At 37.7% G+C, this 57,671-nt stretch carries 55 protein-coding genes and 1 other annotated feature (2 of these 56 running past the window's edge); of the genes, 6 read left to right on the forward strand and 49 right to left on the reverse strand.

Features of this window, described 5'->3' with window-relative positions; genetic code table 11:
• The 42 genes from LQU94_RS03395 to hflX all read right to left on the reverse strand — a co-directional run.
• Positions 1-426: the beginning of a catalase gene (locus LQU94_RS03395; protein WP_304622577.1), read on the reverse strand. Its footprint begins 1,263 nt before the window's first position; the window shows 426 of its 1,689 coding nt (coding positions 1-426); it begins with the start codon at positions 424-426; its stop codon lies off the left edge, out of view.
• A 117-nt stretch (positions 427-543) separates the two neighbouring features.
• A complete protein-coding gene (gene hisS / locus LQU94_RS03400; RefSeq protein ID WP_230635272.1) occupies positions 544-1,857 on the reverse strand; it encodes a histidine--tRNA ligase in 1,314 nt (437 codons plus the stop codon).
• Complete coding sequence (locus LQU94_RS03405) at positions 1,854-2,630, reverse strand: RNA methyltransferase (protein WP_230635274.1); 777 nt, start codon at positions 2,628-2,630, stop codon at positions 1,854-1,856. Before LQU94_RS03405 ends, hisS begins: the two co-directional genes overlap by 4 nt.
• The gene (locus LQU94_RS03410; RefSeq protein ID WP_230635276.1) at positions 2,617-3,279 is read right to left on the reverse strand and encodes a TrkA family potassium uptake protein; all 663 of its coding nucleotides are present in this window, start codon (positions 3,277-3,279) and stop codon (positions 2,617-2,619) included. The genes LQU94_RS03405 and LQU94_RS03410 overlap by 14 nt, the downstream gene beginning before the upstream one ends.
• A 9-nt stretch (positions 3,280-3,288) precedes the next feature.
• The gene (locus LQU94_RS03415) at positions 3,289-4,635 is read right to left on the reverse strand and encodes a TrkH family potassium uptake protein (RefSeq protein ID WP_230635277.1); all 1,347 of its coding nucleotides are present in this window, start codon (positions 4,633-4,635) and stop codon (positions 3,289-3,291) included.
• Positions 4,636-4,686: 51 nt separating this feature from the next.
• The gene (gene rplT, locus LQU94_RS03420) at positions 4,687-5,037 is read right to left on the reverse strand and encodes a 50S ribosomal protein L20 (protein WP_230635280.1); all 351 of its coding nucleotides are present in this window, start codon (positions 5,035-5,037) and stop codon (positions 4,687-4,689) included.
• Between the two features lie 13 nt (positions 5,038-5,050).
• Positions 5,051-5,242, reverse strand: a complete 192-nt coding sequence (rpmI, locus tag LQU94_RS03425; RefSeq protein WP_230635282.1) for a 50S ribosomal protein L35 — start codon at positions 5,240-5,242, stop codon at positions 5,051-5,053.
• Positions 5,243-5,253: 11 nt separating this feature from the next.
• Entirely contained in the window at positions 5,254-5,787 is a 534-nt protein-coding gene (gene infC / locus LQU94_RS03430; protein ID WP_230696365.1) for a translation initiation factor IF-3, read from the reverse strand.
• Positions 5,780-5,883, reverse strand: a sequence feature (ribosomal protein L20 leader region). (Overlaps the previous gene by 8 nt.)
• Before the next feature lie 122 nt (positions 5,884-6,005).
• Positions 6,006-6,635: a uridine kinase gene (gene udk, locus LQU94_RS03435; protein ID WP_230635284.1), complete on the reverse strand. Its 630-nt coding sequence runs from the start codon at positions 6,633-6,635 to the stop codon at positions 6,006-6,008.
• Positions 6,632-7,867 (reverse strand): U32 family peptidase, encoded by a 1,236-nt coding sequence (locus LQU94_RS03440; protein WP_230635285.1) that lies wholly within the window; start codon positions 7,865-7,867, stop codon positions 6,632-6,634. Before LQU94_RS03440 ends, udk begins: the two co-directional genes overlap by 4 nt.
• Positions 7,854-8,507, reverse strand: a complete 654-nt coding sequence (locus LQU94_RS03445) for an O-methyltransferase (protein WP_230635287.1) — start codon at positions 8,505-8,507, stop codon at positions 7,854-7,856. The genes LQU94_RS03440 and LQU94_RS03445 overlap by 14 nt, the downstream gene beginning before the upstream one ends.
• Before the next feature lie 34 nt (positions 8,508-8,541).
• Positions 8,542-10,209, reverse strand: a complete 1,668-nt coding sequence (locus LQU94_RS03450) for a ribonuclease J (RefSeq protein ID WP_230635289.1) — start codon at positions 10,207-10,209, stop codon at positions 8,542-8,544.
• On the reverse strand, positions 10,196-10,660 hold the full coding sequence (locus LQU94_RS03455) for a Fur family transcriptional regulator (protein WP_230635292.1): 465 nt from the start codon (positions 10,658-10,660) through the stop codon (positions 10,196-10,198). The genes LQU94_RS03450 and LQU94_RS03455 overlap by 14 nt, the downstream gene beginning before the upstream one ends.
• 9 nt (positions 10,661-10,669) lie before the next feature.
• Positions 10,670-10,915, reverse strand: a complete 246-nt coding sequence (locus LQU94_RS03460) for a DUF1292 domain-containing protein (RefSeq protein WP_230635294.1) — start codon at positions 10,913-10,915, stop codon at positions 10,670-10,672.
• A gap of 1 nt (position 10,916) precedes the next feature.
• Positions 10,917-11,336: a Holliday junction resolvase RuvX gene (gene ruvX / locus LQU94_RS03465; RefSeq protein WP_230635296.1), complete on the reverse strand. Its 420-nt coding sequence runs from the start codon at positions 11,334-11,336 to the stop codon at positions 10,917-10,919.
• Between the two features lie 2 nt (positions 11,337-11,338).
• Positions 11,339-12,280, reverse strand: a complete 942-nt coding sequence (locus LQU94_RS03470; RefSeq protein ID WP_230635298.1) for an aldo/keto reductase — start codon at positions 12,278-12,280, stop codon at positions 11,339-11,341.
• A 48-nt stretch (positions 12,281-12,328) separates the two neighbouring features.
• Positions 12,329-12,583, reverse strand: coding sequence for an IreB family regulatory phosphoprotein (locus LQU94_RS03475; RefSeq protein WP_230696285.1), 255 nt, complete (start codon positions 12,581-12,583; stop codon positions 12,329-12,331).
• Between the two features lie 53 nt (positions 12,584-12,636).
• A complete protein-coding gene (gene alaS / locus LQU94_RS03480) occupies positions 12,637-15,273 on the reverse strand; it encodes an alanine--tRNA ligase (protein ID WP_230696286.1) in 2,637 nt (878 codons plus the stop codon).
• A gap of 104 nt (positions 15,274-15,377) precedes the next feature.
• Positions 15,378-16,616 (reverse strand): AI-2E family transporter, encoded by a 1,239-nt coding sequence (locus LQU94_RS03485; protein ID WP_230696287.1) that lies wholly within the window; start codon positions 16,614-16,616, stop codon positions 15,378-15,380.
• A gap of 10 nt (positions 16,617-16,626) precedes the next feature.
• The gene (locus LQU94_RS03490; RefSeq protein WP_230696288.1) at positions 16,627-17,022 is read right to left on the reverse strand and encodes an Rrf2 family transcriptional regulator; all 396 of its coding nucleotides are present in this window, start codon (positions 17,020-17,022) and stop codon (positions 16,627-16,629) included.
• A gap of 84 nt (positions 17,023-17,106) precedes the next feature.
• Positions 17,107-19,518, reverse strand: a complete 2,412-nt coding sequence (gene leuS / locus LQU94_RS03495) for a leucine--tRNA ligase (protein WP_304622578.1) — start codon at positions 19,516-19,518, stop codon at positions 17,107-17,109.
• A 12-nt stretch (positions 19,519-19,530) separates the two neighbouring features.
• Positions 19,531-20,913, reverse strand: coding sequence for an asparagine--tRNA ligase (gene asnS, locus LQU94_RS03500; RefSeq protein ID WP_230696367.1), 1,383 nt, complete (start codon positions 20,911-20,913; stop codon positions 19,531-19,533).
• A complete protein-coding gene (locus tag LQU94_RS03505) occupies positions 20,900-22,231 on the reverse strand; it encodes a replication-associated recombination protein A (RefSeq protein ID WP_230696289.1) in 1,332 nt (443 codons plus the stop codon). Before LQU94_RS03505 ends, asnS begins: the two co-directional genes overlap by 14 nt.
• A 1-nt stretch (position 22,232) precedes the next feature.
• Entirely contained in the window at positions 22,233-23,300 is a 1,068-nt protein-coding gene (orr, locus tag LQU94_RS03510) for an ornithine racemase Orr (protein WP_230696290.1), read from the reverse strand.
• 2 nt (positions 23,301-23,302) lie between these two features.
• The gene (nrdR, locus tag LQU94_RS03515) at positions 23,303-23,764 is read right to left on the reverse strand and encodes a transcriptional regulator NrdR (protein ID WP_230696291.1); all 462 of its coding nucleotides are present in this window, start codon (positions 23,762-23,764) and stop codon (positions 23,303-23,305) included.
• Positions 23,765-23,823: 59 nt separating this feature from the next.
• Positions 23,824-24,912, reverse strand: coding sequence for a cell division protein FtsZ (ftsZ, locus tag LQU94_RS03520; protein ID WP_230696292.1), 1,089 nt, complete (start codon positions 24,910-24,912; stop codon positions 23,824-23,826).
• A 132-nt stretch (positions 24,913-25,044) separates the two neighbouring features.
• Entirely contained in the window at positions 25,045-25,974 is a 930-nt protein-coding gene (locus tag LQU94_RS03525; protein ID WP_230696293.1) for a cell division protein FtsQ/DivIB, read from the reverse strand.
• Positions 25,971-27,068 carry an undecaprenyldiphospho-muramoylpentapeptide beta-N-acetylglucosaminyltransferase gene (gene murG, locus LQU94_RS03530; protein ID WP_230696294.1) on the reverse strand — a complete coding sequence of 366 codons (1,098 nt, stop codon included), beginning with the start codon at positions 27,066-27,068 and terminating at the stop codon, positions 25,971-25,973. The genes LQU94_RS03525 and murG overlap by 4 nt, the downstream gene beginning before the upstream one ends.
• Before the next feature lies 1 nt (position 27,069).
• On the reverse strand, positions 27,070-28,164 hold the full coding sequence (locus tag LQU94_RS03535; RefSeq protein ID WP_230696295.1) for an FtsW/RodA/SpoVE family cell cycle protein: 1,095 nt from the start codon (positions 28,162-28,164) through the stop codon (positions 27,070-27,072).
• Entirely contained in the window at positions 28,148-29,485 is a 1,338-nt protein-coding gene (murD, locus tag LQU94_RS03540) for a UDP-N-acetylmuramoyl-L-alanine--D-glutamate ligase (RefSeq protein ID WP_230696296.1), read from the reverse strand. Before murD ends, LQU94_RS03535 begins: the two co-directional genes overlap by 17 nt.
• 12 nt (positions 29,486-29,497) lie before the next feature.
• The gene (gene mraY / locus LQU94_RS03545) at positions 29,498-30,460 is read right to left on the reverse strand and encodes a phospho-N-acetylmuramoyl-pentapeptide-transferase (RefSeq protein WP_230696297.1); all 963 of its coding nucleotides are present in this window, start codon (positions 30,458-30,460) and stop codon (positions 29,498-29,500) included.
• Positions 30,461-30,471: 11 nt separating this feature from the next.
• Entirely contained in the window at positions 30,472-32,781 is a 2,310-nt protein-coding gene (locus LQU94_RS03550) for a penicillin-binding transpeptidase domain-containing protein (protein ID WP_230696298.1), read from the reverse strand.
• A gap of 12 nt (positions 32,782-32,793) precedes the next feature.
• Positions 32,794-33,198 carry a septum formation initiator family protein gene (locus LQU94_RS03555; protein WP_230696299.1) on the reverse strand — a complete coding sequence of 135 codons (405 nt, stop codon included), beginning with the start codon at positions 33,196-33,198 and terminating at the stop codon, positions 32,794-32,796.
• A 10-nt stretch (positions 33,199-33,208) separates the two neighbouring features.
• A complete protein-coding gene (gene rsmH, locus LQU94_RS03560) occupies positions 33,209-34,144 on the reverse strand; it encodes a 16S rRNA (cytosine(1402)-N(4))-methyltransferase RsmH (RefSeq protein ID WP_230696300.1) in 936 nt (311 codons plus the stop codon).
• Positions 34,145-34,152: 8 nt separating this feature from the next.
• Positions 34,153-34,584, reverse strand: a complete 432-nt coding sequence (gene mraZ / locus LQU94_RS03565) for a division/cell wall cluster transcriptional repressor MraZ (protein WP_230696301.1) — start codon at positions 34,582-34,584, stop codon at positions 34,153-34,155.
• A 144-nt stretch (positions 34,585-34,728) separates the two neighbouring features.
• Entirely contained in the window at positions 34,729-35,484 is a 756-nt protein-coding gene (lgt, locus tag LQU94_RS03570) for a prolipoprotein diacylglyceryl transferase (RefSeq protein WP_230696302.1), read from the reverse strand.
• Complete coding sequence (gene deoC, locus LQU94_RS03575; RefSeq protein WP_230696303.1) at positions 35,481-36,131, reverse strand: deoxyribose-phosphate aldolase; 651 nt, start codon at positions 36,129-36,131, stop codon at positions 35,481-35,483. The genes lgt and deoC overlap by 4 nt, the downstream gene beginning before the upstream one ends.
• On the reverse strand, positions 36,118-36,792 hold the full coding sequence (locus tag LQU94_RS03580) for a TIGR01906 family membrane protein (protein WP_255702383.1): 675 nt from the start codon (positions 36,790-36,792) through the stop codon (positions 36,118-36,120). The genes deoC and LQU94_RS03580 overlap by 14 nt, the downstream gene beginning before the upstream one ends.
• Positions 36,771-37,505, reverse strand: coding sequence for a YebC/PmpR family DNA-binding transcriptional regulator (locus LQU94_RS03585; protein ID WP_230696305.1), 735 nt, complete (start codon positions 37,503-37,505; stop codon positions 36,771-36,773). The genes LQU94_RS03580 and LQU94_RS03585 overlap by 22 nt, the downstream gene beginning before the upstream one ends.
• Positions 37,506-37,593: 88 nt before the next feature.
• Positions 37,594-38,301, reverse strand: coding sequence for an NAD(+) synthase (nadE, locus tag LQU94_RS03590; protein ID WP_230696306.1), 708 nt, complete (start codon positions 38,299-38,301; stop codon positions 37,594-37,596).
• Between the two features lie 10 nt (positions 38,302-38,311).
• The gene (locus tag LQU94_RS03595; protein WP_230696307.1) at positions 38,312-38,971 is read right to left on the reverse strand and encodes a YigZ family protein; all 660 of its coding nucleotides are present in this window, start codon (positions 38,969-38,971) and stop codon (positions 38,312-38,314) included.
• The gene (gene hflX / locus LQU94_RS03600) at positions 38,964-40,241 is read right to left on the reverse strand and encodes a GTPase HflX (RefSeq protein ID WP_230696308.1); all 1,278 of its coding nucleotides are present in this window, start codon (positions 40,239-40,241) and stop codon (positions 38,964-38,966) included. The genes LQU94_RS03595 and hflX overlap by 8 nt, the downstream gene beginning before the upstream one ends.
• A 92-nt stretch (positions 40,242-40,333) precedes the next feature.
• Between hflX and LQU94_RS03605 the strand changes: the two genes are divergently transcribed.
• Both LQU94_RS03605 and LQU94_RS08040 read left to right on the forward strand, forming a co-directional pair.
• Complete coding sequence (locus tag LQU94_RS03605; RefSeq protein WP_230696309.1) at positions 40,334-43,144, forward strand: transglycosylase domain-containing protein; 2,811 nt, start codon at positions 40,334-40,336, stop codon at positions 43,142-43,144.
• A gap of 69 nt (positions 43,145-43,213) precedes the next feature.
• Positions 43,214-43,345: a hypothetical protein gene (locus LQU94_RS08040; protein WP_255702384.1), complete on the forward strand. Its 132-nt coding sequence runs from the start codon at positions 43,214-43,216 to the stop codon at positions 43,343-43,345.
• 22 nt (positions 43,346-43,367) lie between these two features.
• Here LQU94_RS08040 and LQU94_RS03610 read toward each other — a convergent pair whose 3' ends face one another.
• Positions 43,368-44,180: a bifunctional 5,10-methylenetetrahydrofolate dehydrogenase/5,10-methenyltetrahydrofolate cyclohydrolase gene (locus tag LQU94_RS03610; protein ID WP_230696310.1), complete on the reverse strand. Its 813-nt coding sequence runs from the start codon at positions 44,178-44,180 to the stop codon at positions 43,368-43,370.
• A gap of 287 nt (positions 44,181-44,467) precedes the next feature.
• On the opposite strand from LQU94_RS03610, the gene LQU94_RS03615 reads away from it, so the two are divergent.
• From LQU94_RS03615 to LQU94_RS03625, 3 genes are all read left to right on the forward strand, one after another.
• Entirely contained in the window at positions 44,468-46,246 is a 1,779-nt protein-coding gene (locus LQU94_RS03615) for a thiamine pyrophosphate-dependent enzyme (protein ID WP_230696311.1), read from the forward strand.
• Positions 46,246-46,872, forward strand: coding sequence for an indolepyruvate oxidoreductase subunit beta (locus tag LQU94_RS03620; RefSeq protein WP_230696312.1), 627 nt, complete (start codon positions 46,246-46,248; stop codon positions 46,870-46,872). The genes LQU94_RS03615 and LQU94_RS03620 overlap by 1 nt, the downstream gene beginning before the upstream one ends.
• Positions 46,873-47,233: 361 nt before the next feature.
• Positions 47,234-49,162: a flavocytochrome c gene (locus tag LQU94_RS03625; RefSeq protein WP_230696313.1), complete on the forward strand. Its 1,929-nt coding sequence runs from the start codon at positions 47,234-47,236 to the stop codon at positions 49,160-49,162.
• Between the two features lie 156 nt (positions 49,163-49,318).
• On the opposite strand, the gene LQU94_RS03630 is transcribed toward LQU94_RS03625, so the two are convergent.
• The 6 genes from LQU94_RS03630 to LQU94_RS03655 all read right to left on the reverse strand — a co-directional run bounded on the left by LQU94_RS03630 (position 49,319) and on the right by LQU94_RS03655 (position 56,403).
• Positions 49,319-50,389 carry a C40 family peptidase gene (locus tag LQU94_RS03630; RefSeq protein ID WP_230696314.1) on the reverse strand — a complete coding sequence of 357 codons (1,071 nt, stop codon included), beginning with the start codon at positions 50,387-50,389 and terminating at the stop codon, positions 49,319-49,321.
• Positions 50,390-50,716: 327 nt separating this feature from the next.
• Positions 50,717-51,694 carry an ABC transporter ATP-binding protein gene (locus LQU94_RS03635; protein WP_230696315.1) on the reverse strand — a complete coding sequence of 326 codons (978 nt, stop codon included), beginning with the start codon at positions 51,692-51,694 and terminating at the stop codon, positions 50,717-50,719.
• Entirely contained in the window at positions 51,694-52,692 is a 999-nt protein-coding gene (locus tag LQU94_RS03640) for an ABC transporter ATP-binding protein (protein WP_255702385.1), read from the reverse strand. The genes LQU94_RS03635 and LQU94_RS03640 overlap by 1 nt, the downstream gene beginning before the upstream one ends.
• A 6-nt stretch (positions 52,693-52,698) precedes the next feature.
• Positions 52,699-53,658, reverse strand: a complete 960-nt coding sequence (locus LQU94_RS03645; protein ID WP_304622579.1) for an ABC transporter permease — start codon at positions 53,656-53,658, stop codon at positions 52,699-52,701.
• Positions 53,658-54,587 (reverse strand): ABC transporter permease, encoded by a 930-nt coding sequence (locus tag LQU94_RS03650; RefSeq protein WP_230696316.1) that lies wholly within the window; start codon positions 54,585-54,587, stop codon positions 53,658-53,660. The genes LQU94_RS03645 and LQU94_RS03650 overlap by 1 nt, the downstream gene beginning before the upstream one ends.
• Before the next feature lie 127 nt (positions 54,588-54,714).
• The gene (locus LQU94_RS03655; RefSeq protein ID WP_230696317.1) at positions 54,715-56,403 is read right to left on the reverse strand and encodes a peptide ABC transporter substrate-binding protein; all 1,689 of its coding nucleotides are present in this window, start codon (positions 56,401-56,403) and stop codon (positions 54,715-54,717) included.
• A 253-nt stretch (positions 56,404-56,656) separates the two neighbouring features.
• Between LQU94_RS03655 and mgtE the strand changes: the two genes are divergently transcribed.
• A protein-coding gene (gene mgtE / locus LQU94_RS03660) for a magnesium transporter (protein WP_230696318.1) crosses the window boundary here: on the forward strand, positions 56,657-57,671 show its 5' portion. It continues 362 nt past the right edge of the window; 1,015 of the gene's 1,377 nt are visible here — the first part of the coding sequence; its start codon is at positions 56,657-56,659; its stop codon lies beyond the right edge, outside the window.

A 57,671-nucleotide genomic window follows, 5' to 3' on the forward strand; every position in this document is an offset into this window, starting at 1 on the left:
ATTTCCTTCTTCTGTATAAAATTTCAACGCAAATCCACGAATATCCCGCTCAGCATCTGCCGCGCCTCTTTCCCCGGCAACCGTTGAGAAGCGAGCAAACATCTCTGTCTTCTTCCCGATTTCAGAAAAGATTTTCGCCTTTGTATATTTTGTAATGTCATCGGTTACTGTAAAGGTTCCAAAAGCTCCACTTCCCTTGGCGTGCATTCTTCTTTCTGGAATGACCTCACGGTCAAAGTGAGCCATTTTTTCTAAAAACCAAACGTCCTCTAAAGCAACCGGTCCTCTTACACCCGCTGTCTTTATATCTTGGTTATTATCTACTGGAGCACCAGCAGCTGTACGAATTTCTGGATTTTCTCCTTTTCTATCATTTTTTGACGGCAAGGATTCCCCTAAACCATTTTTATCCATAGGATTCTTCATATTTTGCCTCCTTTGGCTTCTATCATTTGAAATATTCTGTTACTTGGATTGTTACCCCTCAAAAAAAGATTGAAACAAAAACCTCTCTTCCCTAAATTTAGGAAGAGAGGTCTTTTTTTATTGTTCACGAATCCATTCCGCGATATTTTCCAAAGGAAGAATTTCTTCCTCCCCAGTTTCCATATTTCGAATTTTGTATTCGTTCTTTTCAATTTCATCTCGGCCAACAACTATGGCATAAGGAATGTTCAATTGATCTGCGTATTTGAATTTTTTCGCTAACTTTGCTTTCTCTCCGTAAAAAATCGTTCTTACATTTCCATCTCGCAAAGCTTTTAGTACGGATAAAGATTCGTCCATGGTATCATCCATTGGAATGACAATGGCATCGGCAGAAGAGGTCTTCATCTCTTCTAATATTCCCGCTTCATTTAATTGGTAATACAAACGAGAAAGGCCAATGGAAATTCCCACTCCTGGCAAAGATTGTTTTGTATAATATTCCGCTAAATTTTCATAGCGTCCTCCACTACATACAGATCCAATGGAAGGATATTGATTCAATATGGTTTCATAAACAGTACCAGTATAATAGTCTAAGCCACGGGCAATGCTTAAATCCAGTTGAATGTGTCTTTCTTCCACGCCTAAGGATCTAGCAACGTGTAGAACTTCATTTAATTCCGAAAGGCCTAGGACAAATTGTTCGTTTTCAATTTTTAGATTGCTAAGTTGTTCCAAAATTTCGTCATTAGAACCTTGAATGGAAATAAATCCACGAATTTTTTCAATGGCTTCTTTGCTCAACTCAATTTTTTCTAATTCTTCTGCAACTTTTTCCCAACCAATTTTATCCAATTTATCAATAATACGAAGGACGTCTTGGGTATTTTCTACGCCAATGGATCCATAAAATCCACTTAAAATTTTCCGATTGTTCATGTGAATGGTGAAATCATCAAATCCTAAATCCAAAAAAGTTTGTTCAATAATAGATGGGATTTCCCCGTCGTTAAACAAGGCCAATTTCCCATTTCCAATAATATCAATATCGCATTGATAGAACTCACGGAAACGTCCTTTTTGTGCTCTTTCTCCACGATATACTTTCCCGATGTGGTAACGGCGGAAAGGAAAATTCAAATCACTAAAATGCTCTGCTACATAACGGGCCAAAGGAACGGTTAAGTCGAAACGCATAGCAAGGTTGGTGTCTCCCTTTTGAAATGCATAAATTTGTTTTTCTGTCTCGCCACCACCTTTTGCCAATAGAACTTCTTCTTTTTCCAAAACGGGTGTATCGATTGGCAAAAATCCTTTGGCTTCATAATTTTCACGAATGGTATCCATCATTTGATTAAAAACCAATTGATCTTCTGGCAACAGTTCCATAAATCCTGGTAAGGTTGATGGTTTTACTATTTTTGTCATGAATTTCCTCCTTGTAATACATACATTGCAATGGATGCTGCAACATTTGCATTTAATGAATCTACATTTTCGGACAAAGGAATTTCCACTCGATCCGTTGCCCATTTTTTTATTTCTACCCTTGGCCCTTTGGCTTCATTGCCCACAACCAAAATTATATTTTTTTCTTCTTTGATTTCTTCTAACTTGGCCGTCCCGCCTAAATCAAGCACATACATCTTTGTTCCTTGCGCCAAAATTTTTTGCAACGCTTCATCTTCAATGGTATAAATCGGCAAGCGGAACAAAGAGGCCATGGAAGAACGAATGGCTTTGGGGTTTGTACTTTCTACCGTATTGGGACCTAAAAATACCCCGTCAAAGGAAAAAGCTTCGCAAGATCGGATCATTCCTCCTAGATTCCCCGGATCTTGAATCCCATCTACATACAAATATTTCCCCTCTATAGACTCCCCCTCAAAGGGAAGGACTGGGTTTTTCACCATCGCAATAACGCCTTGAGAGGATTCGGTTCCTTGCAATTGAGAAAATAATTTTTTGGATAAGATATTTTTCGGAAGGGAGGCTTCTTTCAACAAGGAAAAGTCCTCTTCCATTTTTCCCTCTTCTCCTTCTCGATAAAAAAGACGTTCTACCATTCCAAATGGCAAAATTTCAGAAATGACCACGGGGCCTTCTACTAAAATTTTCCCTGTCAATAGACGGTTCTTTTTCTCTTTTAATTTTTTTGCCTTTTTGAACACAGGATTTTCTAAAGAATCAAGCTTCTTCATAGTGAACCCCTTCGATTTTATCAATTTGGGCTCGTTTCCCAAAGAAGAAGAGAGCGTCTCCTTCTTGAATGGTTGTTGTTGCCAAATCATTTACCAATAGATCATGATTTCTTCGAATCGCTATAACATTGATGGAATGATTGTTCCTTAAATGAATTTCTGACAAAGTTTTTCCAATCCAATTTTGGCTTGGAGTAAATTCTACCACACTATAATCGTCAGAAAGCTCAATATAGTCCATAATTCCATTGGAAGACAAATTGTGAGCGAGTCTCTCTCCCATATCTTTTTCTGGATAAACAATTTGATGAGCTCCCAATTTTTTTAATATATTGCCATAACGAGCAGTTGGCGCTTTGGCTACAATTAAAGGGATTTTTGCGTCTACACAGGCAATGGTCGCCATAATGGCTTCTTCCAAACTCGTTCCCATAGCAATAACAGCCACATCAAAATTGGATAATCCAATTTCATCCATGGCTCGATCATCCATAACGTCCATTTGGATGGCCGTTGTAACATCGTCTGCTACAGCCTTTACTCGCTCTTCATTAATATCAATCGCCAACACTTCATTGTGCAAATTATATAAAGTTCTTGCCACAGAGGAACCCATTCGTCCGCAACCAAAAACTACAAAACTTTTCATTTTTTCCTCCTAGCCTACCAAGAAACGCCCTTCTGCATAGCGATGTCTTTTCTTATGTCCACGGTGCAACAAGCCCATGGCAAAAGTGGTAGGGCCTACTCGCCCTAAAAACATTAATAACGATAAAATCAATTTGCTTCCCGCAGAAAGCTCCGGAGTAATTCCTAAGGTGACTCCTACTGTACCAAAAGCCGATACCGTTTCAAACAATACCTCCATAAAAGTGAATCGATTGTTTTCTATGCTTACAATTCCTACCGCTACAGCACAAATTAATAGAGTCGCAATAAAAAAGATAGAAAATGATTTTTTCACTACTTCTTCTGGAACTTTTCTGTGAAAAATATTTACACTCTCGTGTTCTTTCAATCCTGCAATCGTCCCGAAAATCAATATCGCCATTGTGGTTGTTTTTAAACCTCCTGCTGTAGAAGCAGGAGAACCGCCAATAAACATTAAGAAAATCGAAACAAATTTTGAAGAATCATTTAAGGCAGCCAGATTAATGCTATTGAAGCCTGCTGTACGGAAAATGGCCGATTGAAAAAAGGACGCCAACCATTTGTCTTTTTCTGAAAAACTTCCGACGGTACCTGGATTGTTCTTTTCAAGGATATACAATAACACAGTACCAAAGAAAAGTAAAAGAAAAGAAGTTGAAAGTACCAATTTTGTATGAGGCATTAGCCGTTTTCGCTCTTGTTTTCTTGTAAAATCCAAATAAACGGTAAATCCTAATCCGCCTAAAATAACTAAGAAAGCAATTACAAGATTTAACAATACATCACTATGAAAATCTACAAGTGAATTTCCAAAAATATCAAATCCGGCATTGCAAAAGGCGCTAATTCCATGAAAAATAGAATAAGCGATTCCCTTTCCAAGACCATATATGGGAATCAAGCGTATACTCAACAACAAAGCTCCTATAAATTCAATGAACAAGGAAGAAAGCAAAACAAATTTTATTAATTTTACCATTCCTGTCAAAGAACTCATATTTAGCTGTTCTCGTATGACCATTCTCTCTCTTAAACCAATTTTTTTCCCAACCAATACGGAAATAATGGCAATAATGGTCATCGTTCCTACTCCGCCAATTTGTATCAAGGAAATAATGATTACCTTGCCAAAAATCGACCATCCCTCAGCTGTATTACGAACGACCAATCCTGTTACACAAGAAGCGGAAGTAGAGGTGAATAATGCATTTACAAATCCTACCGATTCTCCGTTTGCTGATGCCATTGGTAAATTTAATAAAATCGCTCCAACAAAAATGAGAATTAAAAAGGACATCCCCAACAATAGAGGAGGATTTTTCCATATGCTTTCCAATACATATTTATTTTTCATTCTTTTCCCTCTGCAAAAAAAAACCCTTGGACAATCCAAGGGGTTTCAAAATCATTCTCCCTTAGCAATTTTTACCAATTGTGCAAATGCATCAGGATCATGGATAGCAAGCTCAGATAACATTTTACGGTTGATATCTACGTTTGCTTTTTTTAGGCCATCAATGAAGCGGCTATAGCTCATGCCGTTTTGTCTGCTTGCAGCGTTAATACGTGCAATCCAAAGTTTTCTGAAATCTCTTTTTCTTTGTTTTCTACCAATGTATGCGTAGCTTAAAGATTTCATTACGGCTTGATTCGCTGGTCTAAATAATTTAGATTTCGCTCCGAAATAACCTTTCGCTTGTTTTAAGATCTTTTTATGTCTACGATTTGTATTAATACCTCTTTTTACTCTTGCCATGGTAACCCTCCTCTTATGGTATCATGTGATCGATACGGCGTTGATCAGATGCTGAAACCAAAGAACCTTTACGAAGATTACGAATTCTCTTAGGGCTCTTTTTTCCTGTAATGTGACTTTTGTAAGCTTTGTATCTTCTTAATTTACCAGTACCGGTTCTTTTGAAGCGTTTCGCTGAAGCTCTGTGTGTCTTCATTTTTCCCATTTGGATTCCTCCTATTTTTCATTCAAAGGGCCAAAGAACATAGTCATACTTCGACCTTCCATTTTTGGCTTTTTATCAACTTGGCCATATTCTTTCACAAGATCTGTGAAATCATCTAGCACTCTTCTACCAATTTCAGTGTGACCCATTTCGCGCCCACGAAAACGAACCGACACCTTAACGCGATTTCCACTCTCTAGGAATTCTTTCGCCTTTTTGGCTTTGGTGTTCAAATCATGGCTTTCAATATTTGGGGTTAAGCGTAACTCTTTGACACTAATGGTATTTTGTTTTTTCTTAGAATCCTTCATTTTTTTCATCATATCGTAACGATATTTTCCATAATCAAGGACTCTACAAACTGGTGGTTTAGCATTTGGCGCCATATTCACCAAGTCCAATTGTTGTTCTTCTGCAATTTGTAGCGCTTTCTCAATAGGTACAATACCTAATTGTTCTCCCTCATGATCAATAAGGCGTACTTCTTTTGCACGTATTTCTCCATTGATTTGAAGTTCTTTAATAATCAAACACCTCCAAGGCATAAAAAAACGGGCATAAAAATGCCCGCACAAACTCATACTCGAATTCAACCTCAAAACTCTCGTCGTAAGGTGAGAAGCGGACTTCTACTTTTTCATTAACATAAATATCTTACCAAAGAAATATTCCCATGTCAAGACTTTTTCTTATCTTTTCAAAATCTACTTCCCGATAAAAATAGATTCTCGTCTTTTCAAATTTTTCTATATTCTTTTCCCATTTATTCTTTTTTATTTTTTTCAATAATGGAATTAATCTTTGTTTCCAAAAGATCGATAGCAACGCGATTGTGTCCCCCTTCTGGTACAATAACATCCGCATAGCTTTTAGATGGCTCTACGAATTGCAAATGAGCGGGACGAACCGTTTCTAAATATTGTTCAATTACCGATTCCAAGCTGCGACCACGGTCTCGAATATCTCGTTTGATTCGGCGAAGAACACGAACATCGCTATCTGTATCTACAAAAATTTTAATATCACACAAATTTCGAATGTTTTCATCGGCAAAAATCAAAATTCCCTCTACAAGAATAATTTCTTTTGGAACAATTGTAGTGGTTTCTTTTTTGCGATTGTGAACGGTGAAGTCATATTCTGGAACCTCTATGATTTTGTTATCCTTCAATTCCATAATATGTTGAACCAACAATTCATTATCAAAAGCAAAAGGATGATCGTAATTGGTTTTTATCCTTTCATCATAGGGCAAATCGCTTTGATCTTTGTAGTAATTGTCCTGACGTAAAATCAATGTTTTTTCTGGATCGATTAGATTCATCAATTGTTTCGTTACAGTACTCTTTCCTGATCCGGATCCTCCGGCGATTCCTATAATGACTGGTTTCATTTTTCATCCTCTTCCACTTTTTTTCTTAACATATCCTTTGGTGCAACCGGTCTATCTACTTTCATAGTATAAATCATACGAGCTCTTGGAGCAACCTCTATCTCTTCTCCATTCTCGTCTTTCATCCATTCTATTTTTTGGGTAAAATGCTCTTTTCCTGGCCCAAAAAACTCTACTTCTTCCCCGACAAAAACACGATTTCTCTGTTCAATGGTTGCAATTTGTGTCTCTTCATCATAATCCAAGACAATTCCCATAAAATCATAATTTCTTACGTAGGATTTTCGTTCATAGATTCCCTCTGGCCCTTTGGCTTCTCCATAATAAAAGCCCGTTGTGAAATCTCTATGGGATACTTTTTGAATTTCTTCCAAATACTTTGGATCGTATTGATAATTTTCCGGATCCGCGTAATAAGCATCTATAGCCATTCGATAAGAGCGAACTACTGTTGCTAAATAGTATTCACTTTTTACACGACCTTCAATTTTTAGGGAAGAGATTCCTGCCTCAATGAGTTCGTCTACGTGTTCTATCATACACAAATCTTTCGAATTTAGTATAAAACTGCCTTCGTCTTCTTGAACGATGGGATAATATTCCCCTGGGCGACTTTCTTCTACCAAATGATATTTGTATCGACAAGCTTGGGAACAATCTCCTCTATTGGCGTCTCGACCAGTCATATAGTTGCTTAGAAGACAACGTCCACTGTAACTCATGCACATGGCCCCATGTAGAAACGTTTCAATTTCAATCTCATTCCCTACTTTTTCTACTATTTTTTTGATTTCTTCTAAGCTTAATTCCCTCGCAAGTACAGCACGCTCTGCCCCTAAATCGGCCCAAAATTTTACGGAGTCGGAGCTAGTCAAACTTCCTTGAGTACTCATATGGATTGGAATATTGCACGCTTTTTTTACACGAGAGAACATTCCTGGATCAGCTACAATTACTGCATCTACACCAATTCGTTCCAAATCCTGCAAATACTCTTCAATTCCTTCCATGTCGTCTTCATGAGGAATAATATTTAAGGTTACATGGACAAATTTCCCTCTTTCGTGGGCGTATTCTACCCCTTTTTCCATTTCTTCAATAGGGAAATTCTTAGATGCCTTTCTTAGTCCAAAGGCCTCTCCCCCTAAATAAACGGCATCGGCCCCATAATCTATCGCTGTTTTTAATTTATTCAAATCCCCTGCTGGGGCTAGCAATTCAATTTTTTTCATGATTTCTCCTTACCAATAATATCCCATCTGCTACTGGTAACAAACTCGCTTTGTATCTTTTGTCCTTTAGAACTTCTGGCAAAAATTTTCGCATTCGTTTTACAATGGTCACTTTTCTTCTTACAAAAAGTTCTTCGTTGGCAATCATTCCATGAAACAATACATTGTCCAAAAGCATCACTCCATCTTTGGATAAATGTTCCATACCATATTGAAAATATTCTTCGTATTGCCCTTTGGCTGCATCGACAAATATAAAATCATAGGTTTCTTTGGTTTCTTTCACAAAATCCATTGCATCCATTACATGAAGCTGAACTTGATCTTCAATTCCTTGGTTGTGAAAATGGGTACGGGCCATAATCGCCATTTCCGGCATAATTTCTACTGTATCAATTTTTGCTTCCGGTAAAGTTTTTGCCATTAAAGAGGCTGAATACCCTATGGCTGTGCCAAGCTCTAAGATTTTTTGAGGTCGAATCGTTCCTAAGAAAAATTGTAGAAACTCTGCGATTTCTCGTTCTACAATTGGAACGGCGTCTTCCTCTGCTATAGCACGCATTTTTTCCAAATATTCATCTTGAGAAGGAAGAATTTCTTCTAAATATTCCTCAATGTATTTTTCTACTACGTTGCTCATTTTATCACCTAAAAACAGCCGGCAATGCCGGCTATTATAATTCCATAATGATTGGTAAAATCATAGGATTTCGTCTTGTTTTCTTAAATAGGAAAGAGCGTAAATCTTCTCGTACTGCTGACTTAATAGAGGACCAATCCTTTACATTTTGTGTCTCACAGTTTTTCAACGTTCTATTTACCGCCCCTTTTACATCTTCCATTAAATCTCCCGATTCTCTTACATAGACAAAACCACGAGAAATAATGTCAGGACCCGCTACAAGCTTTCCATCTTTTCGATTCATTCCCAATACAACAATAATCAAACCATCTTCGCTTAAATGTTTACGATCTCGAAGTACGATGTTCCCAACATCTCCTACTCCTAAACCATCCACTAAAACTTGTCCTGCTGGTACAGAATTGGTAATCTTTGCACTATCGTGTCCCATTTCAAGACAATTTCCATTTTCCAATAAGAAAATATTGTTTTTGTGTACGCCCATTTTTTGCGCTACTTCAGCATGTTTTTGTAAATGCTTAACTTCTCCATGAATTGGAATGAAATATTTTGGTTTAATAATGTTTAAGATTAACTTATGTTCTTCTTGGAAGGCATGTCCCGAAACGTGAATTTCTGACAAAGATTCATAAATTACTTTTACCCCTTTGTCCAAAAGTTTGTTAATTACATTATTTACTGCCGACTCATTCCCTGGAATTGGATGAGAAGATAGAATAATTACATCCTCTTTTAGCAACTGGATTTTTTTGTGTTCTCCAGAAGCAATACGAGACATGGCAGACATAGGTTCCCCTTGGCTACCGGTTGTAATCAAAACAATTTGTTTTGCATTGTATTTATTCATATCTTTAATGTCTACAATGGTATTTGGCTTAACTTTCAAATATCCCAAACGTTGCGCCACGCCCATTACATTTACCATACTACGTCCACTTAATACGACTTTTCGGTTGAATTTTTCTGCTGTATTGATAATTTGTTGAATTCTAGAAACGTTAGAGGCGAAAGTAGCAATAATAATTCGGTTATTGCGCATTAAGGCAAACATTCGATCAAAGGTATTTCCTACTTTTCGCTCACTCATGGAAAAACCTTCTCGCAACACGTTGGTGGATTCACTAAATAACGCCAGTACACCTTTGCTTCCAATTTCCGCCAAACGATTCAAATCAATGGGTTCTGAATCAATAGGAGTGAAATCAATCTTAAAGTCCCCTGTATGAACAAGCGTTCCTACAGGAGTGTTAATTGCTAGGGCAGAAGCATCTGGAATGGAGTGATTTACACGAACCCATTCTACTTCAAATTTCCCTAAGCGAACTTTTTGCTTGTGGCTTACGGTTACTAGTTTTGTTGAACTTAACAAGCGATGTTCCTTTAATTTGTTTTCCAATAAACCCAAAGTCAGTTTTGTACCATAAATTGGCACATTGATTTTTTTCAAGAAATAAGGAATGGCTCCAATATGGTCCTCATGTCCATGGGTAATTACCAACCCCTTAATCTTATCTTTTTTCTTTTCCAAATACTTAAAATCAGGAATGACTACATCAATTCCCGGCATATCTTGCTCTGGAAAAGTCATCCCACAGTCAATAAGAATAATATCGTCGCGATATTCTAAAACGGTAATATTCTTACCTACCTCACGCATTCCTCCCAGTGGAATAATGCGTAATTTGTTATTGTTTTTCATTCTTCGTTCCCTCCGATTCCTGACGGCAATCGCAGCAAACTCCATAGAATTTTAGATTATGATCTGTGATTTTGAAAGACTCTTTTTCTTCGATTTGTTCTTCTAATGATTCCAATAAATCTACATTTACCTCAATAATTTTATTGCATTGAGTACAAACCAAATGATGATGGGTATGAGCATCGTCCTCTTTTTTCAACTCATATCTCGTTATCCCATCTTCAAAAGTAATCGCTGAAATCAACCCCAACTCTTCCAATACAAGAACGGTTCGATAAATCGTTGCAATGCCGATTTCAGGCATGACTTTTAAAGCCTCTAAATAGACTTCCTCCGTTGTCATATGCACGTTGCGATTTTCTACAAAAATCTCATAAACAGACTCTCTTTGTTTTGTATATTTATATCCTTTGTTTTGTAAAATTTCTTTGATTTCTCTGTGCTCTTTCAATTGATCACCCTATTGAAGATTTTCTTTTAGCAATTCTTCGTACACTTCTACAGCGACTTTTAATTCTTCTTCTCCAACTCCCGCCAAGAAGGCTTCCCCGTTTTCATCGTAATCGATACGAAGAATATAGGTATCTGCCTCTAAATCCTCAGCAGGCATCATCGCTACATAATCAATGTCGCCTACGGAAAATTGTGCTTTGATTATAAATTCTACTTCGTTTCCCATTTCATCATAAAATAAATGTCGTTCCATCTCATTCCTCCTTATTGGCATCCATATAGGACTGAAGGATCAATGTAGCGGCCAATTTATCTATATGCTTTTTGCGATTTTCCCGTCTTACATTACCTTCGATTAAAACACGTTCTGCTGATACACTCGTCAAACGTTCGTCTTGGTAAACTACTTCCATTCTAAATTTATTCTTTAACTTCTCTGAAAATTTAATTGTCTTCTCGCCTTGAGGCCCAATGGTATTGTTCATATTCTTCGGCAATCCAACAACAACTTTCTCTATATTATGCTCTAAAATCAATTGATGCAAAATTTCATAATCCTTTTTATTGGATTCTCTGCGAATGGTCATTACTCCTTGAGCAAAAATCCCCAAAGGATCAGAAATGGCTACACCAATGGTTTTATCGCCAATATCTAAACCCATTAATCGTTTCATGTTTATACCACTTTGATACAAAAATCTGGACAGACAGTCGCGCAATACCCACACAAGATGCAATTTTCATTGGGTGTCGCTTGGCCATCGATGATTTCGATTCCATTTTGTTTGCATCGTCTAACGCAATTCCCGCATCCTATGCAGTAATCGTCAACTATTAACTTTCTTTCTTTTTTATCGATACTCTCTTTGGCAGATAGATTTTCTTTCCCTTGGAAAAATAAATGCGTATTATAATCGATTTCTTCCGTGGATTGCATTCCAATGGCTGTGGAATGCAAAAAATCTTGCTCCAAAACCCATTCCATGGCCTCTTTTTGATGAGAGATTAAATGCCCCCCACCTAAAGCTTTCATTGTGTAAATTCCTATTCCCTGCTCATGACGTCTTTTCAATGCTGACACCATATCTTCTCGCGTTCCGTCTTGAATTCCAATTCCTTTATAATTCAAAATCGGATGGATAATCTCAATTTCTTTGTATTTTTCACTTGCCTTTACACAATTTACAAAATGCGTAGAAATTCCCACACTTCGAATGTATCCTTTTTCTTTTAGTCGAAAAAGTTCTTCTAAGGCCTCGTAATGGCCTCTTAAAGTATGTTCACTTTCTTGTTCATGTAACAAAAAAATATCCAAATAATCTACAGATAATTCCTTCATTGCTTTTGCTACACTATCTTGGGCTGTTTTCACATCATAACTATAGGCTTTCGAAGCAATCGTATACTTATCTTTTGGAATATTCTTTATTCCTTCTTTAATGATGGAATAATTTTCATAAATTTCTGCCGTATCAATAAAATCAATACCCTTATCATAGGCATATTGAATCAACTTTGCTCCTTCTCTAACCGATAAATTCGCCTGAAACGAAGATAAAGTTAAAGACCCAAAACAAAGCTTTGAAACTTCAATGCCTGTATTTCCTAAACGTGCCATGAAAAACCTTTCTAGCGAAAAATAGAGATGGACCTACGCCCATCTCTACTATTTCTTTAAATAGTATTTTAACAATTCACCAAGTAACTCATCTCTGTCTAATTCTTGAATAGTAGATCTTGCATTATTATGGCTCGTTATATACGTGGGATCTCCGGATAGAATATAGCCAATAATTTGATCTACAGGATTGTATCCCTTTTCTGTTAAGGCATCGTATACCTTTGACAAATTGGATCGAATGTGTTCGCTTTCCAATAACTCTTTTTCAAAAACTTGGGTTTCGAATTTATTATTGTCCATATAATCTCCTCCATATAGAAGATTATACCACAAGAACTCCTACTTGGTAAGCATTAAATCAGATTCTTAAGAATTCCTTCTACCGCTTCTATCGCTTCGGATGCTTTTTCTGGATTTTTTCCACCTGCTGTAGCCATATCCGGACGGCCACCGCCGCCGCCACCAGCAATTTTAGCAACTTCTTTTACCACATCTCCTGCACGAACGCCTTTTTCAATGGCTGATTTAGGAGAAGCACATACAAAGTTTACTTTTTCTCCATTTACAGAAGACAATACAATTACGGCTTGTTCTTTTTCCCTTAAATCTTCTGCTAAATTGCGCATTTCATCTACAGCAACTCCGTTTAATTCGGCAGCAATAAAAGCAATTCCTTCTACTTCTTTTTTGCCTTCTTCCAATCCTTTGACTTGATCTTTTGCCAATTCAGATTGCAATTCTTGCAATGTATGTTGCAATTTTTTCTCTTCTTCCAATCGTTGAGAAATCTTTTCAACCAATTGGTTTGGATTGGCTTTTAATAAAGCAGAAGCTTCTCTTCTCTCTTCTAGGATTTCATTCATATATTTGTAAGCGCCCAAACCAGTAATGGTTTCTACTCTTCGAATTCCTGCTGCGATTCCTGATTCTGAAAGAATTTTGAACATACCAATTTGTGCCGTATTGTCTACATGGGTTCCACCGCAAAGCTCTTTTGAATAGTCCCCCATAGAAACCACGCGAACTTTTTCGCCGTATTTGTCTTCAAACAATCCTACCGCTCCTGCTTCTGTTGCTTCTTTCATGGTCATTTCATCTGTAGACACTGGTAGAGATTCGTAAATTTGTTCATTTACTTTTTGTTCAATTTCTCTTAACTGTTCTGGTTGAATGCTTTCAAAATGCGTAAAGTCGAAACGCATAAAATCCTCTCCAACCAAAGAACCTGCTTGGGATACATGTTCGCCTAAAACTTCTTTTAGGGCTTTGTGCAACAAGTGAGTTACAGAGTGATTTCTACGAATTTTTTCTCTGCGAGCTACATCCACTTTTGCTGTAACATTTTGCAATTTTGCCGTACCTTTTGTTACACGGCCAATGGAATAAATGGTACCTTCTTTGGTTCTTTGACAATCTTCCACTTGGATTTCAAAATCTTCCCCAATGATGGTTCCTTTATCTCCAACTTGTCCACCACTTTCTCCATAGAAAGGAGTTGGGTTTAAGACAAAAATAGCCTTTTCCTCTTCTTCAACCGATTCCACTCTTTCGTTGTTTAATAAAATTCCCACAATTTTTGTGTCTTTTACTTCGGTTGTTTCATATCCCTTGAAATCTATTTCGCCCAGATCTTCAAATACGTTGGTTTTATTGGTTCCTGTCCAGCCAATATTGTCAGAATCATCTCTTGCTTCTCTTGCACGAGTTCTTTGAGCGTCCATTTCCTTCTGGAAACCTTCCATATCCACTTGGAAATCTCTCTCTTCCAAAATTTCAGAAGTTAAATCCACAGGGAATCCATAGGTATCATATAATTTGAACGCTTCTTCGCCGTCCAACATTTTTTTGCCTTCTTTTTCCAAGGAATCCATCGCTGCTGTCAAGCGTTCCATTCCTGTTTCTAAAGTTTTTAAGAAGCGTTCTTCCTCTTTCAAGATTACATTTTGAATCATGGAACGATTTTCTTCTAATTCTTTGTATTCTACCTTCCAAGAATCAATTACTTTGTTGGCTAATTCATATAAGAATGCTTCTTTTAATCCCAACAAACGACCATGGCGAGCGGCACGACGAATCAAGCGACGCAATACATATCCACGTCCTTCGTTGGATGGAATAATGCTATCGCTAATCATAAAGGTCATGGCGCGAATATGGTCTGTAATAACACGAACGCTTTCGTCGCTTTTTGCTTTTTCTCCATATTTATAATTGGCTTTTTCGCAAATTCCTTCCAAAAGATCATGAATCGCGTCAATTTCAAAGATATTGTTTGTATCTTGAAGAACAGTAGCAATACGCTCCAATCCCATTCCCGTATCGATATTTGGGTTGGACAATGGATTGTAATTTCCTTCTTCATCTTTATCAAATTGTGTAAACACAAGGTTCCAAACTTCCAAGAAACGATCGCAATCGCAACCTGGTTTACAGTCTGGGTCGTCGCATCCAAATTCTTTTCCACGATCAATATAAATTTCAGAACAAGGGCCAGATGGTCCTACGGACAATTCCCAGAAGTTGTCTTCTTTTCCTAAGCGAACAATTCGGTTTTCTGGAACGCCAATCTCTTTGTTCCAAATTTCCCAGGCTTCATCGTCATCTAGATACACAGTAACCCATAGGTCTTCTGGATTGATTTCTAAATTTACTGTTAAAAATTCCCATGCAAAAGCAATGGCTTCTTTTTTGAAGTAATCTCCAAAAGAAAAATTTCCCAACATTTCAAAAAATGTCGCATGACGAGCGGTTTTACCTACATTTTCAATATCTCCTGTACGGATACATTTTTGGCAAGTACTCACTCGTTTAGACGGAGGAAGCGCTTCTCCTGTAAAGTATTTTTTCATTGGAGCCATTCCGGCGCCAATTAATAATAAGGATTTATCACTTTTGGGAACCAAAGAAAAACTTGGTAGAACCAAATGTTCTTTGCTCTCAAAATATTTTAAGTATTCGCTACGTATTTCATGTAAACCTAAACGTTTCATTTTGTCCCTCCGATTTTTACATAAGTATCTGAATAAAATTATAAATTAGCCCATCAACCTTGTCAATTTTTTGAATATAGAAAAGATAGGCCGATTCCGTCGACCTATCTCATTTTTCTAATTTCATCTTTACGTTGTCTGTTTTCGTCCATTTTCATAATAATAAAATCTTTTAATATTACCATTACAGAGAACAAAGGAACCGATAAAATCATTCCTAAAATACCAAAGGCCCCTCCGCCAATAACGATACACAATAACACAACGATGGGATGCAATCCCGTTCTTTTCCCAATAATTTTTGGTGCCAATAAATTGTTTCCGGCCCATTGAACAAACACAAACAATATAGTTACCCAAACAGCCTTTATTTTTGAGTCAATTACTGCAAACAAGAACGCTGGGACAAATCCTAAGAAAGGACCAATGTAAGGAATAATATCGGCAAACATAGTTATCGTTCCAATTACAATGGCAAAATCTACTCCTAGAATGAACAAAGCGATTGTAGTAAAGATACCTACAAATAAAGCAAGTAACATCTTCCCTTTAATAAACTCCATAAGAGCTGTATTGATTTTGCTCGCCAAATACATAATGTCAGATTTGTATTGTACGGGTAAATTTTTATACACTACTACCTTAATTCGATCTTTATCTACAGAAAAATAATAGGTGAAAATCAACACCAAGACAAAGGTAAGAACTTTTCCAAAAACAGAATAAATTCCCGAAGCAAAGGAACGAATCTTTTCTGCCATTTCTGTTTGGAAAGATTCTACATAGGTTCTAAATTGTTGTTCCAAGCCAGAAATTAAAACCTGTAAATCCAAGTTTGTATTCTCTTGTATTTTCAAAGTATTGCTTTGGAACCAATCGGAAACCCTTGCCGCAATATCTGGTAAACTTGTAAATAAATTTCGCAGTTCTGCTGTCGTTCTTGGCAAAACAACAATAATCAAAATAGCAAAAATTAATACAATTCCCACATACACGATGAGTACACCGAAACGTCTGGGAATGGATTTATTTTGTAGAAAATTTACAAGGGGATTGATTACATAAGCTACTACAATAGAGGCGATCAAAGCACCTAGAGTACTGCCTAAAATTGGATACTTGGTAAATATCCAACGGAGTACAAAAAATAGCAGAATTAAACCAATTCCTTTTGTAATGATTTTCAAGTCTATGTTGATTCTTCGATTTTTCTCAATGTACAAATTCCCAATGTTCACTAAATAATAGATTCCTAAAACAATGAGAATAATCATGAGAAATGCACGAATGAAAACCAGATAATCTGGCGTTAATAAATTCGTGATACTTTCAAATTGATTCATATCAACCTCTTTACATATCTGCTAAAGTCATTGAATCCAAAACTTCATCTACCCCAGATTGAATACGGTCCAAAATATGTTTTGTTGAACATACTTCTTCTCTAGAACAATTGATTTCATCCTCGCCAGTGCGGCAAGAAAAAGACATATCACCTTCTAAAGCATTAATTATTTCTCCCAGAGCAATTTCTGATGGTTCTCGAGTCAATTGATATCCACCTTGAGCTCCTCTAGAACTTTTTACCAACCCTGTCTTCTTCAAACGAGAAAATAATTGTTCCAAATAGGCCACACTTAATTTTTCTTCTTCTGCAATAGAATTTATTGATATTGGACCTTTTCCGTAATTCAACGCCAATCTATGCATGGCCATTAATCCATAACGACCTCTTGTAGACAATTTCATGACATCACACTCCTATATCCAAGTAATTCGCTATACATTCTATATTACTTGATAGGAGTGCCTATGTCAATCTCACCACATCCCTTATTTTACAACGATGTTATAAATTTTTTCAGGAACATAGATTTCTTTTACAATGTTCTTATTTTCTACATTATGAGCAAAATTTTCGTCTTCATGAACCAATTTCTTCACTTCTTCTTGATCCAAACCGCGAGGAATTACTACTTTGAAACGTACTTTTCCATTAAATTGTACTGGAACTTCGATGGTATCTTCAATGGTTTTTGCCTCGTCATAAGTTGGCCAAGTTTGTTCGTGTAAATAGCCACCCAACTCGTTCATTTCCCAAAGCTCTTCTGTAATGTGAGGAGCTACTGGATTTAACAACATCAAATACGTTCTGAAATCTTCTTTGGTAATTTGATCTCTATGACTCATTTCATTTTGCAATGTCATAAGTTGAGCAATACCTGTGTTGGCTTTTAGATTTTCATAATCGTAGCTTACTTTTTTAATGGTTTGATGGATCAATGTTTCTAAATCCTTAGAATATTCATCCCCTTCTACTACTTTTTCAGAAAGGTTCCAAACTCTTTCTAAGAAACGGCGACAACCTCTTACACTGCTGTCAGACCATGGAACGGATTTTTCAAAGTCACCAATAAACATTTCATACGTTCTTAAAGTATCTCCACCATAATCGCGAACGATATCATCTGGATTGATTACATTTCCGCGGCTCTTACTCATTTTCGCTCCGTTTTCTCCCAAAATCATACCGTGACTTGTACGTTTTTGGTAGGGCTCTTTGGTTGGAACTACGCCAATATCATATAAGAATTTGTGCCAGAAGCGAGAATATAACAAGTGAAGTGTAGTATGTTCCATCCCGCCATTGTACCAATCTACTGGCATGAAATAATCCAACGCCTCTTTCGATGCTAAGGCTTCGTCATTATGTGGATCAATATAGCGCAAGAAATACCAACTAGACCCTGCCCATTGTGGCATTGTATCGGTTTCACGTTTTGCTGGTTTTCCACATTTTGGACAAGTTGTATCTGTCCATTCACTTAAATTCGCTAAAGGACTTTGTCCGTCGTCTGTTGTTTCGTAATTTTCTACTTTTGGCAATTCCAAAGGCAAATCTTTTTCGTCCAATGGAACCGCGCCACAATCGTCACAGTGAACAATTGGAATTGGTTCTCCCCAGTATCTTTGACGGGAGAATACCCAGTCTCTTAATTTGTAATTTACTTTTTCGAATCCGATTCCTTTTTCTTCTAACCATTGAATCATTTTTGCCTTAGCATCTGCTACAGACATGCCGTTAATAAAACCAGAATTAATCACAACGCCTTCTTCTGTATCTGTGTAGGCTCCTTCATCAATGTTTCCGCCTTCAATTACAGGAACGATTGGTAAATTAAATTCTTTTGCAAATTCCCAGTCTCTTTGGTCATGACCTGGTACAGACATAATGGCTCCGGTTCCATAAGTCATCAATACATAATCAGAGATCCAAACAGGGATTTCTTCTTCTGTTGCCGGATTGATTGCATAAATTCCTTCCAAAGGTACGCCGGTTTTATCTTTTACCAATTCTGTACGTTCAAAATCAGATTTTTTTTCTACCTCTTCCAAATAAGCTTCTACATCATCGTAGTTTTTAATTTGATCCTTGTAGTTTTTAACAATAGGATGTTCTGGAGCCACAACCATATAAGTCGCGCCAAATAATGTGTCTGGACGTGTTGTAAATACAGTTAATTTTTCATTGATTCTTGGCAATTGGAATTCAATTTGTGCCCCTACACTTTTTCCAATCCAGTTTCTTTGTTGAATCTTAACGGGCTCAATATAATCCAAATCATCCAAATCGTTCAATAAGCGTTCTGCATATTCTGTGATTTTAAGCATCCATTGGCTTCTTACTTTGTGTACTACAGGCGTTCCACAACGTTCGCAAGAACCTTGAACCACTTCTTCATTGGCCAATCCTACTTTACAAGAAGGACACCAGTTAATTGGCATCTCTGCTTTGTAGGCCAACCCTTTTTTGAACAATTGTAAGAAAATCCATTGTGTCCATTTGTAATATTTTGGATCGGTTGTATTGATTTCTCGTGACCAGTCAAAGCTAAAACCTAAGCTCTTCAATTGTTTTTTGAAGTTAGCAATATTTTTTTCTGTTACTGTAGCTGGATGAATTTTGTTTTTAATGGCATAGTTTTCTGTTGGAAGACCAAAAGCATCCCACCCCATATTAAACAATACATTTTCTCCTTCGTAGCGTCTTTTTCTAGCCACAATATCTAACATTGTGTAAGGACGTGGATGCCCTACATGCAATCCCTCTCCAGAAGGATAAGGAAATTCTACCAATGGATAGAATTTTTTCTTCGAAGGGTCCAGCTCTGTTTTATATGTCTCATTGGCATCCCAAAAATCTTGCCATTTTTTCTCTAATTGATTTGGATTGTACATTTTCAAAATGATTCCTCCTTAAAATTCTGCACTCCCTACCGTTCTTGGGAATGGGATTACGTCACGGATATTGCTCATACCAGTAATGTACATTACTGCTCTTTCAAATCCAAGACCAAAACCTGCATGATCTACACTACCGTAACGACGAAGATCTAAATACCATGAATACTCTTCTGGGCTCAAGCCAAAGTCAATCATTTTTTGTTCCAATACTTCTGGACGCTCTTCCCTTTGAGAACCCCCCACGATTTCTCCAATTCCTGGCACCAATAAGTCCATGGCAGCAACGGTTTTATTATCTTCATTCATTCTCATATAGAAAGCTTTAATTTCTTTTGGATAATCGGTAATGAATACCGGTTTTTTATAAACTTTCTCTGTAATATAGCGTTCATGTTCGGTTTGCAAATCAATACCCCATTTTACTGGATATGAAAACTCTTCTTTGCTTTCCAATAAAATATCAATCGCTTTTGTATAGGAAATGCGTTCAAAATCAGAGTCTACTACGTTTTGCAATCGATCCAATAATCCTTTATCAATAAAGGAATTGAAAAATTGCATTTCTTCTGGAGCATTTTCCAACACGTAAGAAATTACATATTTTAACATATCTTCTGCAACATCCATGTTTTTATGAATATCTGCAAAGGCCATCTCTGGTTCAATCATCCAAAACTCTGCTGCGTGACGAGCTGTGTTGGAATTTTCTGCACGGAATGTTGGCCCAAAAGTATATACGTTACGGAAAGCCAATGCATAGGCTTCGGCTTGCAATTGACCACTTACTGTCAAGTTGGCAGATTTTCCAAAGAAATCTTGAGAGAAATCGACCCCTTCTTCTCCCTTTGGTACATCATTTAAGTCCAAAGTGGTAACGTGGAACATTTCTCCGGCGCCCTCTGCATCAGAGGCGGTAATAATTGGTGTATTTACATAGACAAAATTTCTCTCTTGGAAAAATTTATGAATCGCAAAGGCAGTTAAACTACGCACTCTAAAAACCGCTTGGTAAGTGTTTGTTCTTGGGCGTAAGTGTGCTTTGGTTCGAAGGTATTCAAAGGTGTGTCTTTTCTTTTGAAGAGGATAATCTGCTGCAGATAAATGCAAAGGAGTGATTGATTTTGCATGAATTTCAATTGGTTGTTTCGCTCCTGGGCTTTCTACTACTTTCCCTTCTATACGTAAAGAGCTATAAATAGGGTATTTCCCTATTTCTTTGAAATTTTCGATATCAGACTCATATACAATTTGGATTGGTCTAAATCCGCTGCCGTCTCCTAGCTCAATAAATCCAAAATTTTTGGATTCTCTAGAGGTCTTAATCCATCCTTCTACGATAATCTCTTTGTCTATTAAATCTTTGTATTGTGAAAAAATTTCTTTAATCTCCACGATTTTCCTCCTTCAAATTTTTTATATGACTTAAATATTGCTCCATGTTTTTCTCATATCCCCTTTGAACTGGTTTATAGTAAGTCTTTTCTTCCATATCCAAAGGAAAATACCTTTGTGTTACAAACCCTTCAGGATAACTATGAGGATATTTATAAGGCAACTCTTCTCCTGGAAGAGGCTGATGTTTATCTCTTAAATAGGCTGGAATTTCTTCTCCTATCCCTTTTTTCACATCTCCTAAAGCCTCGTTAATCCCTACATAACTTCGATTGGATTTTGGGGCTGAAGCTAAGTATGTGGTTGCTTGGGCTAAGGGAATTCTTCCCTCTGGCATCCCTACAATTCGCACCGCTTCAAAAGCAGCGATTGCTAAAGGCAAGGCATGAGGGTCCGCGTTCGATATATCTTCCGAAGCCGAAATAATCAATCTTCTTCCAATATATTCTGGCGCCTCTCCAGACTGAATCATCTTTGCCAAATAATAAAGAGCTGCATCTGGGTCTGACCCACGAATGCTCTTAATAAAAGCTGAAATGGTATCATAATGCGCGTTTCCATCTCGATCGTAACGGAAGGAACGAGTCATCATACTATTTTCCAAATCTTCTGGAGTAATGACAATTTCTCCTTCTTTTCCGATTGGACTACTAAGAACCGCTATTTCCAACCCATTATACAAGCTCCTACCATCTCCGTTGGAAAGACGAATGAGTTGTTCTTTGCTTCCCTCTTCCAGTCGAATTTTTTTCTTTCCATATCCACGTTCTCCATCGGATAAAGCCAAATCAATCATCTTCTCCAAGTCTTTTTCTTCTAAAGGATGTAAATCCAACACCTGAAGGCGAGATAAAAGTGCTTTATTCACGTAAAAATAGGGATTTTCTGTCGTTGCTCCCATTAAGAGAATTTGCCCCTTTTCAATATAGGGCAAAAGAACGTCTTGTTGCGATTTATTAAAACGATGAATCTCGTCTAAAAATAAAATGGTCTGCGTCCCTTTCATCTTTAGCCGTTCAATGGCCCCATGTAAAACTTCCCTTAATTCTTTTACATTGCTTGTTACAGCACTCAGTCGAACAAAAGCCTTTCCACTTTCTTTTGCCATAATTTCAGCAAGACTTGTCTTCCCGATTCCTGGTGGCCCATAAAACAACAAGGAAGGAAAATGTCCTCCCTTAAGAAGACGGTTCAGGTATTTTCCTTCTCCTACAATATGATCTTGTCCAACAAATTCATCCAAATTTCTAGGACGCATCCTTTGTGCTAAAGGAGCTTTTTTGGATAAATCCTGTTCCATCTTCATCTCAAATAAGTCCAATTTATCCCTCGTAAACTTCTTTCTCAACGTATTCAGAAGTGCATAGACTCAAAATGGCTGCATAGTTTACACCAAAATCAATGACATCTCCTACTTTGCACTCCCAGGAAGCATCGGTTACATCCAAAATAGTATGGTCGCTAGATCCGCCTAAGACGATAATTCCAGAATCTTTTGGAACGATTTTTTCATTGTCAACGTCTTGTTTTCCAACAGCAATAATGGCTCTTTTTCGAACGCCACGATCTACAAATGTTGGTTTGTTTCCAAATGCGTCTACGCCCAATTCATCGGCTGTAGGAACCGATGGTTTTTCTTTTAGTTCAATAATTTGTGCTTGGAAAGTCCATGCGTCAGTATATAAGCCTTCCACATCTTCTCCATAAGAAGATTCTGTTCCCAATACCAAACACTCGCCCAAACGCAGGTTATTGATTCCTGGTAATTCATCCTTTCCTAGCATATATACAGAAGAAGAATTTCCTCCAGATACAATTTTCAAGTCGTAATCGAATTTGTCTTTTACCCCTTGGCGGTAATCATCCAAACGTTTCAAAATTTCTGGTTTTGGAATGACAGCTCCATAGCAAGTTAAGTTAACACCAACGCCATGTAGTTCTAAGTTTTCCATGCTCAATACAGCTTCTACTGCTTCATAGAAATCTTCTTCTTGGAAGAATCCTTCCCGTAAATCTCCCAAATCCACCATTAAAATTACTTTGTGTTTTTTTCCTTTTGCTGCTTCATTTAAGGCTTTTAAGGTTTCTATTTCACTGTTTAAGCTAATGTCTGCATATTTTACAACGTCATCTACTTCTGAAAGCATAGGAATGCGTAGCAGCATTTTAGGAACGCTGAAATCTGCTAATTTTTCTAAATTTTGGATACGAGAATCTGCCAAAAAATCGGCTCCACCATCTACAAATCCTTGGGCAATTTCTTTGTTTCCACAAAAAACTTTGGTTACGGCCGCCATGGTTTCCATGCCATTTCCCGTAATTCTGTCTTTCATCGTCTTTGTATTGTGCTTGATTTTATTAATATCTACTCTTAATTTTGGATAACTCATATCTACTCCTTTTTATCTCTTACCAATTCTTCCAGTTCCCTCATAAAGCTTTCTACATCACGAAATTGACGATACACAGAAGCAAAACGAACATAAGCCACCTCATCCACATCTTTTAGGCGAGCCATAATCATTTCACCAATTTCTTCCGAAGTCGTTTCTCTAACCATTTTATTTCGCAGAGCTTTTTCTATATCGTCTACAATTTCTTCCATTTGCTGCAAGGAAACGGGGCGTTTTTCACAAGATTTAATCAGCCCGTTGAGAATCTTATTGCGATCAAAAACCTGGCTTCCGCCACTTTTTTTCTTTACCATTAAAGGCAAATCTTCTACTCTTTCATAAGTCGTAAACCTTTGATTGCATCTTATACATTCTCTCCTACGACGAATGGAGGCCCCTTCATCTGTAGGTCTTGAGTCCAATACTTTCGATTCCAAATAATCACAATATGGACAACGCATGCTTTTTCCACCTCCATATATGAAAAGGACGTATCCTGCAGGATACGTCTCTATATTGGCTATCTTAACCTGCGAAGAAAGTCAGGAATCTTTAATTCATCATCATTTGCTTCGCGACTTCTTGAAGGTTTTTCCTCTTTGTTTAGTTCGTCCCCGAATGATTTTGGTTTAGATGGCTTGGCTTTTGTATCTTCGTATTCATCAAATTCTGTTGCAATAACAGTAATTTTAACACTGTCTTTCAAAGATTCGTCAATGCCTGCACCAAAGATAATATTTGCATCTTCATCTACTGCTGAGCGAATATAATCCGCTGCTTCATTCACTTCAAAAATTCCTAAGTCATTACCTGATGTAATATTTAACAATACGGATTTTGCTCCTTGAATCGAAGTTTCTAGTAATGGACTTTGAACTGCCATGCGAGCCGCTTCTGTTGCACGATCATCTCCATTGGCAAATCCAATACCCATATGAGCAATTCCTTTATCATACATAATTGTCTTTACATCCGCAAAATCAAGGTTGATTAAATTTGGAACACTAATTAAATCAGAAATCCCTTGAATCCCTTGTTTCAAAATTTCATCTGCCATATCAAAAGCTTGGCTAAAAGTAGTTTTCTTATCAGAAATATTGAACAAGCGGTCGTTTGGAATAATAACTAACGTATCAACTTTTTCTTTTAAAGCTTGAATTCCTTTTTCAGCTTGTTTCATTCTTTTTGCGCCTTCAAAAGTAAATGGGCGAGTTACTACCCCTACTGTAAGAGCGCCTAGTTCTTTTGCAATATCCGCAATAATTGGAGCAGCACCTGTACCTGTACCGCCACCCATACCAGCAGTAATAAATACCATATCCGCGCCACTTAATGACTCGCGAATTTCATCCAAACTTTCCTCTGCAGATTGTTCTCCAATTTCTGGATTTGCACCTGCACCAAGACCTCTAGTGATCTTTTCTCCAATTTGAACTTTATTTTCTGCCAACGAGTTTTTTAATGCTTGGCGATCCGTATTAAAAGCGATGAAATCTACTCCTCTAACACCTGCATCAATCATACGATTTACTGCATTGTTTCCGCCGCCGCCTACTCCGGCCACTTTGATCTTTGCAAATTCTTCGTGGTCCATATCAAAATCCAACATATACATCCTCCTAATTCGTGCGCCATAATGGCCATGATATTTATCTGCTTAATTATATATACATCTATTTTATAAACAAATTAAGCTTCCGTCAACTCTATGAGAAAAAACAATGAAAAAAAACCTCGTTTTCTATTGATTTCTCTCTTCTTCCTCATCGTTTGCCGTAGTTTCTTTTTGATTTTCTTGCTTGTTTTGTTCTTGATTTTTCCCGTTTTCTTCCAGAACGTTCTTATTTTCTTCGGATTGGTTTTCCGTCTTTTCTTTCCGGTTTTCTTCTGTTCCTATTTGATCTTCAAATTCATCCAAATCATGGTTTCGTTCTCCTCGAATGGCCACAGGATTTTCCGACTGATCCATCAAAATCGTATGGAAAGATTCATCCGATTTACGAATCTCATTATAGATTTTCTCTAATTGTTCCAGTTTATACTGGCTATTTTGGAAGGAACGGAACACGATTCGCAAATCATCTTTGGTCATAATTTGAACGCCTTGTTCCATAATTCGTATGGTGTTGATTTCCTTGTGCATTTTCGATCCAACCAAGTTATGGAAAAACTCTTTTCGATTTTTATTTTTGCTATCTTGAAAGAGATTTTCCCCTACTTTTATCCCTTCTCCTCTAAGACCTTCTATCGTAGGAACACTGGATAAAAAGCTCTTGGTTTGGGATATAATCTCCAAATCTTCATTGATTAAAGAATAGCCATTTTTATTGGATACTTGAAATACAGGAATTTCTTCTACTAGATGAATTTTTGCCTTTTGAGGAAAACCGTAAGAAATTTTGGCCGATTCCACAAAAGGAATTTGAACCATTTGTTTCTCTATTTTTCCTTTTCCAGAAAAGAAATAATTCTTATTCATCATCTCTTCAGCGATTCGATCAATCTCTCCTTGAGAAGCGTTAATGTTTCCTTCTACTTCTATATGTTTTATTGTAAATAGCTTTACCAATCCCATACCAATTACAAAAAGAAACAAGAGAACCCCTATAAAAAGAGCCAATCTTCGGTAGAAGAAAACTTTCTTTCTTCTCCGTCTTTTTTGGGCATTCATTTGGCTATCCTCAAAATTTCGTCTGCAATCTTTTCTGCCGCATCCAAATGGCTTAATGATTTCGACGCTTTTGCCATAGAGATGGATTTTTCTTTATCCAGCAAAATACTTTGGATGGCCCCCAACAATTTCAGTCCATTGATATTTTCTTCCTCAATCACAAACGCGGCTCCTGCTGCTTCATAAGATTTTGCATTGTGCCACTGATGGTTTCCAGCTGTATAGGCCTTCGGAATCAAAATGGAAGGCTTTGCCATTGCACTAATTTCTGCTAAGGTCATGGCAGAAGAAGAGGCCACCACCAGAGAAGATACACAAAGCCAATCTGGAATTTCGTGGGAGTAATCTAGAATTTTATAGCTTTCTTTATCATATTCTTCTGGCACTTTGCTCATAAAATCTTCATAATGTGCTTTTCCGGTAATATGAACCAATTGGAAAGAAAGGGTCGGAGAATCTTCCATCATCTCCAAAATCGCTTCGTTGGTAGACTCTTGTCCCCCACTGCCTCCTAAAGAAAGAACGATAGGCTTTTCGTGAGGCATTTTTAATTTTCCTAGGGATTCTTCCCTATCCATGGATTGGAAATCTTTTCGAATGGGGTTTCCCGTTTGAATCATATTTCGATCTTCTGGAAAATATTTTTTTGCCTCTTCAAAAGACAAGGCGATACTATCTACATTTTTCGCAATCAAACGATTGGCTTTTCCAGGATAAGCGTTTTGTTCTTGAATCATTGTAGGAATATGGGATCTTTGTGCTCTAAGCAAAATCGGTGCACAAACGTAGCCTCCCGTTCCAACAACTACATTGGCTGGAAAATTTTTCAAAATTTTTCCAGCATCCCCTAACCCTTTTATTAACTCATAAATGGAAAGGAAAGAATCTTTGTTTATTTTTTTTCTTGGAAGACCTTTTACTCGTAAACTGGCAAACTCTAAACCATTTCTCTTCGCCAATTCCTCTTCCAGACTGTTTTTCTTTCCTACATATAAAATTTCTATCTCTGGATCTCTTGATTGCAATTCCTTTGCAATGGCGATGGCTGGGTAAATATGCCCTCCCGTTCCTCCACCAGATACGATTACTTTCAAACTAATTCCTCCTAGCCAAATCTAATAATACACCACTCATGCCCATTACCAATACTAAGGCGGTTCCACCATAGGATATGTAGGGCAATGTAATTCCTGTTACTGGCAAAATTCCACTAGCAACTCCCATATTAAAGAATGCTTGTACTCCAATGGAAGTTACAATTCCTGTTACCAAAACTTTATCATAAAAATTTTGTTTCCGGTAGGCTACCAATAGTCCACAAGTTACAAAAACGATAAACAATAACACAACAAAAGAAGTTCCTAAAAATCCAAATTCTTCCCCTAAGATAGCAAAAATAAAGTCGTTGTAAGATTCCGGCACATAGCTATATTTTTGTCTAGATTGAAAATATCCCACTCCAGTAATAGATCCCATTCCCAAGGCATATAAGGAATTGGCCAACTGCCAGTCTGTATCCGCTATGTCGTCAAAAGGATCTCGAAAACTCATTAAGCGCTCCATACGATAAGCGAAAGCTTTAATCATAAAGAAGAATCCTGCCGCTCCCAAGCCTCCCATTGTAATCAATTCGGTTCCACTTATTCCCGCTACAAAAAACATGGATACTAAGGCAATTCCTATTACCGCTGCCGAAGAAAAATCTCTCAGGATAATGATCGCTACACTTGCAGCAATGACTCCAAGAATGATCCAAAAACCTTCTCTTTTCCCTCGACTCCTGTATATGGTTAATAAATTTGCCACATAAAATAAGGAAGTGTATTTCAAAATATCCGAAGGCATAAAGGAAAAACCGATGCCAGGAATTTCTAGCCAACGTGCGGATCCATTTACAGATTTTGCTAATCCAGTAAACAAAAGCAGACACATTGCCATAGAAACAATCCATAAAACAAAGCTAAGCTTTCGAATGGCGTTTTTCGGAAAAAGAAACCCTACCACTCCGGCAAAGAATCCAATTCCCAAGAAAACAAAATGTCGTTTGAGGAAATGGCTGCCTCCCAATCCTTCTTGAATCCCTTCCGACCAAGAACTAGAGGCCACCATAAATACACCAATCGTCAATAGGATAACGATAGACGCAAACAAGGTAATATAAACTTGTCGATTCCTATTCTTCTTCTCCATTTGACATCTTCTCTTTCCAAAATTGTTTTACAAGTTCCTTAAATTCTCTCCCTCGTTCTTCATAGTTCTTAAATTGATCCCATGAAGCACAAGCAGGAGACAATAAAATCGCTTCATTTTCTTTTGCCTCGACCAAGGCGTTTAATGTTGCATCTTTTAGAGAAGGAAAACGCTCGATATTTTTATACCCAAGTTCTTGGGCCGTTTCTTCAATGATCTCTGCTGTTTCTCCAAATAAGTACAATTTTTTTATTTTATTTTTCCCTGATTCTAATAGTTCGTGATAATCTGAACCCTTATTATATCCTCCAGCCAACAATAAAGTATCCCACTCCATGGCCTTTACAGCAACCATTGTAGAATCTGGGTTGGTTCCCTTTGAATCATTATAAGCTCGGACGCCATTATGCTCCCCAACAAATTCTATACGATGTTCCACTCCTCGAAAATTTTGGAATGTTTTTCGAATCGATTCTGGTTCCACACCCATTAATAGAGCCGCCAACAAGACTTCTAGCAGGTTTCGTACATTGTGATCCCCTACTACTCCTATTTCTTTTCGATTCATGAAAAAAGTAGGCTTTCCTTCTATATTATAAAAAAGTTCTCCCTCTGATTCATAGGCTCCATATTGTTGAACGGAATGCAAACTAACGACATAGGCTTCTTCTCGTTCTTCCCCTAACATAGCCAAATAAGGATCATCTACATTTAAGATTAAAGCATCTCCTTCTTTTTGATTGGCAAAAATCTTCTTTTTGCTTTCTTGATAATTTTCCAGACTTCCATGATGATCCAAATGGTCCTCTGTTACATTGGTCAAAATTGCTATTTTAGGAGCAAAAGTAGTTGTTGTTTCCAATTGAAAACTTGAACATTCTATGACCAAAATATCGTCCTTTTTGGCTTTTTGTGCCAATGGCAAAATTCCAATTCCAACATTCCCCCCCATATAAGAGGTTTTTCCCGCCTCTTGAAAAACTTCTTGCAATAGGCTCGTTATGGTTGTCTTCCCATTGGTCCCCGAAATCGCAATAATATTTTCGCATTCCGTAATACGGTAGGCCAATTCAATGTCAGATATGATTTCAATTCCTTTTTCTGCTATTTCTTTTACGAAAGGATGATTCAAAGGAATCCCCGGACTTTTAATCATATAATCTACATCTTCTCCAGAATAGATGGATACATATTCTGGCAAGTTCTCATAATTTTTTTCATTATCATCGTGTACGTAAATATCCGTTTTCAGCGGGTCGAATATTTCCATAGCACTTTTCCCTGTAGTTCCCAAACCACAGATTAATACTTTTGAATTCATATTCTCCCCCTTCTAAAATAAAATCCAATAGCTAATGGCACAAAGGATGATTTCAACAATTACAAACATCCGCACAATCTGCTTTTCTGTGTGTCCCTTTTGTTCAAAATGATGATGAATTGGACTCATTAAGAAAATCCTCTTTCCTCTTAATTTGAAAGAAGCCACTTGTAAAATAACAGACAAGGTTTCAATAAAATAGATTCCACCGGCCAAAGGCAAAATCAATGGCAAATTCAATAGAAAAGCTACTGCCACAACAGCGCCCCCTAAGGCCAAACTTCCTGTATCCCCCATAAAAACTTGAGCTGGATATTTATTGTAATGATAAAATCCGATTAAAGCACCTGCCAAAATCACACAAAATAGCGCCACTTCGTTTCGGTCCATTTTGTAGGATACAAGGGCAAAGAACAGCATAACTACAATGGTTACTGAGCTCGATAGGCCATCCAATCCATCGGTTAAATTTACAGAATTTACCGTTCCGACTACAACAAATACTACAAAGGGAATCAATAGAATCCCCAAATGCAAAAGTCGATCCGTTCCTGGAAGCAAAATGCCCGTACTTAACGATTCGGAACTAGAAATCATAAAAATTACCAAAATAGAGATGGCGATTTGAGCCAACAATTTTTGCCATGCTCTAAATCCTAGATTTCTTTTGTTTATAACCTTTATATAGTCGTCAATAAAACCCACTAGAGCATATCCATATAAACTGATGCAAAGAATGGCTGTTTGATAATTAAAATTCTTTGCTAACAACAGCCCCACAGGCAAAGCAGCCAAAAACATAATTCCGCCGATGGTTGGGGTTCCTGCTTTTGATAGATGAGATTGTGGTCCTTCTTCTCGAATGCTTTGTCCTGCTTTTAATCTTCTCAACATAGGGATAAACCAATGGCCAAATATTAAGCTAGCAATGCAGCCAATTAAAAAACCTATCCCCATTCGAAATAATATATTCATACGATATACTCCTATTCGTTCGTCTTCTCTTCATTTTTTGAATTATTCTCCTCTTTTTCCTTCTCAGACAAAGGAGGAGATAATTTTATACGGATTCGGGTTGCTTTTTCTACTACTTCTCCTCCTTGAGGAGATTGTTCCACAACAACCCCTTCTCCTTCCATTTCATAAGAAAATTCAGAGTCTTTTAATATTTCTTCTACTTCTTTTGCCGTCTTTCCTGTTAATCTAGGAATTTTTTTCTTATTCGTATCGTTTGGATCCAAAGTTAATTCTACAATCGACCCAACCTCTACCTCTGTACCTGGTAAAGGAGATTGTTCCATAACAATTCCCAAGTCGCTAATTTGTCCTGAAGGGGCGTTGAATTTTAATCCCACCTCAGAAAGCTTTCGTCCTGCATCTTCCAAAAGCAAACTTTCTACATCCGGCACCAAAACTTTTTCTGTTTTTGTTGTATGAGATACAGAGGATTTAGGAACAGCTTCTTCTTTCAATGCAATTTCCATAATCTTAGAGGCAAGAGGAGCGGCTACAGTTGCTCCATAATAATCTCCCTCTGGTTCCTCTACAATTACTAAAACTGTAACTTCTGGATTTTCAACAGGTCCTACACAAACAAAAGAAGAAATATATTTATCTTCTTCGTATCCGCCAGCTTCGGAAACTTTATCCGCTGTACCCGTTTTTCCCCCAATACGATAACCATCTACGGCCCCTAATGTCCCAGTTCCTTCTTCCACAACTTGTTCCATTAATTCACGCATAGTTTGAGAAGTTTTCTCTGAAATAACTTGGCGTTTTACCTTCGGTTCGTTTTCCCAAACAACATTTCCCGCTTTGTCCGTCCATTTCAAAACCATATGAGGTTCCATTAGTTTTCCTCCATTGGCAACAGCAGAAACGGCGGTAACCATCTGGATTGGAGTTACAGCAATCCCATGACCATAGGACATGGTTGCCAATCCTACATCGGAAATATTTTCTGGTGATTTTGGAACAATCCCTGATTCTTCTGAAGGCAAATCAATCCCCGTTGGTTCGCCAAAACCAAAACCTTCTATATATTTATAGAAACTTTCTTTTCCTAATTCTCTCGCAATATTTACAAAAGTAGTATTACAACTTTCTGCATAGCCCTTTGCCATAGTAATATCCCCATGGGGATTCGGAAGAGAAGTACAAGTAATGGTAATCCCTTTTAGATCTCGAATATACCCTGTGCAATAATAATGCTTTTCTGGGTTGGTTGTATTTTCCTCTAAAGCGGCAGCAGCGGTAATGGTCTTAAAAGTTGAGCCCGGCTCATACAAATCGCTTACAGAAAAATTTCTCCAATTTTCATACCAAATATCTTGCTTTTGCTCTTGGGAAAGTTTATCCCATGTTTGTTTTTGGGCCTCATTTTGCGGAGACCTAGGGGCATTCAAATTGTATTCTTCTGAAGAACCCATGGCTAAGATTTCGCCGGTTTTTGTATTTTGCACAATAGCCGAAACCCTCTTTGCCTTATGTTGTTCCTTCGCCTTGTCCAAAATTTCTTCCATGGATTTTTGAACCGATTCTGAAATGGTCAGTGTTGCATTTAAGCCTTCTGTTGGACTCGATCCTACTGTATCTACCCCTGGCATCGGATTGTTATAAATGTCCGAAAAAACGATGGATTTCCCAGCAATCCCACGGAAAGTGTCATTGTAATATTTTTCAATACCATACAATCCATCTCCATCTCGGTTGGTAAAGCCAATAATATGAGAGGCCAATCGCCCATTTGGATAACTTCTACTTTCGTAATCTTCTATGGCGATTCCCTTTACATTCATTGCTTTTAGTTCCAAAGCTTTTGTCCGGTCAATAGAGCTCACCAAAACAGAAGTTCCCTCTTTTTCCAAAGCCTGGTTCATAATATCAGGTGAAATTTCCAAAAGAGGAACTACCTCTTCTTTTAATTTTTTTATAATCTTTTCTTTTTCCTCAGATTCTTGAACCGCACGATTATCCAATACAATCCGTGAACGACTCACATTGGACACCAATTTTTTTTGACCTCGATCAAAAATCAAACCACGATCCGAATGGGTTATTTTTCTTCTCGTCATTTGGGTTAGGGCCATTCTTGTTAAATCATCTGAAATTAAAACTTGTAAATAAAATAACCTTACAAGTAAACACAAAAAAAGCAACAAGGCAAAAACGAAGAGAAGTCGAATTTTCCCATTGGATGTATTTTTTCGTCCTCTGATTTTTCTACCACTTCTAACCTTTTTTTGACTCATTGTTGCTTTTCTTTTTTTATTTGAACTTGAATATCGCTCTTGCACTAGAGCCTCCTTTTACTCCCCAGTGAAAAATCTTAACACGGAAATAACGGGGCTTAAATAAACATTTTGATTAATATCGTTTTTTTCTGTCTTTTCATTTACTTCAATATATACCAATTGGCTTTCATCTGGATATACCATTCCCAATTGAAACTTTGCTTTATCCATTAAATCTTCTGAATTTTTTATTGTGTCCATTTCACTTAACAAAGCACGTTTTGTCTTATCCATTTCCTTCATACTTTTTTCTTGTTGAGCCAATGCATTGTCCAAGTGCCCAATATCACTGCGCAGAGAATAAGTCGCACCACCAATGCAGAGCAAAGCCACTGCTATAGCGAAAAAATAAATTCCCATTCCAGAAGAATTTCTTCCCCGATTGGATCTATATGTAGTTTTCTTTTTGAACTTATTCATTATACCACTCCTACACAATTTTTTCAGCAATTCTTAATTTTGCCGAATGGGCTCTGTTATTTTTTTCCAACTCTTCTTTTCCAGAAACAATGGGCTTTCTTGTAATAATTTCAATTTCTCTTTTTTTGTCACAGACACAAACGGGAAATTCTGGTGGACAAATACAATCTATGTACAGACTTTTGAATATATCCTTAACAATGCGATCTTCTAAAGAATGAAAAGTGATAATCGCCAATCGTCCTCCGGCTTCCAAAGCATCTACCATTTTAGGAATTGTATCTTCCAAAACTCCCAACTCATTGTTCACTTCAATACGCAAGGCCTGAAACGTTCTTTTGGCTGGATGAGGTCCATTCCGTCTCGCTTTCGATGGAATCGCTTTCTTTATAATCTCCACCAATTCAAAGGTGGTTTCAATTTCTTTTTCTTCTCTTTCCTTTACAATGAACTCTGCAATTCGACTGGCCCATTTTTCTTCCCCATATTCTTTGATTACTCGGTGGAGTTCCTTTTGAGAATAGGTATTTACAATTTTTTTCGCATCTAAATCGTTTCCTTGATCCATGCGCATATCCAAGGGAGCATCAAATCGGTAGCTAAATCCTCGTTCTGGTGTATCAAATTGGTGGGAAGAGACCCCAATATCCAGTAAAATTCCAGACACTTTTTCTACACCAAATTCTTCCAATACATCCTGTATATTGGCGTAATTGTTTTTGTAGATGGTAAAATTTTCTCCCACTTCTTTTAGGGTTTCTGTGGCCGAATCGATGGCATTTTGGTCTTGGTCAATCCCAATCAAATGTCCTTTGGGAATTCGCTTTAGGATTTCTTTACTATGACCGGCCCCTCCTAAGGTTCCATCTACGTAAATTCCATCTTCTTTTATATTTAATCCCTCTAACACTTCTTCCAGTAATACGGGAACATGTTCAAAATCCATAGACTCACCTAAATTCCTAACTCAAACATTCTCTCTGCAATTTGGTCATAACCTAAAGAATCGTCCTCATTATAATTGTCCCAAATTTCTTGAGACCATATTTCCAATCGAGTCCCTACTCCAATAATGACAGTGGGTTTTTCCAAGTGGGCATATTCCACTAAATTTTGTGGTACGCGAATTCTTCCTTGCTTATCAATCTCTCCTTCGGCTGCTCCAGAAAAAAAGTATCTTACGAAAGCACGGGCTTCACGGTTGGTCATCGGTAGTTCTTTTAATTTTGCTTCCATGGCTTTCCACTCTTCTTCTGGAAAAACGAAAATGCAATTGTCTAAGCCTTTTGTCATAACAAAACCAGACCCTAAATCTTCACGGAATTTCGCCGGCAAGATTAAGCGCCCCTTACTATCAATATTATGTCTAGCTTCTCCGAAAAACATTTTCCACCTCAAGCTACCACTTTCCACCACTTTCTACCACTTTGTATATATTTTACACCATTCTCACCCCATTTACCAATAAATCAGGCATTTTTTTTGGTTTTTTTGCAAAAAAAATACTAGCCGAAGCTAGTATTTCATTTCTTATTTCATTTCGTATTTTGTTGGATGAGATTTTCGTCTTTGGTACCCATAGAAAAATATGGCTATAATGATACAAATTATACTAATCACTTGAGCTGTACGCAGTGGTCCAATGTATAAACTATCGGTGCGCAACCCTTCAATAAAAAAGCGACCTACGCTGTAAATCATGAGATATAGCATGCTCAATTGGCCAGGAAATTTTCTTCTTTTGGAAAGAAAGAAATACAAGAAGAGAAAAATTCCTACATTTAATAAGGATTCATACAAAAAGGTTGGGTGAACCATTTGTCCTTGTACCTCAATGGCCCAAGGTAAATTGGTTGGCCCACCATGAGCTTCCCCATTGGCAAAATTTCCCCAGCGACCAATGGCTTGTGCCAAGGCTACAACAGGAGCAATGACATCCAATAGTTCCCATATGGAAATTTTTTTAATTTTGCAATATACAATGGCAACAATAGCCCCTACAATCAATCCGCCTTGAATGGCCAATCCACCATTTCGTATGGCCAAAATTTCATTGGTGTGTTGGGAATAATAATCCCACTGAAAAATAACATAATGAAGACGAGCTCCCATTACCCCAAAAATCAATCCATAAATGGAGTAGTCCGTTACTACATCTTTGGGAAGAGCTGGATTTTTTTTTGCCAATCGATCTCCTAAATAGATGGCCAAAAAAGCGCCTAAGGCAATTAGAATCCCGTACCAACGCACATCGATTCCAAAAATAGAAAATGCTATAGGACTCATTCTTTTGATCCTTTTACAATTTCAATGGATTTTGAAGCGCCAATTCGGCTGGCTCCCGCTTCAATCATTTGATTCGCTGTTTCAAAATTACGAATTCCTCCTGAAGCCTTCACTCCCATTTCTTCTCCCACTGTTTCACGCATTTTCTTTACATCTTCTACTGTAGCTCCTCCCGTAGAGAATCCTGTAGAAGTTTTTACAAAATCTGCACCAGCTTCTTTTGCTAATTCACTCGCTCTGACAATTTCTTCTTTTGTTAACAAACAGGTTTCTAAAATTACCTTTAGGACTTTTTCTCCTGCAGCTTCTTTCACCAAGCGAATGTCTTCCAAAACAGACGATTCATCTCCTGATTTCAAAGCTCCTACATTTAAGACCATGTCGATTTCATCGGCACCATCTTCAATGGCTTTTTTTGTTTCAAACACTTTGGTTTCTGTGGCATTGGCTCCCAAAGGAAATCCAATCACTGTTGTAATTCCTACTTCGCATCCTTTAAGGGCTTCTTTCGCTACAGGAATCCAATATGGATTGATGCAAACCGTTGCAAAATCAAACTCTTTTGCTTCCTTACAAATTCGCAAAATATCTTCTTTTTTTGCATCTGGATTCAATACTGTATGATCAATCATCTTATTCAAATTCATTTCTTTTCACTCCTTTGATTTTTGTAAATCCTAACATAGCAGATAAAAACAACAAAATCCCTGTTCCTATTGCAATGTTTTTACCCATATCTCCGAAGAAATTTTCTGGCAACATTTGAATCATTAAATCTCGACTGGGATCCATCATCCATAAATCATTAGAAAATAGAAGTTTGTGGAATAGAACAAAAGCGCGATTAAAATCCATAGCTACCAATCCTATAAATATTCCCAATAGGAAAATCCAAATCCAAATCATCTGCCCATATTTTTTTAAGAACAAACGAAGACCGTGGACTTTTATTAAAAAAGCACTAAGGAGAAGAGAGAGACCTCCTGCAATCCACATTATTTTCCGCATTAAGTCAAACAACTTATACACATCCACCATATGAGCCACCTCGTCAGAGTGGAAATACGGATTTAAGATGTTGTTATCTCCTACCTTCAGATAATCTTGAAGAGCCTCTCCAATGACCAAGAGCTCCTTCAAGTCTTTTCCTGTTGCTTCTTCTATATTGTTTTCAATAAATTTGCTTTTATAATAGGAATCTCTCTGGCTTTGAAACTCTATATTCACTCCCAAAAACAAAAACAAAATGCAACCTGTTAGTAGAAAATATAGGAAAGAATGTTTTTTTATTCTTCTGATTCTTCCCAATTGTGATAAACCTCTTGAACGTCGTCATTGTCTTCCAATTGTTCAATCAATCGATTCATAAATTTGATATCTTGTTCATCTGTCAATGCCGTTGTCGTTTGTGGCTTGTAAGTTATTTCAGAAATAACAAATTCATAACCTTTTTCAGACAATGCTTTGTGGACTTTGTGATAATCTTCTGGAGCGGTAATAATATCGATTCCCTCTTCCAAAACTTGTACATCTTCTGCCCCAGCATCGATTGCATCCAAAGTAACTTCATCTACATCAATGGAGTCTTCCATGGCAATTCCCAATTGTCCTACATTATCAAATAAGAAAGAAACACAGCCACTATTTCCCATATTTCCTCCATTTTTATCAAAGGCATGGCGCACATCTGGAGCCGTACGATTGCGGTTATCTGTTAAGCATTTTACCATTACTGCAACGCCTGAAGGGCCATATCCTTCGTAAGTAATTTCTTCAAAATTATCTTGTTCTCCATCTCCAGCAGCCTTTTTAATCGCACGTTCAATATTGTCATTCGGCATATTTTCTGCTTTGGCCTTATCAATGGCAGCTTTTAATTGTGCATTGTATTCTGGATCCGGTCCGCCCTCTTTTACCGCAACGGTAATGTAGCGAGCAATTTTTGTAAACACTTTTCCGCGTTTCGCGTCTTCTTTTCCTTTTTTATTTTTAATATTGTTCCACTTGGAATGTCCTGACATAATGATTCCTCCATTCTTTTCAGATAAATATTATAGCACAAAGTACTCTAAGTTTGTAGAATACTCTGTGCTATCTTTTTGCTATTTACTAGCCTCTTTCATATCTTGGTGGATACTCTCTTTTGTGTTGGGAGTTCTTGTTCATCCGATCGATTTTCTCAAAGTTTTCTCCCTTGTAGCCTTCTCGAATGGTTTTGTCTAATTCTTCGTACGTAAATCCCATTTCCATTTCGTCTGTCTGACCGGCATACAATCCAGCTGTAGGTTGTTTCGTAATTACTTTTTCAGGAATTCCTAAAGCTTTGGCCAATTCTACAACTTCTGATTTCACAAAACTTACCAATGGCAATAAATCGGAACCAGAATCGCCAAATTTTGTAAAATATCCTACGTGATATTCACTAGCATTGCTGGAGCCACAAACTAAATAGCCACGATCTTGACCGTAATAATACAAGGTTGTCATTCGAAGCCTTGGTTTTACATTGGATATTGCCATACGATTTTGAGATTCAAAACTGTTTTCTACCAATGCATCAAAAGTAGAGGATAAATCCACTTTCACAATTTCTAAATCCAAAGCTTCCGCTACCAAACGGGCGTCCGCTTCGTCTTCTTCGTTGGAATGGATGGGCATAATGATTCCCAAAGCCCCTTCTGGAAAAGCGCGCTTCGCCAAACCGGCAATCACCGCAGAATCAATTCCTCCGCTCAAGCCAAACACAAATCCCTTTGCATGGGCATTTTTCGCAATGTCACGCATCCATTCTACAATTTTTTCAATTTCTCTTTCCATAACAATCTCCTTATTGTTTATATGTTTTTCCCTCTACAAGCAATTCTCCATTCCAAAGAGGAATCTCTGTTTTTTCATTATACTTCACAGTGTGGGTTGCACTGGTTATACCATTTATTGTATCAAAAAAATTCCCTTCGTTATCCATTAAAACCAAAGTTTTTATAGAAACTTTTTCTCCAAAATTGCTTTCGATTATGGGAAATCCATTGCTTAAAAAATAATACTCCAAAGATCCATGGTGCAAATAATCGTATTCGATTTCTATTTCTTTACAGGGATGCATTTCTACAATTTTTGCTTCTTGGGCCGCCCCTGCACAAGCACTACTATAGGCGCGAATCAATCCCCCCGCTCCTAGTAAAACGCCTCCAAAATAACGAGTTACGACACAGACTACATTTCTCAGCTCCAAATTTTTTAGCACTTCTAAAATAGGTGGCCCCGCTGTTTTGGAAGGCTCTCCATCATCGTCATATTTTTGAATCAAGGCGTCTTCTCCAATAATATAGGCGGAACAATTGTGCCGGGCGTCTTTGTGTTTTTCCTTTATGGATAAAATAAATTCCTCCGCCTCCTCTTTTGTTAAAACAGGCGAAATATATCCAATAAAGCGAGATTTTTTTATTTCTTCTTCAAAAGTTGCTTCCTTTAGAATGGTCTTATACATAATTTTCTCTCTCAAACTCTTTTAACTTTTGTTCGTCCTCTTCCGAAGGCATGAAAGTGAATTCTACCCCTTCTTCCAAATAGTTTACTTCTATATTCCCATACCGATTCATCAAACGCCCTACAATATCTTGTCGATGATGAGGCACTTGGTAGGTCTTTTTCTTTTTATTTTTATGAATGGATTTTGTAATGGCTTCGTACAAATCTTCCAAACTTTCATCCTCTGTTACAGAGCCATAAAGAATGATTTCTCCATTGGTAGACATGGCCAAACGTCCTTCTTTCATTTTGTCTTGTTTGTTGACAAATAAAATCATCGGCCGATCCATTACCTCTAATTCTTTTAATATTTCAATGGTCGTCTCGTATTGCAAATCTACATCTTCCCTTGACCCATCCAATACATGAAGGATTACATCTGCTTGTTGCACCTCTTCCAAAGTTGCATGAAAGGCCTTTACCAAAGAAGTTGGCAAATTGGAGACAAATCCTACGGTGTCTGTTAGAAAAATTTCTTCTCCCTTTGGATATTGCACCAATCGAGTATCTGGATCCAAAGATGCAAAGGGCATATCTTTTACAAGAACCTCTTTTCCTTGGGATGTTCCTTCTCTCAACATTCGGTTCATTAAAGAACTTTTCCCGGCATTGGTGTATCCCACCAAAGACACCACAGGATATCCCTGCTTCATTCTTTGATTCCGATTGATATCCCGTTGTTTTTTTACTTTCTCCAAATGCTCCTTTACCCGAAAAATATCTTCGTTGATTTTTCTTCGGTCCAGTTCCAATTTTTGTTCTCCAGGCCCTCTTGTCCCAATACCACCGCCCAATCGGGAAAAGTTTTTTGCTCCGATTAAGTGGTTCTTTCGATATTCCAATTGCCCTAATAAAACCTGAAGCTTTCCTTCTTTGCTTTTGGCACGAAGAGCAAAAATATCTAAAATTAATCCCGTACGATCCAAAACAGGACAATCTAAAGCTTCTTCCAAATTTCGCATTTGAACGCCTGACAATTCCTGGTCGAAAATGACCAAATCAATTTCTTCCCGTTCAATAAATTGGGATAGTTCTTCTAATTTTCCCTTACCCATTAAAATCGCTGGGTTGTATTGGGCTACATTTTGCACAAAATGAGCCACAACTTCCCCTCCAGCAACCTCTGCCAAACTTTCTAATTCCAATAAACTCTCTTCTCCATGACGGATTTCTCTATTCCAAATACCAACAATTACAATTCGTTGGGTTTCTTCTAAGGTTGATTTCATATTCTTCTCCTTTCCTTCAATATACCCTATCTGGATTGCCACTGCAAGAGTTGCCTGAGCTATGATATAATGTAAAATAGGAGGATAAGGCCATGAAATCTTTTTCTAATTTAACAAAAAAACATAAAATTCAAATCATTCTATTGTTTGTAATGATTGCTTTATTTATACTTTTTGCTTCGATTTTTGCTGCTGTAATTGGCATCCTGAAAAAAGCACCGGAAACCGACTTTACCGCATTGAAAGAATCCTTTGCTCAAACTTCTATTTTATACGATCGACAGGGACAAAAAATTGAGAATGTCGCTAGTTCAGAGATGCGAACCCTTGTTGACCTTGAAGATATTCCCCTACACGTTCAAGAAGCTTTTTTGGCTGTAGAAGATCGACAATTTTATGATCACAATGGGCTAGATGTCAGAAATATTATCTCCAGTATTTTAACCAATGTTTCCCAGGGAGATTTGGTTCGTGGCGGTTCAACCATCAGTCAGCAATTAATAAAAAATGTGTACTTATCTCATGAAAAAACCTTTGACCGAAAAATACAAGAAGCCTATTTAACCTTGCGTATGGAGGAAATTCTGGACAAAGATGAAATCTTAGAAGCGTATCTAAATCGCGTTGAATTAGGCCTTGGTGCCTTTGGTGTACAGACGGCTTCCCAGGCTTATTTTTCCAAAGACGTTAAGGATCTTACCTTGGCAGAGGGAGCCCTTTTGGCAGGAATTGTAAAATCTCCTCGAAATTATCAACCCATTTACCGAGTTATGAAATCCGATGCTGATTTAGAAGATCCTATGATTTTAGGGGAAACTATGGTTTCTGGAATGGAAATGGTTTTGGTCCAAAATCCACAAGCTTTGGAGCGACAAAAAGTTGTTCTACACGTTATGGAAGAGGCCGGATATATTTCTGCTGAAGAAAGAGCTCAAGCAGAAAATGCAACCATTGCCTTTCAACCTGCCATTCAAGAAGCTCCTCCCTATTCTACTTATGTAACCGATTATATTGAAGATGAAGCCGCAAGAGATTTAGCGGAAGCAAAGAAAATGCCCTACGAAGAAGCCTTTGAAAAAATCTCTACCGGCGGCTACCATATTTATTCTACTTTAGACCCTTCCATCCAAAGGGAATTAGAGAATTTGTATCGAAATTTCTATTCTACTATGGTTCAACAATCCAATAACGAAGGGGCCAACTTTCTTCGCTTTACCATGGATGGCGATGATAATGTTCTAGACGAAAATGGCAATGTGCTCTTTTTCTCTCATTCGAATTTTTATGATGAGGAAATGAACTTAGTTCTTTCCAAGGATTATTTCGAAAGGAAAGACAATGGAGATCTCGTTCTTTCTATGAAACCGTTCCAAAATGTAAATGGAACTTTGGAACCAAGAGATACGTATGTAACCAATCGATCCGGGTCTTTATTTACCTACGATATGGGTCCCCTTCAATTGGATCCTTCCTTAATAAAAATTCGCGAAACCGACGTCATTATCCCAAAATCTACTTTAGAATCTCATCCTGATATGATTTCCTTTGGAGAAGATTCTTTGAGCATTTCTTCGTCTTTCTTATCCGTCCCCATCTCTCCTTCTATGCAACCTCAATCTTCTTCTATTATTATTGATAACCAAACAGGAGAAATTGTTGCCATGACTGGGGGGCTTGATATTGACAATACCAATCGCCGCCTGTTAAATCGCATTTATAGCAAACGCCAACCAGGTACCGCTTTGATGCCAATTAGTGCTTATCTTTCTGGATTAGAAAACAAGGAAACCTTAGGCTCTGTTTACGATGATGTCCCACAAATGACTGACGGACAGATTTGGCCAATTAATCCAGACGGACGATACAAGGGATTTATTACCTTAAAAGAAGCTCTTGCTGAACAAAAACCAAGCATTGCCACCACTTTGGTAAAAGCTCACGGATTGGATGCTTCTCTTAAAACCTTAAAAGAAATGGGCATTTACTCTGGAGAAAAAGAGGGAGGAGATTCTATCATTACTCCTTCTGAAAACAAAGAGCGGAACGATTTTACCTTTGACTCTCTTGCCTTAGGAAATTTAGTAACTGGAGTCGATCCAAGAACTCTTACGGAAGCCTATGGATTTATTGCTACTGATGGAGAACTTCCAAAGACGCATATGGTTGAAAGAATTGTAGACGCCAAGGGAAATGTTGTTTTAGACAATCGAAACAAAAAAAGTTCTCTAAAAATTTCAAAAGAAAATGCCTTCTTATTACGAGACGGTTTGAAAAATACAAATCTCGCACAGCAAATTCGAGGCAACGGAGCACAAGATGCCATGGCTGTCAGTGGAGTCAATAAATTCAATTCCGATTATTCTATCTATGGATCCACACCAAAATATAGCATTGGCCTTTGGATTGGCTCTGATACACCAAAATTATTGCTCAGCAACGGGAAAGGAGAAGCGGAAAATTTCTACACTCGCCTCTGCTCCCTTGTAGATGGAACGGGAGAGTTTAATAGCGCGCCAGAATCTATTATTCAACGGGAAATCAGTACAAAAACAGGCCTTCTTGCCAATCATGCAGCGCGTAGAAATGGAACGTCGGAAAATATGTACTACATTAAAGGAACGGAACCTACCGCCGAAACATCGAATTACGTTAGAAAATTAATCTGCAGCACTTCCAACCTTTTGGCTAGTCAATATTGCCCTTATGAAACCATCGTTGCACGCTACTACTATGTACGGCCCGATGGATACAACCCACAAGACTTTGACGGGATTTATCCAGAAGATTACGGACTCGTTCCTACTCGATATTGCAATATCCACACCGCTTCTTGGTATCAAGACCAAATGGAAGAGGACGAAGAAGATGACGATAATAACAATGAAGACAACAATAATGACTGATTCTACAAAGCTGTTGTACTTTCTCGAGTTTTGGGTATAAAAAAGGTAATACAGATAGGAGTTGAAAACATGAGATTATTAAAATTAATAAAATTCCTTGGCGCTTCAAAAATCATTAAATTTTTACTTTCACCTACTGGAAGAAGTGTAGCCAAGGGAGCTTACAAAACTAGAAAAGCCGTAAAAAGAAAAAGATTCTAAATAAAAAATCCTAACCACTTGGTTAGGATTTTTTTATTGCGTTTCTTAAAATCATTCCGTTGGTAATACTTCCTACTCCCCCTGGTACAGGAGTGATTTTTTTTACCTTTTTTTCTACTGCTTCATAATCCCAATCTCCAGAAAGTTTCCCATTGAAGAAAGAAATTCCGCAATCAATCACCGTTAAATTTTTATGAGCATATTCTTCCGTAAAAAATTTGGCTTTTCCTACTCCTGTAATAACAATATCTGCCTCCTGAAACAATCCTGGCAAATTCTTTGATTTGGAATGAGCCAAGGTAACCGTTGCATTTTCTTTCAAAAGCATCATAGAAAGAGGTTTCCCTATAACCATAGAGCGGTTTACGATTACAACATGTTTTCCCGTTAAATCCCCCTCTAGAACCTTCGCAATTTCTAAAGCGGCCAAAGCGGTTGCTGGTTGTATCCCTTCTTTTCCTTGAAAGATTTTCCATTGATTCTCTTTTGTTGCACAATCTACGTCCTTTTCTGGATCAATAGCATCATTAATTTTTTCTTCCTCTATATGTTTTGGAAGAGGACGGAAAACCAAAATCCCTCTCACTTCTTTTCTACTGTTTAACTTTTGAATTTCCTCTATTACTCTTTCTGTGGAAGATTCTAAAGGCAAAGCAACCGTTTCAACAGAAAAACCTACCTCTTCCGCTGTTTTTCTAAGTCCTTTTTCATAGGATAAATCCCCTGGATTTTCTCCCAATCGAACAATGGAAAAAATTTCTGTCTCTCTAGAATTTTCAAAATATTTTTTTAGCTCGTCTATATATGTTTCTTTTAATTCTAAAATCGATTTCATATTCCACCACCTTTTTTTCATTTTACCATAAGAGATCGGATTGTACGCTCTCTTCTTTATAAAAAGGCAAATGGATCTCTATAATCCTTGGCATTTCAACTTTTATAGGGCTATGTTTTATTCAAAAAAATATAGATCTATCAGTAAATAAATATCACTTTTACTTTATAATATTTCTTAAATTTTTTGAAAATTTTCTTTGAAAATAATGCAAACCTATACATTTCTAGTATATACTAGAAATGTATGGATAATATGTCCAACTGTTATTGTTGAGGAGGAAACAAATGGAAAAAAAAGTAATGACCGGGAATGAGGCAATTGCCCGTGGCTTTTGGGAAGCTGGCGGATTGGTTGCAACAAGTTATCCTGGTTCTCCAACAGTAGAACTTATGGAAGATTTAATGGAATATGAAGATCTTTATTCTGAATTTTCCGTAAATGAAAAAGTGGCGTTAGAAATGGCCATCGGAAGTTCCATGTATGGCGCACGTTCTATGGTAAGTATGAAACACGTAGGAATTAATATTTCCTTGGACCCATTGATGACATTTACACAGGTTCGTACGAACGGTGGATTTTTATTAATGGTTGGGGATGACCCAGGTATGGCCAGTTCTCAAAATGAACAAGATAGCCGAGCTCTCGCTAGATTTGCCAACATGTTTGTGTTAAATCCAGGAACAAGCCAAGAAGCAAAAGATTTTACCAAGCTTGGCCTTGAATTATCTGAAAAATACGAATGCCCAGGTATGCTTTTAATGGCATCTCGCGCATGCCATGGCCGGGGTGTAGTTACATTGGAAGACCGCGAAGAACATCCCGCAAAAGGCTTTTCTTACGAGAATGGTCGATATACAATGTTGCCACCATTTACCTATAAAGCACAATACGAAATGAAAGAGCGTTTGGAAAAATTAGCAGAATATGCTTATGATGCACCATGTAATCTTCTTGAAGAAGTAGAAGGTTCAAAAGTGTTAATCATTGCTCCAGGCATGCTATATGACAATCTAAAAGAATTAGAATTACCCGTTTCTATTTATAAACCAGGCTTGGTTTATCCATTAAGCATGAAACGCATGGAAGAATTCAAAGAAAAATACGAACGCATTATTGTCATTGAAGAATTGCTTCCATTTATGGAAAATGAATTAAAACTTGCTGGTATTCCATGTGAAGGAAAAGAAATTTTCGAATTTACAGGGGAAATCTTAACAGAAGATATTTACAACGGTCTTCTAAAAGCAGGCGTTATTGAAGGCGAAAAATTGGAAGAACGTGAAAACCCAGCGGTTCCACGTCCTCCAATGTTCTGTGCAGGTTGTCCACACCGCCCAGTCTTCGATGTTTTGAAAAAAGCAAAAGCAACGGTAATTGGTGATATTGGTTGTTATACAATGAGTATTTTACCTGCTATTGCCGGATCCCATACCTCCATTAGTATGGGTGCAACTGTCGGTATGACAAAAGGGATGGCCAAAGCCAAACGATTGGCTGGAGATGATTCTTCTACCGTTTCTGTTATTGGTGACGGAACTTTCTTCCACTCAGGTATGACTGGCTTCTTGAACCTTTTGCACAACGTAGATCCTGAAGACAATATGGTATTTATTATCTTAAACAATGCCGCAACAGCTATGACAGGTGGACAACCTAACGCTGCTTCCGGTATCTATAATGAAAAGGATGATATCCAAGTTCCAATCGAAAAACTTTTGGATGTTATGGGTCATGATCAAGTTCACATTGTGGACCAATTCAACTATGACGAATTAAAAAATACCATTAAAGAAGAAATGGGCAAAAAAGGCATTTCCGTTATTATGACAACACGCCCATGTGCTTTGAAATACAAAATCAAAGAACCAAACTTCTATGTAGATCCTAGCGTTTGTATCGGTTGTCGCACATGCGTGAAAACAAACTGTCCACCAATTCGCATGAAGAAATATGAAGGACACGATAAACTCAAATCCTCCATCGATCCAGATATGTGTGTTGGATGTTCTGTATGTTCACAAGTATGTCCAGTTGGCGCAATTAAACAAAGAGGTGATTTCTAATGGCAACAACGAATATTTTAATCATGGGTGTCGGCGGACAAGGTCTTGTTCTTGCAACAAACATTATCGCAAACGCCGCAGCACTTGCCGGCTATGATGTAAAAACAAATGATGTCATCGGCATGAGCCAACGTGGTGGTATGGTTTGGGGAAGCGTTCGCTTCGGTGAAAAAGTACATTCTCCAAACGTTCCTGTTGGAAAAGGAGATGTCTTGTTGGGTATGGAGCCATTGGAAGCATTGCGTGGATCCCGCCTATTAAAAGAAGGCGCTACTATTGTTATGAATAAAAAGCCTGTATATCCAACTCCTGTTTTGTTGGAACAAGCAGAATATCCTGAAGAGGACATTAAAGCATTGGAAGAAAACTTTAACCTAATTTATGTAGATGCCGATGCAGAAGCCAAAGAAAGCGGAAACATCAAAGTAGCAAATACAATTCAATTGGGTATTTTAGCTGGTGTTTTGAACATTGATACAAAATACTGGTTGGAAGCTATTGAGCAATTCGTTCCTTCCAAAGCCCTTGAAGCCAACCGCAATGCATTCAAACGAGGATATGCCATTGCCAAAGGAAACCCAGAACCAGAAGAAAAACCAGAAAAAAACGAGCACAAACTTATGTAATGAAAAAAGGGCCTCTCGAGGCTCTTTTTTTATGTCCTTTTAAGGATAGATTGGGATTATTTCCCTTCTAAGACCATTGTTTCCCCAATGCCCTCACTTCTTTTTGCTTTTCTATTCATTTTCATACAATAGACCTTCTATACCCTATTCCAAACGCATTAGCAAAATTTTCTTTTCAATTGGATTTCCAAAAATATTTTTCCGCTCTTCCCTCCTTTTTCCTCCATTTCATAATGGATTCTCTACAAAATGGATTTTTTCATTTTCTTTCAACAAATCGAGTAATATCATTTTAATCTTTGCAAAACTGTGGTATAAATGTTATGTAAGGTAGGAAATCGATAACATGAAAGGAGATTTTATGAAAAAAATCAAAGCACGATTATCCCTATTCCTAGTTTTTATTTTATTTTTGACAGCTTGTACTCCTAGTGCACAAGAGGAAAGCGATTTATCTTTCACTCCAGGTACATACGAAACAGAAACCGACGGATACGGTGGCCCAATTAAAGTATCCACTACTTTTTCTGAAAATGCCATCGACTCTGTAGAAATTTTATCTCACGGAGAAACCGACGGAATTGGTACCAATGCTATTGACCAATTGCCTGAAGCGATTGTAAAAAATCAATCTCTAGGACTAGATACTGTAACAGGCGCTACCATTTCTTCTGAGGCCATTCTTGCCGCCGTTGAAAAAGCCGTTACAGAGGCTGGAGGAAATGTAGAGGCCTTAAAGGCTGCTTCTGTAGAAGCGAATGAAGATGCGGAACCAGTAAACAAAGAAACTGACGTTGTTGTTGTCGGTGGAGGTGGCGCTGGATTATCCGCAGCCGTTGCAGCAGCAGACAATGGAGCAAAAGTTATTTTAGTAGAAAAAACTGGCGCTCTAGGAGGAAATACCATTCGAGCTGGCGGTCCTTACAATGCAGTGGATCCAGATCGGCAAGCCAATGTAGAACCAGCGGATAAAGCCAGTATGGATAAGGTAAAAGCCTTAACAGAAAAAGAAACGAAAAGTCCACGCCATCAAGAACTTATGGACGAATTGAAAAAAGATATCGAAGCCTATGAAGCAGGAGCGCAAGATCATCTATTTGACTCTTTGGCCCTTCACAAGTTGCAAACCTATGATGGAGGAGATTACCAAGGAGAATTGGATAAAATTGAAAAATTGGTAGAGGAATCTCTAGATACATCCGAATGGATGGCTTCAAATGGTGTAGAATGGACCGACAGTATTACAACTGTAGCCGGTGGTTTATGGCCAAGAGCCCATATTCCTGCAGGTTCAGCTGGTGGAGACTATATTAAAGCAGGCGAGGCCCGAGCGAAAGATCTTGGTGTTGAAATTTTATTGAATTCTCCTGCAGAAGAATTAATCGTAGAAGATGGAACCGTTGTGGGTATCAAGGGAACGAGCAACGGTGCTCCTATGGAAATTCGCTCAAAATTTGTAATTCTTGCTTCTGGTGGATTTGCTGCCAACAAAGAAATGCGTAAAGAATTTGTTCCTGAATTAAATGACGAATTGCCAACAACAAACAGCCCTGCTATCACTGGTGACGGACTGAAAATGGCAGAAGCCGTAGATGCCGATCTTAGAGGAATGGGTTACATTCAATCTCTACCTCTAGGAAGCCCTGAAGATGGTGGGTTAAACGCATGGATGGGTGGACCTGGTGTTGAATACTATTACCAAGTCAACAAAGAAGGGAAACGTTTCATGGCAGAAGACGGACGTCGTGATGTTATGACCTCTGCCCTAATTGCTCAAACCGACAGTATGAGTTATGTAATCACCGCAGCCAATAATACTTTAGAAATTGGCGATGGCATTACAGAAAATATCTGGGGCGACAATATTGAAGCATTGGTAGAAGAAGGAAAAATCTTCCGTGCAGATACCATTGAAGAATTGGCAGAACAAATTGATATTGATCCTGCTGTTTTAGCAGAAACCCATGCCAAATTCAATGAAGCCGTTGCCAATGGAAACGACGAAGAGTTTGGTAGAAGCTTATTTGGCGCACCTGTTGATGGCGCACCATATTACGCTTCTCCACGTGTTCCAACAGTTCACCACACAATGGGTGGTCTAGGAATTGACTTAGAAGCTCGCGTTCTAAATAAAGAAGGAAATGTTATTCCTGGATTGTTAGCTGCTGGAGAAGTTACAGGAGGAATCCACGGTTCCAATCGATTGGGCGGAAACGCATTGGTTGACATCCACGTATTTGGACGTACTGCTGGAGAAACAGCTGCAAGATTGATTGAAGACGCTCAATAATATCAAAACAAAAAACACCTGAGAATTCAGGTGTTTTTTATTTCAAAGAAAGTGAATGCAAACCCAAGGTTTTAGAATCCCTTGAAAGTCTTTGCTTTTTACTCTATTGATGGACTAAAAAAGAGGAACGAAATCGTTCCTCTTTTTTTAATAAAATTACAATACGCGAGTTGCGTTTACAAATCTAGAGTTGTAATATTTTTCAGACAATTTATTTGTCTTAACTTGGCCTGCTCCAGATGCAGCATGGATGAAAGTATCATCACCAATATAAATTCCAACGTGGCTTACGCCTCTTCCTGTTGTATTAAAGAATACCAAGTCCCCTGCTTGTAAATTATCTCTTGATACTTGTGTACCGAATCCAGATTGAGCAGAAGAAGTTCTTGGAAGGCTAATTCCCAATTCGTTATGATAGATTGCATATACCAAACCGGAACAATCGTATCCACTAGAAGAAGTTCCACCCCATACATATGGAGTTCCAATTTTTCCATAAGCAGAATTCACAACATTTTGTGCTTTTGCATTGTCAACCGCTGGGACTTCCACTGTATATTCAACCGTTTCTACTTCCGCTTCTGGTTGAGCAATGGCTCTAGCTTGTACTTTAATTCCATTTTCACCGAAGTTTAAGTAATTTGGATCGATAGAGAAAGTTTTTCCTGCCTTATCCATGATTACGAACATTCCATCTACATAAGAAACAACATTTACTTGTTGGTCTTTTGCTAAATCCAAAGTTCCATTGTCATTTGCTAATTGTAAAGCTTCTTTTACATAAGCATGCGTTATGTATGGACCTTCTACTGCTTCCAAAGCAGCTTTTGTTACTTCCCCTTGAATTCCATCTGCTGTTTTTACAATTACGGAATCTTCTTTTTCTTGAACAGTAGTTACGAACTCATCTAAGAACAAGTTGCGAACAACATGTCCATTCTCGCGAATGGATGCATTGCTTACCACCTTAAATTTTTGGGTAGGGCCATCTGTAAGTAAAATTTTATTTTTAGGAACAGTAACTTTTGCGTTTCCTTTTTGTACTAAGTATCCATTTTCTTTATAGTCAATAATGTTTGCTTGTTCTTCCACAGCAAAGCTCAAAGCTTTTCCACTATAAAGGGTTGTTTGATGATCGGCTACAAAAACACCTGTGTCACGAAGACCTACAAAAGATACAACAGCTAGTGCCGCAACACCTACTGTAAGTTTTAAATTCTGGTTCATTCTAAAAATCTCCTTTATCATTCGATTGGTGGATGAATTTTCATTCATCGGTTACAAAGGATTTACAGGGAAAAAAGTTTATCTCCTAAAGAACGCAAAAAAATAACAAGGTCCGAACTTTTTCCAATCCTTAGACTTCTCTTAATGATCTTTAGAAATTATAACACAAAAGGTTACAAAATGTAACTGTTTTAGATGTCATTTGTGTTACGCCTTTGTTACAATTTCTGTAACAAAAGATTTTTCTTTTTTTGTCTTCTTTTTCAAGCGTTTATTTCTCTCAAAAACAAAAAATCCCACCCCTAAAATAGAAGTGGGATTCTTGTTTTATAATAAGCCTTCTTTTTCGTTAATTTCTCGAACTTTTATACAGGCTACTTTGTGTCCAGGTAATACCTCTTCTAGAGGAATTCGGCTGGCTCTACATTTTTCTTCTGCGTATGGACAACGATCGGCAAATCGACATCCAATTGGTGGATCGATTGGACTTGGTACGTCCCCTTCCAACTCAATTTGATGTTTTGTACGTTGTACATCTGGATCTGCAATTGGAATGGCGCTTAATAGAGCTTTGGTATAAGGATGAAGTGGTTTCTCATACAAAGCTTCACTCTCACCAATTTCCATAATATGTCCCAAATACATAACTGCAACACGATCGGAAATATAGCGAACCATAGATAAATCATGAGCAATAAACAACAGAGTCAAGCCTAAACGAGTTTGTAAATCTTTTAATAGGTTTACTACTTGCGCTTGGATAGACACGTCTAGGGCACTAATTGGCTCATCGCAAATGATAAATTTTGGATCCAACGCTAAGGAACGAGCAATCCCGATTCTCTGACGTTGTCCACCAGAAAACTCATGAGGGAAACGTTGCGCATGCTCTGAGCTTAGACCTACCAAATTTAATAATTCAATGACTTTGGCTTTGCGTTCTTTTTTTGAACCAATGCCATAGATATCCAATGGCTCTGAAATAATTTCCTCTACGGTCATACGAGGGTCCAAAGATGCGTAAGGATCTTGGAAAATCATTTGCATTTCTTTCCGGATTTCTTTCATTTGAGAAGAAGACAAATCATAGATGTTTTTTCCTTCAAAAATAACTTTTCCATCCGTTGGCTCGTACAAACGCAAAATGGTTCTACCAGCTGTTGATTTTCCACATCCACTTTCTCCTACCAATCCAAAGGTTTCCCCATGCATGATTTCTAAGTTGATACCATCAACGGCTTGTAGTTTTCCTTTATCTACATTAAAATATTTTTTCAAATTCTCAATTTTTACGATGGGTTCCATTATTCTGCTCCCCCATTTCTAGTATAGGATGGATGATTTTTCCAACAGCGATTGTAATGTCCACTACCAGAATCAAAGAATCCAGGCATATGATTTTCACAAATTACCATGGCTTGATCGCAACGATCAAAGAAAGCGCATCCTTGTGGTGGTTTGTATAAATCCGGTGGTGTTCCATCAATGGCGTGTAGGGTTTCATTACGATCCATTGTTAATTTAGGAACCGCTGCTAACAATTTTTGTGTATAAGGATGAGATGGATTTTTGAAAATATCATCTACTGTTCCTTTTTCTACAATTTGACCTGCATACATTACGATTACATCGTCTGCCATATCTGCAACAACACCTAAGTCATGAGTAATCAAAATAATAGAAGCCCCAAATTCTTTTTGCAAAGTCTTCATCAATTTCAAAATTTGCGCTTGAACGGTTACATCAAGAGCTGTTGTCGGCTCGTCGGCAATTAATAAAGATGGTTTTGATGCCATGGCTAAGGCAATCATAACCCTTTGACGCATCCCACCAGAAAACTCATGAGGATATTGATTTACACGTTTTTCAGGCTGAGGTACACTTACTCTTTCTAACATTTCGATGGCATATTTACGTCCTTCTTCGTTAGAAATATTTCTATGACGACGCACCCCTTCAATAATTTGCGCTCCTACTTTCATAGTAGGATTCAAACTTGTCATAGGATCTTGGAAAACCATAGAAATCATGTTGCCACGAATTTCTGTCATCTCTTTTTCTGATTTCTTTAAGAGGTCTTCCCCTTTATAAATAATCTCTCCCCCTTTATAAACAACCGGAGGCTTTGGCAAAAGTTGCATAATGGAGTTTGCTGTTACAGATTTACCACAACCAGACTCCCCTACAATCGCCAATGTCTTTCCTTCTTCTAAAGAAAAGGAAATATCACGTACGGCCTCTACTTCGCCGAAAAAGGTTTGAAAAGATACTTGTAAATTTTTTACATCTAATATTTTTTCCATACAGACCTACTTTCTCAATCTAGGATCCAATGCATCACGTAGACCGTCTCCCAATACGTTAAATGAGAACATAATTAACGAAATCATCAACGCTGGGAAGAAGATTTGATAATACAAGTTGATTCCCAATACTCCCAAACCGTCATTGGATAATACCCCAAGAGATGGTTGTGGTGGTTGCAAACCTAAACTCATGAAACTTAGTGTTGCTTCTGAGAAAATAGCACGAGGTACTGTTAAAGTTACATTAACCAAAATAGGACCCAATGTATTAGGAATAATATGACGTTTCAAAATATATCCAGGAGAAGCTCCCAAAGATCTTGAAGCGATGGCATATTCATTTTGTTTTAATTGCAATACCTGTCCGCGGACCATTATCGCCATAGGTACCCAACCGGTAATACTCATGGCCAGAACCAGTGTAAACAAACTGGCCCCTTGTTCATTGGACAAGGTAACAGAAATCAAAATTACGATTAACATATAAGGAATCGCATAGACAACTTCGGCGATACGCATCATAATCGTATCTACTCTTCCTGATGCCATACCAGCAATCCCACCATAGGTTACTCCTATAATAAAGTCAAAGGCCGCTGCCAAAATACCAATCAATAAGGAATAACGAATCCCGTAACATACACGAGTAAATAAATCACGACCCAATTCATCGGTACCAAACCAATTGGCCCCATTTGGCTCTGCATTAATTTTCGCATAATCTTGTGTAGAATAGTCGTATCCTGAAAACATAGGACCAACAAAAGACATAATTAATAACAAGATAATGATGGTTAAACCAACCATAGCCAATTTATTTTGTCGTAAACGACGAAAAACATCGGCCCAATATCCAATAGTAGGACGGGTAATTCTTTCCTTGTTTTGATCGTGCTCAACAGGAGTAAATAGACTTGGATCAATGGACTCGTTCATATAGTTTTTTACTGTATTGTTTTCCATTAATTGTCACCTCCTGATAATTTGATTCTAGGATCAATTACGGTATATAGAACATCTACAATTAAAAGCATAACAATCAAAATCAATGCATAGAAAATCGTAGTCCCCATAATCAATGTATAGTCACGGTTCGTAATGGATGTAATAAAGAAGTTACCAAGACCTGGAATCCCAAAGATTTTTTCAATAACGAAAGAACCGGTCAGCAAACCAGATAAGGTAGTTCCCATAGTAGAAATAATTGGCAAAATTGCATTACGTACAGCATGGTTTAGGATAACTCTAAGTTTGGACAAACCTTTTGAACGCGCAGTTCGAATATAGTCTTGCCCTAAAACATCCAACATAGAACTACGCATTAAACGTGCACTAGAAGCCATTGGCATAAGCGCCAATGCTATGGATGGCAAAATCGTATGTCGCCATTCGCCCCATCCTCCAATTGGGAAAAAGTCGATGGGCTTTGCGATAAACTGTATCATCATGGAAGCAAAAATAAAGCTAGGTACAGAAATACCAATGATAGCGATAATCATCATAATATAATCTGGCAATTTATTTTGATATAAAGCCGCAATACTTCCTAAAGCTGGTCCTAAAATCATAGAAATTACAAAAGCTTGAAGACCCAAACGAGCAGATACTGGCGCCCCACGCGCAATCATTTCGTTTACGGTTTCTGTTTTGGATTTCATAGAATTTCCTAAGTCACCTTGAACAACATTTTTCAAATAAATCGTATATTGCTTACCCAATGGTTGATCCAATCCATATTTTGCTTGCAAAGCTTCATAGACTTGTACAGGCATTCTTCCTTCTTTTGCAAATGGATCCCCTGGAATTGAGTGCATCATGAAAAATGTAACCGTGATAATTACCCACATTGTAATAACAGATATGAGTATACGTTTCAGTACAAATTTTTTCATGTTTTATCCTTTCTAATATTCACATACTGTAGACCTTCTGGATTGGGGAAATATCAGCCTACATTAAAGCAAAGAATCGACGTAATATCGATTCTTTGCCCATTTACTTATTTAACTATAGGATGGCTTATTTTTGAGACATATCAATGTCAGCGTAAGTCATAGTTGGGTAGTTAAGAGTGTGTTTGTAAACTCCTGTTAACCATGGTTTTTGCAAACGTGGTTGCGTATAGAAATAAACTGGAATAATTGGCATATCACCAACTAAGATTTTTTCCGCTTCTTTCATGCTGTCCATACGAACTTTTTGATCGTTTGTGCCAGCAGCCGTTTTCATCAAGTTATCAAATTCAGGATTTGTATAACCGGAATCATTTTGTGGGTTACCAGTCATGAATAAGTCTAACATTGTGTTAGGATCCGCATAGTCTCCCATCCAACCTGCACGTGCAATAGAGAAATCTCCGCTAGAACGACGGTCCAATAATACTTGGAATTCCATGTTTTCTAAACCAATTTCAACACCAAGGTTTTGTTTCCACATTTCTTGAACTGCTTGTGCTAATTTTTTGTGATTTTCATCTGTATTGTAAACCAATACTTTGCCATTCAAATCAGCTACTGTCATGCCTTCTTCAGCCAAACCTTCTTCAAGTAAAGTTTTTGCTTTCGCTGCATCTTCTGTGATTAAATTTCCATTGGCTTCACGGAAATCTGCTCCGGTATCATCCAATAATCCGTTAGGAACAACACCTTGAGCTGGTGTTTGACCACCTTGAGCAATGTTTTCAACCATTGTTTTACGATCGATTGCCATAGACAATGCTTGGCGTACCTTTGCATTTGTGAATGGTTTTTCTGTTGAATTGAATTCGTAGTAGTAAACACCAATGTCATCGCCGATTACTAACTCAGAGTTTTCTTCTTGGATACCTTGAGCAGTTACCGTTGCTGGTGGACTTACGATTAGATCGTACTCGTTACCTTGATATTTGGAATAAGAAGTGTTGCCATCTTCAATGATGTCAAATTCGATTCCATCTAACTTTACTTTATCAGCATCGAAATAGTTTTCATTTTTTTCTAATACGATTTTAGAGTTGTGTTCCCAGCTAACTACTTTGAAGGCACCGTTAGAAACAAATTCTGTATTGCTTGGGTCTTTTGCCCAATCTGGATTTTCTGTAACAACGGCTTCACTTACTGGATACAATGTATAGAAAGCAGTTAACCCAACAAAGTATGGAGTTGGTGCTAACAACTTAACTTCCAACGTTTTGTCATCTAAGGCTTTGATTCCTACATCGTCTGGGCTACCTGTTCCATCAAGAACTTCTTGTGCTCCTACAATGTAATTTGTAATTTGGTAGGAATATTCTGAACCATAATCTGGATCCAATACACGTTTCCAAGAGAATTCGAAATCTTTTGCAGTGATTGGTTCACCGTTTGACCATTTCAAACCATCTTTTAATTTGAAAGTATAAGTTAATCCATCTTCAGAAGCTTCATAAGATTCAGCCATAGCTGGAATCAATTCACCTTCTTCATTATAGCGCATTAAACCTTCAAACGCATGTTGAAGTACCCATGATTCATGTGTACCTGTTGCTAAACCTGGGTCTAATGATCCTGGTTCAGAGTTGTTGTTTGTGCGAAGAATTTTTGCCTCGCCACTGTCTGCGGTAGCTGTGTTACCGGCGGCATTGTTTGTTCCTTCATTAGCAGCTCCATTATTTCCTGCTCCAGCACAAGCTGTAAACATCATAACAACCACCAATAGAAGGGCTACGAGAGTAAATTTTCTGTTCTTCATATTATGTGTTCCCCTTTCCATTTTTTGCCAGGTCTACATATTCAAATATGTAAACAGATCTGACTTTCAAATATTATATAACAATTCTTTCTTTGAGTAAAGTGCTTTTCACCGTTTTCAAAACGAGTATATCATTTTCTTACATTTCCATGAATTTTTTGCGTATTTTATGCGATTTCCATCTTTTGGAAAACTTGATGAATATTCGTAAATTCTGTATAATATAAGAATCAAAACGTAATGGAGGTGAAAGATGACACAAGAATATGTTTATGACTATGAGCCAGATTATGATCAGCTTATGGCAGATATAGAGACCCTTATTCAAGAGGGAAATTTAGAAGGTGTTCGCAATTTATACGAAACCGTCCATTCCGTAGATATTGATGAAGTTTTAGAAGATTTAGACGATAGTAGCTTGCGCTACTTCCTTTTTATGTTAGAGTTTGAAGACATTTCTGATCTGTTGGAAAACGCGGAAGAAGATCTCCAAATTCGAATGATGGAACTTTATAGTACAAAAGAACTCATCGAAATTTTTACTTTTATGGCCAATGCTGATGTGGCCGACTTATTGGGTCTTCTTTCTACTCGAAGACGAAAAGAATTACTAAATTATATGAAAAAAAGCGATTCAAATATCCTAAAAATGATTCTTTCTTTTGATGAAGAAAGTGCCGGCGGGGTTATGACCACGGAGTTTATTTCTTTGAAACAAAGTTTAAGCGTTCGAGAAGCTTTGCTAAAAATCAAAGACATTGCTCCCGAAACAGAAATTATTGAATCCATCTTTATTACAGACCGCCAACATCGTTTACAAGGGATTGTTGACTTGCGAGAAATTTTGGTCGCCCCTGGCTACACTCCTCTTTCTGATTTAATTGAGGATATGCCCTTCTTTATTTATGCAGAGGATGACCAGGAAGAGGCTGCCAATATTATTTTCAAATATGATTTGAAATACTTACCTGTTGTAAACCAAAAAATGGCGATTCTTGGTGTAATTACCAGTGATGACATCATCGAGGTAATGGAACAAGAACATAGCGAAGATATTTTGGCTATGAGCGGGGTATCCAAAGACGAAGAATACGACTCTACTTTTGCCAGTTCTGTTCGAAGTCGTTTGCCATGGTTATTGGTCAATTTGGTTACGGCTTTTATGGCTTCAGCTGTTGTTAGTCTTTTTGAAGGTACGATTTCTCAAGTGGTGGCTTTGGCCGCTGCTATGCCCATTGTTACCGGGATGGGCGGAAATGCTGGAAATC

Source organism: Peptoniphilus sp. KCTC 25270 (genome assembly GCF_021012875.1).
In the GTDB taxonomy this organism is placed as follows: domain Bacteria; phylum Bacillota; class Clostridia; order Tissierellales; family Peptoniphilaceae; genus JAJMZJ01.

What these genes read in the sequence shown, in the direction of transcription:
- hisS (WP_230635272.1), bottom strand. Translation starts at nt 1,857, where the DNA reads ATGACAAAAATAGTAAAACCATCAACCTTACCAGGATTTATGGAACTG.
- LQU94_RS03405 (WP_230635274.1), bottom strand. Translation starts at nt 2,630, where the DNA reads ATGAAGAAGCTTGATTCTTTAGAAAATCCTGTGTTCAAAAAGGCAAAA.
- LQU94_RS03410 (WP_230635276.1), bottom strand. Translation starts at nt 3,279, where the DNA reads ATGAAAAGTTTTGTAGTTTTTGGTTGCGGACGAATGGGTTCCTCTGTG.
- LQU94_RS03415 (WP_230635277.1), bottom strand. Translation starts at nt 4,635, where the DNA reads ATGAAAAATAAATATGTATTGGAAAGCATATGGAAAAATCCTCCTCTA.
- rplT (WP_230635280.1), bottom strand. Translation starts at nt 5,037, where the DNA reads ATGGCAAGAGTAAAAAGAGGTATTAATACAAATCGTAGACATAAAAAG.
- rpmI (WP_230635282.1), bottom strand. Translation starts at nt 5,242, where the DNA reads ATGGGAAAAATGAAGACACACAGAGCTTCAGCGAAACGCTTCAAAAGA.
- infC (WP_230696365.1), bottom strand. Translation starts at nt 5,787, where the DNA reads ATGCCTTGGAGGTGTTTGATTATTAAAGAACTTCAAATCAATGGAGAA.
- udk (WP_230635284.1), bottom strand. Translation starts at nt 6,635, where the DNA reads ATGAAACCAGTCATTATAGGAATCGCCGGAGGATCCGGATCAGGAAAG.
- LQU94_RS03440 (WP_230635285.1), bottom strand. Translation starts at nt 7,867, where the DNA reads ATGAAAAAAATTGAATTGCTAGCCCCAGCAGGGGATTTGAATAAATTA.
- LQU94_RS03445 (WP_230635287.1), bottom strand. Translation starts at nt 8,507, where the DNA reads ATGAGCAACGTAGTAGAAAAATACATTGAGGAATATTTAGAAGAAATT.
- LQU94_RS03450 (WP_230635289.1), bottom strand. Translation starts at nt 10,209, where the DNA reads ATGAAAAACAATAACAAATTACGCATTATTCCACTGGGAGGAATGCGT.
- LQU94_RS03460 (WP_230635294.1), bottom strand. Translation starts at nt 10,915, where the DNA reads ATGGAACGACATTTATTTTATGATGAAATGGGAAACGAAGTAGAATTT.
- ruvX (WP_230635296.1), bottom strand. Translation starts at nt 11,336, where the DNA reads ATGAAACGATTAATGGGTTTAGATATTGGCGATAAAACCATTGGTGTA.
- LQU94_RS03470 (WP_230635298.1), bottom strand. Translation starts at nt 12,280, where the DNA reads ATGGCACGTTTAGGAAATACAGGCATTGAAGTTTCAAAGCTTTGTTTT.
- LQU94_RS03475 (WP_230696285.1), bottom strand. Translation starts at nt 12,583, where the DNA reads ATGGACAATAATAAATTCGAAACCCAAGTTTTTGAAAAAGAGTTATTG.
- alaS (WP_230696286.1), bottom strand. Translation starts at nt 15,273, where the DNA reads ATGAAACGTTTAGGTTTACATGAAATACGTAGCGAATACTTAAAATAT.
- LQU94_RS03485 (WP_230696287.1), bottom strand. Translation starts at nt 16,616, where the DNA reads ATGAATCAATTTGAAAGTATCACGAATTTATTAACGCCAGATTATCTG.
- LQU94_RS03490 (WP_230696288.1), bottom strand. Translation starts at nt 17,022, where the DNA reads ATGAAATTGTCTACAAGAGGTCGTTATGGATTAATGGCCATGCATAGA.
- orr (WP_230696290.1), bottom strand. Translation starts at nt 23,300, where the DNA reads ATGAGTTATCCAAAATTAAGAGTAGATATTAATAAAATCAAGCACAAT.
- nrdR (WP_230696291.1), bottom strand. Translation starts at nt 23,764, where the DNA reads ATGCGTTGTCCATATTGTGATTATTTGGAATCGAAAGTATTGGACTCA.
- ftsZ (WP_230696292.1), bottom strand. Translation starts at nt 24,912, where the DNA reads ATGTTGGATTTTGATATGGACCACGAAGAATTTGCAAAGATCAAAGTG.
- LQU94_RS03525 (WP_230696293.1), bottom strand. Translation starts at nt 25,974, where the DNA reads ATGAATGCCCAAAAAAGACGGAGAAGAAAGAAAGTTTTCTTCTACCGA.
- LQU94_RS03535 (WP_230696295.1), bottom strand. Translation starts at nt 28,164, where the DNA reads ATGGAGAAGAAGAATAGGAATCGACAAGTTTATATTACCTTGTTTGCG.
- murD (WP_230696296.1), bottom strand. Translation starts at nt 29,485, where the DNA reads ATGAATTCAAAAGTATTAATCTGTGGTTTGGGAACTACAGGGAAAAGT.
- mraY (WP_230696297.1), bottom strand. Translation starts at nt 30,460, where the DNA reads ATGAATATATTATTTCGAATGGGGATAGGTTTTTTAATTGGCTGCATT.
- LQU94_RS03555 (WP_230696299.1), bottom strand. Translation starts at nt 33,198, where the DNA reads ATGAATAAGTTCAAAAAGAAAACTACATATAGATCCAATCGGGGAAGA.
- rsmH (WP_230696300.1), bottom strand. Translation starts at nt 34,144, where the DNA reads ATGGATTTTGAACATGTTCCCGTATTACTGGAAGAAGTGTTAGAGGGA.
- mraZ (WP_230696301.1), bottom strand. Translation starts at nt 34,584, where the DNA reads ATGTTTTTCGGAGAAGCTAGACATAATATTGATAGTAAGGGGCGCTTA.
- lgt (WP_230696302.1), bottom strand. Translation starts at nt 35,484, where the DNA reads ATGAGTCCTATAGCATTTTCTATTTTTGGAATCGATGTGCGTTGGTAC.
- deoC (WP_230696303.1), bottom strand. Translation starts at nt 36,131, where the DNA reads ATGAATTTGAATAAGATGATTGATCATACAGTATTGAATCCAGATGCA.
- LQU94_RS03585 (WP_230696305.1), bottom strand. Translation starts at nt 37,505, where the DNA reads ATGTCAGGACATTCCAAGTGGAACAATATTAAAAATAAAAAAGGAAAA.
- nadE (WP_230696306.1), bottom strand. Translation starts at nt 38,301, where the DNA reads ATGGAAAGAGAAATTGAAAAAATTGTAGAATGGATGCGTGACATTGCG.
- LQU94_RS03595 (WP_230696307.1), bottom strand. Translation starts at nt 38,971, where the DNA reads ATGTATAAGACCATTCTAAAGGAAGCAACTTTTGAAGAAGAAATAAAA.
- hflX (WP_230696308.1), bottom strand. Translation starts at nt 40,241, where the DNA reads ATGAAATCAACCTTAGAAGAAACCCAACGAATTGTAATTGTTGGTATT.
- LQU94_RS03605 (WP_230696309.1), top strand. Translation starts at nt 40,334, where the DNA reads ATGAAATCTTTTTCTAATTTAACAAAAAAACATAAAATTCAAATCATT.
- LQU94_RS08040 (WP_255702384.1), top strand. Translation starts at nt 43,214, where the DNA reads ATGAGATTATTAAAATTAATAAAATTCCTTGGCGCTTCAAAAATCATT.
- LQU94_RS03610 (WP_230696310.1), bottom strand. Translation starts at nt 44,180, where the DNA reads ATGAAATCGATTTTAGAATTAAAAGAAACATATATAGACGAGCTAAAA.
- LQU94_RS03615 (WP_230696311.1), top strand. Translation starts at nt 44,468, where the DNA reads ATGGAAAAAAAAGTAATGACCGGGAATGAGGCAATTGCCCGTGGCTTT.
- LQU94_RS03620 (WP_230696312.1), top strand. Translation starts at nt 46,246, where the DNA reads ATGGCAACAACGAATATTTTAATCATGGGTGTCGGCGGACAAGGTCTT.
- LQU94_RS03625 (WP_230696313.1), top strand. Translation starts at nt 47,234, where the DNA reads ATGAAAAAAATCAAAGCACGATTATCCCTATTCCTAGTTTTTATTTTA.
- LQU94_RS03630 (WP_230696314.1), bottom strand. Translation starts at nt 50,389, where the DNA reads ATGAACCAGAATTTAAAACTTACAGTAGGTGTTGCGGCACTAGCTGTT.
- LQU94_RS03635 (WP_230696315.1), bottom strand. Translation starts at nt 51,694, where the DNA reads ATGGAACCCATCGTAAAAATTGAGAATTTGAAAAAATATTTTAATGTA.
- LQU94_RS03640 (WP_255702385.1), bottom strand. Translation starts at nt 52,692, where the DNA reads ATGGAAAAAATATTAGATGTAAAAAATTTACAAGTATCTTTTCAAACC.
- LQU94_RS03645 (WP_304622579.1), bottom strand. Translation starts at nt 53,658, where the DNA reads ATGGAAAACAATACAGTAAAAAACTATATGAACGAGTCCATTGATCCA.
- LQU94_RS03650 (WP_230696316.1), bottom strand. Translation starts at nt 54,587, where the DNA reads ATGAAAAAATTTGTACTGAAACGTATACTCATATCTGTTATTACAATG.
- LQU94_RS03655 (WP_230696317.1), bottom strand. Translation starts at nt 56,403, where the DNA reads ATGAAGAACAGAAAATTTACTCTCGTAGCCCTTCTATTGGTGGTTGTT.